The 56,708-nt window shown below is 72.1% G+C and carries 49 protein-coding genes (2 of these 49 running past the window's edge); 31 read left to right on the top strand and 18 right to left on the bottom strand.

The features are described from left to right. The 4 genes from gatB to ACIPW5_RS20520 form a co-directional block, all read left to right on the top strand. Positions 1-1,505, top strand: the 3' portion of a protein-coding gene (gatB, locus tag ACIPW5_RS20535) for an Asp-tRNA(Asn)/Glu-tRNA(Gln) amidotransferase subunit GatB (protein ID WP_401246677.1). It extends 7 nt beyond the left edge of the window; 1,505 of the gene's 1,512 nt are visible here — the last part of the coding sequence; its start codon lies off the left edge, out of view; the stop codon is at positions 1,503-1,505. 141 nt (positions 1,506-1,646) lie between these two features. After that, positions 1,647-2,639: a GlxA family transcriptional regulator gene (locus ACIPW5_RS20530; protein ID WP_401246674.1), complete on the top strand. Its 993-nt coding sequence runs from the start codon at positions 1,647-1,649 to the stop codon at positions 2,637-2,639. Between the two features lie 82 nt (positions 2,640-2,721). Next, entirely contained in the window at positions 2,722-3,342 is a 621-nt protein-coding gene (locus ACIPW5_RS20525) for an isochorismatase family protein (protein WP_401246671.1), read from the top strand. A 59-nt stretch (positions 3,343-3,401) separates the two neighbouring features. Beyond that, on the top strand, positions 3,402-4,136 hold the full coding sequence (locus ACIPW5_RS20520; protein WP_401246668.1) for a siderophore-interacting protein: 735 nt from the start codon (positions 3,402-3,404) through the stop codon (positions 4,134-4,136). A gap of 28 nt (positions 4,137-4,164) precedes the next feature. Here ACIPW5_RS20520 and ACIPW5_RS20515 read toward each other — a convergent pair whose 3' ends face one another. Continuing rightward, positions 4,165-4,674, bottom strand: a complete 510-nt coding sequence (locus tag ACIPW5_RS20515) for a DinB family protein (protein WP_401246665.1) — start codon at positions 4,672-4,674, stop codon at positions 4,165-4,167. Between the two features lie 77 nt (positions 4,675-4,751). Continuing rightward, a complete protein-coding gene (locus ACIPW5_RS20510; protein ID WP_401246721.1) occupies positions 4,752-5,564 on the bottom strand; it encodes a GNAT family N-acetyltransferase in 813 nt (270 codons plus the stop codon). 61 nt (positions 5,565-5,625) lie between these two features. Here ACIPW5_RS20510 and ACIPW5_RS20505 point away from each other — a divergent pair, with 61 nt between their 5' ends. From ACIPW5_RS20505 to ACIPW5_RS20480, 6 genes are all read left to right on the top strand, one after another. Continuing rightward, positions 5,626-6,018, top strand: a complete 393-nt coding sequence (locus tag ACIPW5_RS20505) for a signal peptidase I (RefSeq protein WP_401246663.1) — start codon at positions 5,626-5,628, stop codon at positions 6,016-6,018. A gap of 208 nt (positions 6,019-6,226) precedes the next feature. After that, positions 6,227-8,464: an MMPL family transporter gene (locus tag ACIPW5_RS20500; protein ID WP_401246660.1), complete on the top strand. Its 2,238-nt coding sequence runs from the start codon at positions 6,227-6,229 to the stop codon at positions 8,462-8,464. 27 nt (positions 8,465-8,491) lie between these two features. Next, the gene (locus ACIPW5_RS20495) at positions 8,492-9,046 is read left to right on the top strand and encodes a GNAT family N-acetyltransferase (RefSeq protein WP_401246658.1); all 555 of its coding nucleotides are present in this window, start codon (positions 8,492-8,494) and stop codon (positions 9,044-9,046) included. A 91-nt stretch (positions 9,047-9,137) separates the two neighbouring features. Beyond that, positions 9,138-9,770, top strand: a complete 633-nt coding sequence (locus ACIPW5_RS20490; protein ID WP_401246656.1) for a hypothetical protein — start codon at positions 9,138-9,140, stop codon at positions 9,768-9,770. A gap of 189 nt (positions 9,771-9,959) precedes the next feature. Further along, positions 9,960-10,115 (top strand): hypothetical protein, encoded by a 156-nt coding sequence (locus ACIPW5_RS20485; protein ID WP_401246653.1) that lies wholly within the window; start codon positions 9,960-9,962, stop codon positions 10,113-10,115. 80 nt (positions 10,116-10,195) lie between these two features. Next, positions 10,196-13,261 carry a helix-turn-helix transcriptional regulator gene (locus tag ACIPW5_RS20480; RefSeq protein ID WP_401246719.1) on the top strand — a complete coding sequence of 1,022 codons (3,066 nt, stop codon included), beginning with the start codon at positions 10,196-10,198 and terminating at the stop codon, positions 13,259-13,261. On the opposite strand, the gene ACIPW5_RS20475 is transcribed toward ACIPW5_RS20480, so the two are convergent. From ACIPW5_RS20475 to ACIPW5_RS20465, 3 genes are all read right to left on the bottom strand, one after another. Next, positions 13,258-13,449 (bottom strand): DUF6191 domain-containing protein, encoded by a 192-nt coding sequence (locus tag ACIPW5_RS20475; protein ID WP_401246651.1) that lies wholly within the window; start codon positions 13,447-13,449, stop codon positions 13,258-13,260. The genes ACIPW5_RS20480 and ACIPW5_RS20475 overlap by 4 nt on opposite strands. Before the next feature lie 49 nt (positions 13,450-13,498). Continuing rightward, a complete protein-coding gene (locus ACIPW5_RS20470) occupies positions 13,499-14,716 on the bottom strand; it encodes a PQQ-dependent sugar dehydrogenase (RefSeq protein ID WP_401246648.1) in 1,218 nt (405 codons plus the stop codon). A gap of 154 nt (positions 14,717-14,870) precedes the next feature. Beyond that, on the bottom strand, positions 14,871-15,878 hold the full coding sequence (locus ACIPW5_RS20465) for an aldo/keto reductase (protein ID WP_401246646.1): 1,008 nt from the start codon (positions 15,876-15,878) through the stop codon (positions 14,871-14,873). Between the two features lie 84 nt (positions 15,879-15,962). Between ACIPW5_RS20465 and ACIPW5_RS20460 the strand changes: the two genes are divergently transcribed. From ACIPW5_RS20460 to serA, 6 genes are all read left to right on the top strand, one after another. Further along, positions 15,963-16,910 (top strand): 2-hydroxyacid dehydrogenase, encoded by a 948-nt coding sequence (locus ACIPW5_RS20460; protein ID WP_401246643.1) that lies wholly within the window; start codon positions 15,963-15,965, stop codon positions 16,908-16,910. Between the two features lie 307 nt (positions 16,911-17,217). Continuing rightward, complete coding sequence (locus tag ACIPW5_RS20455) at positions 17,218-20,094, top strand: putative bifunctional diguanylate cyclase/phosphodiesterase (protein WP_401246641.1); 2,877 nt, start codon at positions 17,218-17,220, stop codon at positions 20,092-20,094. Between the two features lie 228 nt (positions 20,095-20,322). Further along, a complete protein-coding gene (locus tag ACIPW5_RS20450; RefSeq protein ID WP_401246638.1) occupies positions 20,323-22,212 on the top strand; it encodes an acetolactate synthase large subunit in 1,890 nt (629 codons plus the stop codon). A gap of 32 nt (positions 22,213-22,244) precedes the next feature. Then, a complete protein-coding gene (gene ilvN / locus ACIPW5_RS20445; RefSeq protein WP_007266740.1) occupies positions 22,245-22,769 on the top strand; it encodes an acetolactate synthase small subunit in 525 nt (174 codons plus the stop codon). A 141-nt stretch (positions 22,770-22,910) separates the two neighbouring features. Next, positions 22,911-23,912, top strand: a complete 1,002-nt coding sequence (gene ilvC, locus ACIPW5_RS20440) for a ketol-acid reductoisomerase (protein WP_401246635.1) — start codon at positions 22,911-22,913, stop codon at positions 23,910-23,912. Between the two features lie 295 nt (positions 23,913-24,207). Further along, the gene (serA, locus tag ACIPW5_RS20435) at positions 24,208-25,797 is read left to right on the top strand and encodes a phosphoglycerate dehydrogenase (RefSeq protein ID WP_401246632.1); all 1,590 of its coding nucleotides are present in this window, start codon (positions 24,208-24,210) and stop codon (positions 25,795-25,797) included. A gap of 86 nt (positions 25,798-25,883) precedes the next feature. Here the strand turns inward: serA and ACIPW5_RS20430 are convergent, their stop codons facing one another. After that, positions 25,884-27,425 carry an MFS transporter gene (locus ACIPW5_RS20430; RefSeq protein WP_401246629.1) on the bottom strand — a complete coding sequence of 514 codons (1,542 nt, stop codon included), beginning with the start codon at positions 27,423-27,425 and terminating at the stop codon, positions 25,884-25,886. Between the two features lie 103 nt (positions 27,426-27,528). Between ACIPW5_RS20430 and ACIPW5_RS20425 the strand changes: the two genes are divergently transcribed. Beyond that, entirely contained in the window at positions 27,529-28,137 is a 609-nt protein-coding gene (locus ACIPW5_RS20425; RefSeq protein ID WP_401246627.1) for a TetR/AcrR family transcriptional regulator, read from the top strand. A 24-nt stretch (positions 28,138-28,161) separates the two neighbouring features. Here the strand turns inward: ACIPW5_RS20425 and ACIPW5_RS20420 are convergent, their stop codons facing one another. Beyond that, on the bottom strand, positions 28,162-29,358 hold the full coding sequence (locus tag ACIPW5_RS20420; RefSeq protein WP_401246624.1) for a PucR family transcriptional regulator: 1,197 nt from the start codon (positions 29,356-29,358) through the stop codon (positions 28,162-28,164). A 199-nt stretch (positions 29,359-29,557) separates the two neighbouring features. On the opposite strand from ACIPW5_RS20420, the gene ACIPW5_RS20415 reads away from it, so the two are divergent. Together ACIPW5_RS20415 and pruA are read left to right on the top strand one after the other, a co-directional pair. After that, positions 29,558-30,484 carry a proline dehydrogenase family protein gene (locus ACIPW5_RS20415; protein WP_125596708.1) on the top strand — a complete coding sequence of 309 codons (927 nt, stop codon included), beginning with the start codon at positions 29,558-29,560 and terminating at the stop codon, positions 30,482-30,484. 30 nt (positions 30,485-30,514) lie between these two features. Further along, positions 30,515-32,146 carry an L-glutamate gamma-semialdehyde dehydrogenase gene (pruA, locus tag ACIPW5_RS20410; RefSeq protein WP_401246621.1) on the top strand — a complete coding sequence of 544 codons (1,632 nt, stop codon included), beginning with the start codon at positions 30,515-30,517 and terminating at the stop codon, positions 32,144-32,146. A gap of 84 nt (positions 32,147-32,230) precedes the next feature. On the opposite strand, the gene ACIPW5_RS20405 is transcribed toward pruA, so the two are convergent. Continuing rightward, on the bottom strand, positions 32,231-32,932 hold the full coding sequence (locus tag ACIPW5_RS20405) for a nitroreductase family protein (RefSeq protein WP_401246618.1): 702 nt from the start codon (positions 32,930-32,932) through the stop codon (positions 32,231-32,233). An 81-nt stretch (positions 32,933-33,013) separates the two neighbouring features. Between ACIPW5_RS20405 and ACIPW5_RS20400 the strand changes: the two genes are divergently transcribed. Together ACIPW5_RS20400 and ACIPW5_RS20395 are read left to right on the top strand one after the other, a co-directional pair. Further along, positions 33,014-33,727: a tyrosine-protein phosphatase gene (locus tag ACIPW5_RS20400; RefSeq protein ID WP_401246615.1), complete on the top strand. Its 714-nt coding sequence runs from the start codon at positions 33,014-33,016 to the stop codon at positions 33,725-33,727. Continuing rightward, entirely contained in the window at positions 33,724-34,272 is a 549-nt protein-coding gene (locus tag ACIPW5_RS20395; RefSeq protein ID WP_401246612.1) for a GNAT family N-acetyltransferase, read from the top strand. Before ACIPW5_RS20400 ends, ACIPW5_RS20395 begins: the two co-directional genes overlap by 4 nt. Here the strand turns inward: ACIPW5_RS20395 and ACIPW5_RS20390 are convergent, their stop codons facing one another. Continuing rightward, complete coding sequence (locus ACIPW5_RS20390; RefSeq protein WP_401246610.1) at positions 34,273-36,303, bottom strand: phosphocholine-specific phospholipase C; 2,031 nt, start codon at positions 36,301-36,303, stop codon at positions 34,273-34,275. Between the two features lie 119 nt (positions 36,304-36,422). Beyond that, the gene (locus ACIPW5_RS20385; protein WP_401246607.1) at positions 36,423-37,436 is read right to left on the bottom strand and encodes an NADP-dependent oxidoreductase; all 1,014 of its coding nucleotides are present in this window, start codon (positions 37,434-37,436) and stop codon (positions 36,423-36,425) included. Positions 37,437-37,535: 99 nt separating this feature from the next. Here ACIPW5_RS20385 and ACIPW5_RS20380 point away from each other — a divergent pair, with 99 nt between their 5' ends. The 4 genes from ACIPW5_RS20380 (at position 37,536) to ACIPW5_RS20365 (ending at position 41,294) form a co-directional block, all read left to right on the top strand. Beyond that, on the top strand, positions 37,536-38,420 hold the full coding sequence (locus ACIPW5_RS20380; protein WP_401246605.1) for a LysR family transcriptional regulator: 885 nt from the start codon (positions 37,536-37,538) through the stop codon (positions 38,418-38,420). Positions 38,421-38,684: 264 nt separating this feature from the next. Beyond that, positions 38,685-38,816, top strand: a complete 132-nt coding sequence (locus ACIPW5_RS20375) for a hypothetical protein (protein ID WP_401246602.1) — start codon at positions 38,685-38,687, stop codon at positions 38,814-38,816. A 126-nt stretch (positions 38,817-38,942) separates the two neighbouring features. Then, a complete protein-coding gene (locus ACIPW5_RS20370) occupies positions 38,943-39,983 on the top strand; it encodes a 3-isopropylmalate dehydrogenase (protein WP_401246599.1) in 1,041 nt (346 codons plus the stop codon). A gap of 225 nt (positions 39,984-40,208) precedes the next feature. Then, positions 40,209-41,294, top strand: a complete 1,086-nt coding sequence (locus ACIPW5_RS20365) for a branched-chain amino acid aminotransferase (RefSeq protein ID WP_401246596.1) — start codon at positions 40,209-40,211, stop codon at positions 41,292-41,294. A gap of 77 nt (positions 41,295-41,371) precedes the next feature. On the opposite strand, the gene ACIPW5_RS20360 is transcribed toward ACIPW5_RS20365, so the two are convergent. Then, on the bottom strand, positions 41,372-41,527 hold the full coding sequence (locus ACIPW5_RS20360; protein ID WP_401246593.1) for a hypothetical protein: 156 nt from the start codon (positions 41,525-41,527) through the stop codon (positions 41,372-41,374). Positions 41,528-41,562: 35 nt separating this feature from the next. Beyond that, positions 41,563-42,993, bottom strand: coding sequence for a cytosine permease (locus ACIPW5_RS20355; RefSeq protein WP_401246591.1), 1,431 nt, complete (start codon positions 42,991-42,993; stop codon positions 41,563-41,565). Between the two features lie 228 nt (positions 42,994-43,221). Between ACIPW5_RS20355 and ACIPW5_RS20350 the strand changes: the two genes are divergently transcribed. The 4 genes from ACIPW5_RS20350 to ACIPW5_RS20335 all read left to right on the top strand — a co-directional run bounded on the left by ACIPW5_RS20350 (position 43,222) and on the right by ACIPW5_RS20335 (position 48,486). After that, positions 43,222-44,271, top strand: coding sequence for an agmatine/peptidylarginine deiminase (locus ACIPW5_RS20350; protein WP_401246588.1), 1,050 nt, complete (start codon positions 43,222-43,224; stop codon positions 44,269-44,271). 29 nt (positions 44,272-44,300) lie between these two features. After that, entirely contained in the window at positions 44,301-44,915 is a 615-nt protein-coding gene (locus ACIPW5_RS20345; RefSeq protein ID WP_401246586.1) for a TetR/AcrR family transcriptional regulator, read from the top strand. Positions 44,916-45,249: 334 nt separating this feature from the next. Then, positions 45,250-46,872: a citramalate synthase gene (cimA, locus tag ACIPW5_RS20340; RefSeq protein WP_401246584.1), complete on the top strand. Its 1,623-nt coding sequence runs from the start codon at positions 45,250-45,252 to the stop codon at positions 46,870-46,872. 231 nt (positions 46,873-47,103) lie between these two features. Further along, positions 47,104-48,486, top strand: coding sequence for a hypothetical protein (locus ACIPW5_RS20335; protein ID WP_401246582.1), 1,383 nt, complete (start codon positions 47,104-47,106; stop codon positions 48,484-48,486). Positions 48,487-48,514: 28 nt separating this feature from the next. Here the strand turns inward: ACIPW5_RS20335 and ACIPW5_RS20330 are convergent, their stop codons facing one another. Continuing rightward, positions 48,515-49,138, bottom strand: coding sequence for a YceI family protein (locus ACIPW5_RS20330; RefSeq protein WP_401246579.1), 624 nt, complete (start codon positions 49,136-49,138; stop codon positions 48,515-48,517). A gap of 252 nt (positions 49,139-49,390) precedes the next feature. Here ACIPW5_RS20330 and ACIPW5_RS20325 point away from each other — a divergent pair, with 252 nt between their 5' ends. Both ACIPW5_RS20325 and ACIPW5_RS20320 read left to right on the top strand, forming a co-directional pair. Then, entirely contained in the window at positions 49,391-50,974 is a 1,584-nt protein-coding gene (locus ACIPW5_RS20325) for an acyl-CoA carboxylase subunit beta (RefSeq protein WP_401246576.1), read from the top strand. Between the two features lie 25 nt (positions 50,975-50,999). Continuing rightward, positions 51,000-51,200, top strand: coding sequence for an acyl-CoA carboxylase subunit epsilon (locus ACIPW5_RS20320; RefSeq protein ID WP_401246573.1), 201 nt, complete (start codon positions 51,000-51,002; stop codon positions 51,198-51,200). Positions 51,201-51,355: 155 nt separating this feature from the next. Here ACIPW5_RS20320 and ACIPW5_RS20315 read toward each other — a convergent pair whose 3' ends face one another. From ACIPW5_RS20315 to ACIPW5_RS20295, 5 genes are all read right to left on the bottom strand, one after another. Continuing rightward, on the bottom strand, positions 51,356-51,940 hold the full coding sequence (locus ACIPW5_RS20315) for an ATP/GTP-binding protein (RefSeq protein ID WP_007266770.1): 585 nt from the start codon (positions 51,938-51,940) through the stop codon (positions 51,356-51,358). Beyond that, on the bottom strand, positions 51,921-52,469 hold the full coding sequence (locus ACIPW5_RS20310) for a DUF742 domain-containing protein (RefSeq protein ID WP_401246571.1): 549 nt from the start codon (positions 52,467-52,469) through the stop codon (positions 51,921-51,923). Before ACIPW5_RS20310 ends, ACIPW5_RS20315 begins: the two co-directional genes overlap by 20 nt. A gap of 93 nt (positions 52,470-52,562) precedes the next feature. After that, positions 52,563-52,976: a roadblock/LC7 domain-containing protein gene (locus ACIPW5_RS20305; protein WP_079431971.1), complete on the bottom strand. Its 414-nt coding sequence runs from the start codon at positions 52,974-52,976 to the stop codon at positions 52,563-52,565. A 10-nt stretch (positions 52,977-52,986) separates the two neighbouring features. Continuing rightward, entirely contained in the window at positions 52,987-56,202 is a 3,216-nt protein-coding gene (locus ACIPW5_RS20300) for a nitrate- and nitrite sensing domain-containing protein (RefSeq protein WP_401246569.1), read from the bottom strand. Between the two features lie 294 nt (positions 56,203-56,496). Then, positions 56,497-56,708, bottom strand: the 3' portion of a protein-coding gene (locus ACIPW5_RS20295) for a GTP-binding protein (protein ID WP_401246567.1). Its footprint extends 373 nt past the window's final position; the window shows 212 of its 585 coding nt (coding positions 374-585); the start codon falls outside the window, past its right edge — the gene reads right to left on this strand; it ends in the stop codon at positions 56,497-56,499.

Genomic DNA, 56,708 nt, shown 5'->3' with positions numbered 1-56,708 from the left:
CCTTCACCGAACTGCTGTCGTACGAGGACGCCCTCGCGTCGTACGACCCCGTCATGGGCCTCGAGGTCCATGTCGAGCTCGGCACCAGGACCAAGATGTTCTGCGGCTGCTCCACCGAGCTGGGCGCCGAGCCCAACTCGCAGACCTGCCCGACCTGCCTCGGTCTGCCGGGCTCGCTCCCGGTCGTCAACGCGATCGGCGTGGAGTCCGCGATCAAGATCGGTCTCGCGCTGAACTGCGAGATCGCCGAGTGGTGCCGCTTCGCCCGGAAGAACTACTTCTATCCGGACATGCCGAAGAACTTCCAGACCTCCCAGTACGACGAGCCCATCGCCTTCAACGGCTTCCTCGACGTGCAGCTGGAGGACGGCGAGATCTTCCGCGTGGAGATCGAGCGCGCCCACATGGAGGAGGACACCGGCAAGTCGCTGCACGTCGGCGGTGCCACCGGCCGCATCCACGGCGCGTCCCACTCCCTGCTGGACTACAACCGCGCCGGCATCCCCCTCATCGAGATCGTCACCAAGCCGATCGAGGGCGCCGGCGAGCGGGCCCCCGAGGTCGCCAAGGCGTACGTGGCCGAGCTGCGCGAGGTCATCAAGGCGCTCGGCGTCTCCGAGGCCCGCATGGACAAGGGCCAGATGCGCTGCGACGTGAACCTGTCGCTGCGCCCGAACGGCACGAAGGAATTCGGCACCCGCTCGGAGACGAAGAACGTCAACTCGCTGCGCTCGGTCGAGCGCGCGGCCCGCTTCGAGATCCAGCGCCACGCGGCGGTGCTCTCGTCGGGCGGTTCGATCGTGCAGGAGACCCGGCACTTCCACGAGGAGGACGGCTCCACCACGGCCGGCCGCATCAAGGACAACGCCGAGGACTACCGCTACTTCCCCGAGCCGGACCTGGTTCCCGTCGCTCCGGCCCGCGCCTGGGTCGAGGAGCTGCGCGCCGGTCTGCCGGAGATGCCGCGCGTGCGCCGCAACCGCCTCCGCGAGGAGTGGGGCGTCAGCGAGCACGACATGCAGTCGATCCTCAACGCGGGCGCGGTGGACTCCATCGTCGCCACCATCGAGGAGGGCGCCGACTCCACCGCCGCCCGCAAGTGGTGGATGGGCGAGCTGGCGCGCAACGCCAACGAGCAGGGCGTCTCGGTCGACGAGCTGCCGATCACCCCGGCCCAGGTGGCCCGGATCGCGGCCCTGGTCGCGGCCGGCGACCTGAACGACAAGCTGGCGCGTCAGGTCATCGAGGGCGTCCTCGGCGGCGAGGGCACCCCGGACGAGGTCGTCGACAAGCGCGGCCTGAAGGTCGTCTCGGACGAGGGTGCGCTGGGCGCGGCCGTGGACGAGGCCATCGCGGGCAACGCGGCCATCGCGGACAAGATCCGCGGCGGCAAGGTCGCCGCCGTCGGGGCCCTGGTCGGCGCGGTCATGAAGACCACCCGCGGCCAGGCGGACGCGGCCCGCGTCAAGGAGCTCATCCTGGAGCGCCTCGGCGTCGAGGGCTGAGCCCCGGGCAACACCTGACGGAGGCCCCGCACCGGATCCCGGTGCGGGGCCTCCGCCGTGTCCGGCCGCGGCGGAGGCCGTGTCCGGATGTGACGGGGAATCGTCATTGCCGCCATGCGGGGGCCGCACGAGGATGGGGTCATGCCCACTTCGCACCGGGTCGTCATCGCGGTCTTCCCCGATGTCGACCTCCTCGACGTCACCGGTCCGGCCGAGGTCTTCGCCCTGGCCAACCGGGAGACCGGCGGGCGGGCCGGTTACGAGGTCACCCTCGCGGGGCCCGCGGCCGGACCGGTGCGGACGTCGGCCGGGGTGCGGCTGTTCGCCGACCGCGCGTTCGCCGAGGTGGGCGAACGGGTGGACACGCTGCTGGTGCCCGGGGCGGTCGACATGACCGACGCCGGGCCGGTGGCCCGGATCGACGAAGCCGTCGTGGCGTGGGTGCGGGAGACCGCCCCGCACGCCCGGCGGGTGGCGTCGGTGTGCGTGGGGGCGCACCTGCTGGCGGCGGCCGGGCTGCTGGACGGGCGGACGGCGACCACCCACTGGTCGACGGCCGCGCAGCTGGCGGCGGATCATCCGGAGGTCGTGGTCGACCCCGATCCGATCTTCGTTCGCACCGACCGGGGCCGGCTGTGGACCGGGGCGGGGATCAGTGCCTGTCTGGACCTGGCGCTGGCCCTGGTCGCGGAGGACCTGGGCGAGCAGGCCGCGCTGGCGGTGGCCCGGCAGCTGGTGATGTACCTCAAGCGGCAGGGCGGCCAGAGCCAGTTCTCGGTGCCGCTCAGCCGGCCGGCGGCGGGCCGCCGGGACATCGACGAGCTGCGGTTGTGGATCGCCGACCACCTGGACGCGGACCTGTCCGCGCCGGCCCTCGCGGCCCGGATGTGCCTGAGCGAGCGCCACTTCGCCCGGGTCTTCACCCAGGAGACCGGCATCAGTCCCGCCGCCTACGTCGAAGCGGCCCGCATCGAGGTGGCCCGGCGGGTGCTGGAGACCACCGACAGCCCGCTCGACCAGGTCGCGGCCGCCGCCGGTCTCGGCTCGGCGGAGACCCTGCACCGGGCCTTCCGCCGGCAGCTGGCCACCACCCCGGCGGCCTACCGCCGGCGGTTCCGTACGCAGGCCGGCTGACCCCCTGCCCGCTCCTTCTGCAGGACGGCCGGCTTCGCCGTGCCTACTTCCCTTCCCTTTTTGGCCTTTTGAGAGGATTCCCATGAGTGCGAGCACCGCGTCCACGACCCTGCGCGAGCTGAGCGGGCTGGAGGCCCGTCCGGCACGGCTGGCCGACTCCGTCCTGGTGATGGTCGACTTCCAGAACACCTACCGCACCGGCGTGATGGCCCTGGAGGGTGCCGGGGCGGCGCTCGCGGCGGGGGCCCGGCTGCTGGAGCGCGCCCGGGCCGCGGGCGTCCCGGTGGTCCACGTCGTCAACGACGGCGGTGTGGGGACCCCGTACGACATCCGTGCCGAGATCGGCGCCATCAGCGCCGAGGTCGCCCCGGCCGAGGGGGAGCCGGTGGTGGTCAAGCAGGTCCCGAACGCCTTCCACGGCACCGAGCTGGAGAAGGTCCTCACGGGGCTCGGATTCGGGGCCGGCAGCGGCAAGGGCCTGGTGCTGGCCGGGTTCATGACGCACATGTGCGTCACCTTCACCGCCGAGGGCGCCTTCTACCGCGGCTACCGTCCCGCGGTGGTCGCCGAGGCCACCGCCACCCGGGCCCTGGCCGCCCCGGACGGCTCCGTCCTGCCTGCGGCGACCCTCCAGGCGGCCGCCCTGACCACGGTCGCGGACCTCTTCGGACTGGTGGTGCCGGGGGTCGACGACCTCCTGTAAGGGCCCGTCGACTTAGGTTAGGCTGGCCTTACTGTAAAGGTGTCAGGGGAGGGGCGGACATGGCGGTCGGCAAGGGCTGGGAGGGCGTGGTCCTCAAGCTGCTGCGCGGCAAGGACTTCACGTTCACGGTCACGGGGGTGGAGGAGGTCACCGAGCACTTCCGCAGGATCCGCTTCAGCGACGGCGGGCTGCTGGCCGCCGCCGGCGCATCCCTGCACCCGACCATGTGGGTCCGGGCCTGGTTCCAGGGCGGCAGCCGTCCGCACCAGCGGGCCTACACGCTGGTGGACCCCGACCCGGCGGCCGGCACCTTCGCCTTCGAGTTCGCCCTGCACGACGGGCTCGCGAGCCGGTGGGCGCGCACGGCCGCGCCGGGGGACACCCTGGAGGCCACCGTGCAGGGCACCGGCTTCACGGCACCGGACCCGGAGCCGGAGCGGCTGCTGGTGATCGGCGACCCGGCCTCCCTGCCGGCCGTCAACTCCCTGCTGGACGCCTACCCGAGCACCCCGGCCACCATCTGGTTCGAAACCCAGCACGACTCCGACGCGGAGCTGCCGCTGCGCGCCGAACCGGGCCGGCACGACGTCCGGCGGGTGGCGCGCGGCGGTTCGGCCCTGGCCGGGCGGGTGCGGGCCGAACTGCCGGAGCTGCTCGGCCCGGACCGGGCCGGCGCGTACGTCTGGCTGGCCTGCGACACGGCGACCACCCGGGAGCTGGCGGGCTACCTCAAGAAGGAACTGGGCCTGCCGAAGCAGCGGGTGAACAGCCTGGGCTACTGGCGCGCCGGGTAGGGGCCGGCGCCCGCCCCCGCGTTCCGGGCTACACCCCGACCGTGCCGTCGACGGCCTCGCGGAGGAAGTCGGCGTGGCCGTTGTGGCGGGCGTACTCGTTGATCATGTGGAGCATCACCAGGCGCAGCGAGGCCTCCTGCTCCCACCGGGGGACGTACACCGTCACCTCCAGGGACTCCGCGGCGGCCTCGACGGCGCGGGAGTGCTCCACCTCCGCCTCCCAGGCGGCGAACGCCTCGGCGCGGGTCGCGTCCGCGGCGTCGTACGCCGCCTGGAAGTCGCGCTCGTCGGACCACAGGTGCGGTACGTCGGCGCCGCCGATCGTGCGCCGGAACCACTGCCGTTCCACCTCGGCCATGTGCCGCACCAGCCCCAGCAGGGACAGGGTGGACGGCGGTGACGCCTGCCGCCGCAGCTCCTCGTCGTCGAGCCCCTCGCACTTGAGGGCGAGGGTGGCCCGGTGGAAGTCGAGGTAGGCCCGGAGCGTCTCGCGCTCCCCGGCGGTCAGCGGCGGCCCCGTGCGTTCCGTGTTCTGCATGACGGGATCCTCTCCCGCCGCCGCGGTCCCGCGAAACGCATTTCCGGGCCGGCGAGGACCCCGGACCCGGCGCGGGGTCAGGAGGCGGTGCCCGTCCACAGGTAGGGGGTCGTCACGCCGAGCACGCCGAAGCCCAGGCGCTCCAGGATCGGGCGGCTGTCGTCCGAGGCGTCGACCTGGAGGTAGGGGATGTTCCGGGCTGCCGCCACGCGGGCGCGGTGGGCCACCAGCAGGCGGTAGATGCCGCGGCCGCGCCACTGCGGGTCGGTGCCGCCGCCCCACAGGCCGGCGAAGGCACTGCCCGGGCGCATCTCCATCCGGGCCGCGCTGACGGGGACGTCCCCGGCCATCGCCACCACGGCCTCGATGGTGTCCGGCTCGTCCCGCAGCAACGAGAGCATCTGCTCCCGGATGCGGGGCCGCTCCGTGCCGAAGGCCCGGTGGTGCACGTCCATCATCAGGTCCACCCCCGCCTCGTCCGTCACCACCCGCAGCGTGACCCCCTCCGGCGGCTCCACCGGCAGGGCGGCGAGATCGGCCGTGCGCGCCACCAGCAGCGTCTCCGGCGGCTCCGGCACGAACCCGGCGGCGAGCAGCCGGTCCCCGAGGTCCGCCGGGCGGTCGTGGGAGTACAGCTTCCACTCGAACTCCGGCCCGCCCCCGTCCTCGCCGCGCGCCCCGAAGTGAGCCACCTGCGCCGCGATCTCCGCGTCCGCGGTGTCCTCGTTGAGGTCCGACCAGAGCACGCCGTTCCAGCCGAGTCCCGGCACGGTCTGGCGCACGACCCGGCCCACCCGCTCCACCCGTGCGTGTGCGGCGTCGGGCTGCGCGTCGCGCCGCATCTCCGCGTCGTAGCGGTCGCGCACCTTCAGCAGTTCATCGAGATCCATCGTCATGGGGGGCAGCCGACCAGGTGCGGGGCCGTTCCCACAACTGCATTAGCCTCACCCCGTGAACGACGACTCCTTGATCCACACCGGTAAGGCCACCCCCGACGCCGCCGCCGACCGGGGCTGGCTCCTCGGCCACTTCAAGGCACCCGGCGATCCCCGCCACAGCGAGGACGTCGAGATCAAGTGGGGGGTCCACCCCAAGGGCGAGGAGCGCGGGCGGTGGGTGACCGGCGAGCGCCGCACCGCCCTCCAGGTGCTGATCAGCGGCCGGTTCCGGCTGGAGTTCCCCGGCCGCACCGTGGTCCTTGCCGAGCAGGGGGACTACGTGGTCTGGGGGCGCGGGGTCGACCACTCCTGGTACGCGGAGGAGGACTCGGTGGTCCTCACCGTCCGCTGGCCCTCGCTCCCCGGCTACCGGGCCGACGAGCCGTCCGCCCCGGAGCGCCAGTGACCAAGGTCCCGCATCCCGCCACATGCCTGTGACGATGCACACGAAACCAGCCAACGATCACGAAAGGCTGGAATCGTGTCAATCGAGGTGTAGACCACCCTGGCCACGGTGGACCCCGCGGCCGAACCTTCACAAGTTCACGAGTTCATGAGTTCTTTGCGTCGGGCTACCTCCCGGTGAAGATCCGAACCACCAGGGAGCACGTCCGTTGGCAGCAATCGCACGGTGGTGCCTGCGGCACCGACTGGTCACCGTTCTGATCTGGCTGCTCGCCCTCGGCGGGACCGCCGCGGCGGCCGGAGCGACCGGAACCGCGTTCTCCAACGACTACGAAGTCCCCGGCACGGAGTCGGCCAAGGCCCACGCCCTGCTGCGGGAGGGCTTCCACGGCCAGGGCGGCGACACCGACACCATCGTGTGGCGGGCCCCGGACGACCGGACGGCACGCACCCCGGACATCGAACAGCGCATGACCCGGGCCCTGGACGCCGTCGCGGCCCTGCCCGGAGTGGCATCGGTCGCGAGCCCCTACGCGGCGGGCCCCGCCGGGGCCGCGCAGATCAGCCCCGACGGCCGCACCGCCTACGCGGTGGTCACCTTCGACCGGCAGGCCGACGCCGTGCCCAAGGCCCAGGCCAGGGCCGTCGTCGACACCGCGAAGAACCCCGCCACCGAGGCGGACGGCCTCCAGGTCGAACTCGGCGGCCGCGCCATCGGCCTGACCGAGGCGCCCAGCGCCCACCTCGCCGAGGTCATCGGCGTCGGCATCGCCGCCGTGGTCCTCTTCCTCGCCTTCGGCTCCCTCGCCGCGAGCCTCCTGCCCATCGCGACCGCCCTCGTCAGCGTCGGCAGCGCCTACTTCGGCATCACCCTCCTCGGGCACGCCATGCCCGTCGCCGACTTCGCCCCGATGCTGGGCACCCTCGTCGGCCTCGGCGTCGGCATCGACTACGCCCTGTTCATCGTCACCCGGCACCGCAAGGGCCTGGCGCGCGGCCTCGGCGTCGAGGAAGCCGCCGCGAGCGCCGTCGCCACCACCGGCCGGGCCGTGGTGTTCGCCGGGGCCACCGTCTGCATAGCCCTGCTCGGCATGCTGGTGCTCCGGCTGAACTTCCTCAACGGGGTCGCGATAGCCGCGTCCCTCACGGTGATCCTCACCGTGGCGGCCTCTGTCACCCTGCTGCCCGCCCTCCTCTCGTACATCGGCATGCGGGCCCTCTCGCGCCGCGAACGGCGCAGGCTCGCCGCCGAGGGCCCCCGGCCCCAGCCGCCCACCGGGTTCGCCGCCCGCTGGTCCGCCTTCGTCGAACGCCACCCCAAACTGCTCGGACTGGTCGCGGCCCTGGTGATGGCCGTGCTCGCGCTGCCCACCCTCTCGCTCCACCTCGGCACCTCCGACCAGGGCAACAACCCCGCCTCGTCCACCACCCGCAAGGCCTACGACCTGCTGGCCGAAGGCTTCGGGCCCGGCACGAACGGCCCGCTCAGCGTCGTCGCCCGGCTCGACGGGGCGGGGGACCGCGTCGCCGTCGAGCGGCTGGCGGAAGCCCTGCGCGCCACCGACGGCGTCGCCTCCGCCGGCCCGGCCGTCTTCAACCGCAGCGGGGACACCGCCGTCCTCACCGTCGTCCCCGACTCCGCCCCGCAGTCCCGGGCCACCAGCGAACTCGTCGACACCCTGCGCCGGGACGTCATCCCCCGCGCCGGACACGGCAGCACCATGGACGCCCACGTCGGCGGGGTGACGGCCGGCTACGACGACTTCGCCGAGGTCATCGTCGGCAAACTGCCCCTCTTCGTCGGGGTGGTCATCGCGCTCGGCTGCGTCCTGCTGCTGCTCGCCTTCCGCTCCATCGGCATACCGCTCAAGGCCGCCGCCATGAACGTCGCCGCCGTCGCCTCCTCCTTCGGCGTCGTCGTCGCGATCTTCCAGTGGGGCTGGGGGAGCGAACCGCTGGGCCTGGGCAGCGCCGGGCCGATCGAGCCCTTCCTGCCCGTGATCATGGTGTCGGTCCTCTTCGGGCTCTCCATGGACTACCAGGTCTTCCTGGTCAGCCGGATGTACGAGGAGTGGCTGGAGAGCGGGGACAACAGGCGGGCCGTCCGCGTCGGCCTCGCCGAGACCAGCCGGGTGATCAACTCGGCGGCCGTCATCATGATCTCCGTCTTCCTGGCCTTCGTCCTCAGCGGCGACCGGCTCATCGCGATGTTCGGCATCGCGCTCGCCGCCGCCGTCGCGCTCGACGCCTTCGTCCTGCGCACCCTGCTCGTCCCGGCGCTCATGCACATGCTCGGCGGCGCGAACTGGTGGATCCCCGCCTGGCTCGACCGCCGCCTGCCCCGCATCAGCATTGAGCCCCCGGAACGCACCGCTCCCCGTGCGACACTTCCGTCGCAGCGGCCGGACGCCGACCAGGCCGAGCCCGCCGCCCGCACGCCCCGCTGACCGGTCACGAGCCGTAAGGAACCCCTCATGTTCGCGATAGACCTCGCCGACGACGCCCAGCTGTTCCCGCTGGAGGTCTGGCACGCCGAGGAGTTCCTGGCGCACATGGACCGGGGCCGCGAGTTCATCGGGCGGTTCATCGGCCTCCCGGACCGCGTCACCGACCTCCCGTCGGCGCGGCACCTGCTCGGCTCCAAGGCGGAGGAGGCCGCCCGGGACGGCGCCAGGCTCTACGGCATCCGGGTCGACGGCACGCTCGTCGGCGGGGTGCTCTTCCGGACCTTCGACCCCGCCGCCGGCACCTGCGAGGTCGGCTGCTGGCTGGAGCCCGCCGCGGCCGGCCGGGGCCTGGTCACCAAGGCCTGCCGGATCCTGCTCGACTGGGCCTTCGACGTACGCGGCATGCACCGCGTGGAATGGCACGTGGCCTCCGGGAACGCGGCGAGCATCGCCGTCGCCGAACGCCTCGGGCTGACCCGCGAGGGCGTCCTGCGGCAGAACCACCTCCACCGCGGCGTCCGCCAGGACACCGAGGTCTGGGCCGTCCTCGCCCACGAACGGGCCGCCGCCCGCCGGCCGTGACCCCCACCGCCGGGGGCCCGCGGCCCACCTGCGGCGGAGCCCGCCCGGGCCTCTCAGGAAGCTCTCAGAAACGCCGCTTACGGTGCCCCGCATGGACACCACGAAGACCCCCGTCCCGACCGCCCCCGACGCGGACGCGGACACCCCCGAGGACAAGGCGGCCACCCCCGCCGCGGCAGCCGCCGCACCCGCCGCTGCCCCGGACGGCGAGCAGAACGGCACCCCCGCGGCCGCCGAGGACACCGCCGACGCCGAGGCCGCCGAGGACGGAGCGGACGCCGAGGACGAAGACGCCGACGGCCTCGACGAGGACGCCCCCGAGCGGAGCACCGGCGTCGGAGCCGCCGCCTCCGCCGTCGTCGCCGCGGGCCTGGGCCTCGTCGCCCTCAGCGGTAGCTGGGTCTCCCGCGTCGCCGCCGAACGCCAGACGCTCATCGGCCAGATCGAGTCCGTCAGCGCGACCACCGCCAAGGAGAAGATCGCCGCCCTGTACGGCGACGCCTGGCACATGACCGCCCTCGTCAACGGTGTCCTCTCCACCCTCGCCCTCCTCCTCGCCGTCTTCGTCCTCGCCGGTCCCGCCTTCGGCGCCCCCGGCCGGGTCCACCCCGCCTGGGTCCGCTCCGTCTCCTGGGCCGCCGTCGCCCTGGGCCTCCTCGGGGTCCTGCTCTTCGGCCTCATGTACTTCGACGTGCTCTTCCCCCTCCCCACGGCCGCCGAGTAGGCACCGCCTTACGGGACCTCCCGCCCCGCCTTAGGCCGCCCCAGGCCGGCTCAGGCCACCCGGGCCCCGGCCTAAGGACCCCGGCACTGCGGAGATGCGGCATCAGCCCCATGTGCCGCACCCCTCTGGGAAGCGAATCTTGGATCACACCGAACGAGGTGCCCGAGAAGAGCAACCAGGGAGAACGAGATGTTCGAGTACGAGATCGCCACCGCCCGCCGCGCCGACCTCATCCGCGAGGCCGACCGGTACCGGGCCGCCCAGGAGGCCAAGAAGGCGTCCCGGAGCCAGGAATCCGAAAGGCGGGTGAGTCGCCACCGCGGCCTCTTCACCCGCGCCGCGTAACCCGCGCCGCGGAACGCCCGGACCTGCGCGACATGACAAGCACAGTGACGACCACTGCCACCGGACCGGACGCGTGTGCGATGCTCGGCGGCGTGGAGACCAGATCTGTCAGCCCGGTGTTCGTCGGCCGAGCCGACGAACTGGCCGCACTCGTCGACGCCCTGGGGCGCGCCGCCGGCCAGGAGCCGCAGGCCCTGCTCATCGGAGGAGAGGCCGGAGTCGGCAAGACCCGGCTGACCGAGGAGTTCCTCACGGAAGCCGCCCGCCGCGGCGCCGTGGTGGCGGTCGGAGGCTGTGTCGAGATAGGGGCGGAGGGACTTCCCTTCGCCCCCTTCTCCACTGCCCTGCGCACCCTGCTCCGCCTGTTCCCCGGCGAACTGGCCGAGGCCGCGGCCGGCCAGGAGGACGAACTCGCCCGGATCCTCCCCGAACTCGGCGAGACACCCCGCGGCCCCCACGACGAGGAGAGCACCGCCCGCCTCTTCGAACTCACCGCCAGGATGCTGGAACGCCTCGCCGCCGACCGCACCGTCGTCCTCGTCCTGGAGGACCTGCACTGGGCGGACACCTCCACCCGCCACCTGCTGGCCTATCTCTTCCGCACCCTCGCCCGCGGCCGCCTCGTCCTCGTCGCGACCTACCGCGCCGACGACATACACCGCCGCCACCCGCTGCGCCCGCTGCTCGCCGAACTCGACCGGCTCCGCACCGTCCACCGCATCGAACTGCCCCGCTTCAACCGGGCCGAGGTGCGCCGCCAGCTCGCCGGGATCCTCGCGTCGCAGCCCGAGGAGAGCTTCGTCGACTCCGTCTTCGACCGCTCCGACGGCAACGCCTTCTTCGTCGAGGAACTCGTCGCCTCCCAGGAGAGCGGCTGCCGCACCGGGCTCACCGAATCCCTGCGCGACCTCCTGCTCGTCCGCGTCGAAGTACTGCCCGACGCCGCCCAGCGCGTGGTGCGCATCGTCGCCGAGGGCGGCTCCACCGTCGAGTACGCACTGCTGCGCGCCGTCGTCCGGCTCGGCGAGGACGAACTGATCGAGGCCCTGCGGGCCGCCGTCGGCGCCAACATCCTCCTCGCCACCAGTGACGGCGACGGCTACCGCTTCCGCCACTCCCTGGTCCGCGAGGCGGTCAGCGACGACCTGCTGCCCGGCGAGCGCGCCCGCGTCAACCGCCGCTACGCCGAGGCCATGGAAGAGGACGCGACGCTGCTCCGGGCCGAGGAGCGGGTCATCCGGCTGGCCAACTACTGGTACGCCGCCAACGACCCCGCCAAGGCCCTGCCCGCGGTCCTCGCCGCCTCCGTCACCGCCCGCCGCCGGCACGCCTACTCCGAGCAGCTCAGCCTGCTGGAACGGGCCATGGACCTGTGGGACGGCGTTCCCGACGAGGTCCGCGCCGCCCTGCGCCCCGCGGACTACACCGAGGTCTACCCGCCCTGCGGCTGCGACCCGGCCACCACGCCGCTCCAGCGCCTCGACCTGCTCGCCGAGGCCACCGTCGCCGCCCGCTTCGGAGGCGAACGCGAACGCGCCCTGAAACTCACCAAGCTGGCCCTGCGCACCCTCGAAGAGGACGGCGAAGACCCGCTGCGCGCCGCCTGGTTCTGGACCGAGCGCTCCCGCCTCGTCGCCAACCTCGGCCGGGGCGACGGCTGGCACGAGATCGCCACGGCCCAGGAACTGGTCAAGGGGCTGCCCCCGTCCCAGGTGCACGCCGACGTCCTCGTCCGTGCCGCCGGCTGGGGCATGCTCCACAACCCCGGCCCCGGCAACCTCGCCGCCGCCGAACGGGCCGTGGAGTACGCCCGCATGATCGGCGCCGAGGAGACCGAGCTCAACGCCCGGATCACCTACGGCTGCCTGCTCACCGACTCCGGTGACGGCACCAACGGCCTCGCCGAACTGCACGCGGTCAAGGACCGCGCCGCCGCCCTCGGACTCACCGTGGTCGCGGGTCGCGCTCACGTGAACATCACCTCCCAACTCGAATCCATGGGCCGGTCCCGCGAAGCCGTGGAACTGGCCGAACAAGGGGTCGAACTCGTCAGCAGGTCCCGGCTCCTGGACACCGAGGCCTGGGTCTGCGGGAACATGGCGGAGAGCCTGTACAGCCTCGGCCGCTGGGACGAGGCCGCCGAAGCGGCCCGCCGCACCCTGCGCGTCGGCCAGAGCGCCGCCCCGCGCGGCTCCGCCTCCGCCCGCCTCGCCTACCTCGCCCTGGCCAGGGGCGAGTTCACCGAGGCCGCCCAGCAGCTCGCCGCCGCCCACGCCCACTTCGGCACCCACGACCGCCAGCCCCAGCACCGGCTCCCGCTCTACCGGCTGGCCATCGGACTGGCCGACGGCGAGGGCCGCATCGCCGACGTCCGCGCCGAGACCGCCGACGCCGTGGCCCACGGCTTCCCGCTCGGCCAGCACCGCTACGCCTGGCCGCTGCTGCTGGCCTCCGCCTCCGCCGAGGCGGACGCCCGGGGCCTGCCGGCCGCCGACGCCGGCCGCGCAGCCGCCCTGGAGGTACTGCGCACCGCCGCCCGGACCCTGGCCACCCCGGTCCCGGTATGGGCCGCGCACGCCGAGTACCTGGGGGCCGAGCTGCTCCGCGCCGAGGACCGGGACGCCGTCGCCGACTGGACCGCGGTCGAGGCCGCCGTGCGCCCCCTCCAGCGCCCCTACCTGCTCGCCCGGGCCCGCCACCGGCTCGCCGAGGCGCTCCTCGTCTCGGGCGGGGACCGCGAGACCGCCGCCGACCTGCTCCGCGACGCCCACGCCGCCGCCGACCGGCTCGGCTCCCGACGGCTCCGGGAGGACCTCGCCCTGCTCGCGCAGCGCGCCCGGCTCCCGCTGACCGCCGAGGAGGCCCACCGGGCCGCCCCGGTCCCGGACACCGACCCCATCGAGGCCCTGGGGCTGACCAGCCGCGAACGTGACGTCCTGCGCCTCGTCGCCGCGGGCAGCACCAACCGCGGCATCGCGGAGGAGCTCTTCATCTCCCCGAAGACGGCCAGCGTGCACGTGTCGAACATCCTGGCCAAACTCGGAGTCGCGAGCCGGGGCGAGGCCGCGGCCCTCGCCCACCGGCTGCGCCTGTTCGGCGCACCGCTCGTCCCGCCGTCCCCCGTGCCCCCGGGAGGACGCTCCTAGACCGGCTCGCCCCCGTCGTCCGCGCCGGGCCCGTGGGCCTCGGCCGGGCGTATGAGCACCTTGCCGGAGTCGAGGTCTATGGGGCCCCGTCCCGGATCGCCGTCACCGACGTCGGTCCGGGACAGCTCCAGCCGCTTCTTCTCCTCGTCCGTGTGCTTGCGTCCCGGGTTGAACAGTTCCTCGATCATGTTGAACACCGCGCACGTCCCGCCTTCCGCCCCTCCGGGGCCGCTCAGGTCACCGCACCGTCAGCTTCAGGATCCGGTCGTCGCCCGGCTTCGGCGACCCGCGCCCGTCCGTCTCGCTCGTCACCAGCAGCACCTCGCCCCCGCCGAGGGACACCACCGTGCGCAGCCGGCCGTACTTCCCCCGGAGGAAGGCCTCCGGCTGTGCCGCGGCGGCGGTCCCCTCCAGCGGGATCCGCCACAGCCGCTCGCCCCTCAGCCCGGCCATCCAGATCGCCCCCTCCGCCCAGGCGATCCCGCTCGGCGAGGCCTCGTCCGTCTTCCACACCGCCACCGGATCGCGGAAGCCCGCCTTGCCGGCCTTCCCCTCCGCCTCCGGCCAGCCGTAGTTCCCGCCGGGCTCGACGAGGTTCAGCTCGTCCCAGGTGCGCTGGCCGAACTCGGACGCCCACAGCCGCTTGTCCCCGTCCCAGGCGAGCCCCTGCACATTGCGGTGCCCGAAGGAGTAGACGACGGAGCCCGCCTCCGGATTGCCGTCCGCCGGCTTCCCGTCCGGGGTCATCCGCAGGATCTTCCCGCCCAGTGACTTCCTGTCCTGCGCCAGCGCCGTGTCCCCGGTCTCGCCGGTGCCGGCGTAGAGCATCCGGTCCGGGCCGAAGGCGATCCGGCCGCCGTTGTGGATGAGCCCCTTGGGGATCCCCCGCAACACCGTGTCGGGTGCGCCCAGTTGCTGCCCGGCCGGTCTCTGCTCGTCGTACCGCATCCGGGCGATCCGGTTGTCGGACTCGGTGGTGAAGTAGGCGTAGACCATCCGGTCCGAGGCGAAGTCGGGGGACAGGGCGAGCCCCAGCAGCCCGCCCTCCCCGCCGGGGGCCACCCCGGGGACCTCACCGATCCGCGTCACCGCGCCCGTGTCCGTCCGCACCCGGCTGACCGTGCCCTTGTCGCGGGAGGCGACCAGCAGGTCCCCGCCGGGCAGCGGGGCCACGCCCCAGGGGGACTCCAGCCCCCCGGCGACCTCGCCCGACACCGTCACCGACCCCTTCACCGCGGACCCCGACGCCCCCGAGGACGCCGGCGGCGAGCCCGGCGGGGAGGCGCCCGGCCCGGACCGCTCGCCGTCCGGCGGGGAACAGCCCGCCGTCAGCAGGGCTCCGCACCCGGCGAGCGCCAGCCCCGCCAGCACGCCCCGGCGCCGCGCGCGGCCGCCCCCGTACCCCGGTGCCCGGCCCCGTACCGCCCCGTCCCTGTGGAACTGCCCGTACCGCATCGTCCCGCTCCCCTCCGGTCGTCCGTCCCCTGTCCGGTGTCCTCCAGTCCTGCCCTTCACCACTCTCAACAGACCCGGCCGCTCCCGAAGTTCCACCCCTCGTACACCCGATCGAGTGGACCTGGGGGAACGGACGGGATCCGGCCGCCGCGTCCTAGTCCCAGGCTCCCACCGCCGCCGGCAGCGCCGCTATCTCGGCCAGCTCCGCCGCCGTGAGCCGCACCTCCGCCGCCCGGGCGTTCTCCGCCGCCCACCGGGCCCGCTCCGCCCCCGGCACCGGCAGTACGTGCGGCCCCTGCGCCAGCACCCAGGCCAGCGCCACCTGCGCCGCCGTGACCTCGGGTCCGTGCCGCCGGGCCACCCGCCGCAGCCCCGCCACCAGCACCTGGTTGGAGGCCATCGCGTGCGCCGTGAACCGCGGGTGCCGCGCCCGCACGTCCGCCTCCTCGAACCCCTGCCCCGGCGTCAGCGTCCCGGTCAGGAACCCGCTGCCCAGCGGCATCGCCGCCAGCATCCCCACCCCGCGCGCCGCACACCACGGCAGCAGCTGCCACGCCGCCTCCGGCGACCACACCGACAGCTCCGCCTGCACCGCCGTCACCGGGAACACCTGCTGCACCCGGTCCAGCTGCCGCAGCGTCGTGCGGTACCCCCGGTCCCCGCGCCGCCCCGCGCCCGGCCCGGCCCCCGCGCCCAGCGCGCAGAACCCCAGCGCCCGCACCTTCCCCGCCTGCACCAGCTCCGCCATGGCACCCCAGGTCTCCTCCACGGGCACCTCCGGATCCACCCGGTGCAGCTGGTACAGGTCGATGACGTCGGTCCGCAGCCGCCGCAGCGAGGCGTCGCACGCCCGCCGCACGTACCCGGGCCGCCCGTCCGCCACCACGTGCCCCTCGCCCGCCCGCAGCCCCACCTTGGCGGACACGAAGGCCTCGGCCCGCCGCTCCCGCAGCACCCGGCCCAGCACCAGCTCGTTGGTGTAGGGCCCGTACAGGTCGGCCGTGTCCAGCAGGTTCGCCCCCAGGTCCAGCGCCGTGTGCAGGGTGCGCAGCGATTCCTCGCCCCGCCGGCGCGAAGGCGCGTAGGCCCAGCTCATCGGCATGCAGCCGAGCCCTATGGCTCCGACCGTCAGCGGTCCCGACCCGATCGACCTGCGCTCCACCCCTGCGTCCCCCTTCCGGCCCGGTCCCGGTCCGGCCCTCAAACTAACGGCTTGATCCAGTTCCCTTCGCATAGCCTCGTGATCATGACTGCAACGACCGGGGACGTCTGGCTCCCCTTCCCGCCCGGAGAGATCGACGGCCTCCCCGACTGCTTCCGCTACCGCCGGTGGGACGGCGAGGACGCCTTTCCGGCCGACCCGGCCGACTGCGTCTTCTACGTCACCCCGTACATGAAGTCCCAGGAGGTGACCCTGCGTCCGCTCGCCCGGATGCCCGCCCTCCGGGTGGTGCAGACCCTCACCGCGGGCATCGACCACGTCCTGCCCGGCCTCGGTGACCTCCGCCCCGGCGTGCGGCTGTGCAACGCCCGGGGCGTGCACGAGGCCAGCACCGCCGAACTCGCCCTCACCCTCGTCCTGGCCTCCCTGCGCGGCATCCCCGGCATGGTGCGCGGCCAGGACCGCGAGGAGTGGCACGGCGGCTTCTACGAGGCCCTCGCCGACCGGTCCGTCCTGATCGTCGGCTACGGGGCGATCGGCGCGGCCGTCGAGGACCGGCTGGCCCCCTTCGAGTGCGGCCGGATCACCCGTGTCGCCCGCTCGGCCCGCACCGCCCCGCACGGGCCGGTCCACGCCCTCGCCGGCCTCCCCGGACTCCTCCCGGACGCGGACGTGGTGGTCCTCACCACCCCGCTGACCGCGGACACCCGGGGGCTCGTCGACGCCGCCTTCCTCGGGCGGATGAAGGACGGGGCCCTGCTCGTCAACGTCTCTCGGGGGCCGGTGGTCGACACCGCGGCCCTGCTGGCGGAACTGGAGTCGGGCCGGCTGCGCGCCGCGGTCGACGTCACCGACCCGGAGCCGCTGCCCGCCGGCCACGCCCTCTGGCACGCCCCGAACCTCCTGATCACCCCTCATGTGGGGGGCAGCAGTTCGGCGTTCGAACCCCGGGCCAAGCGGCTCGTGGCCCGGCAGCTCGCCCGGTTCGCCGCCGGGGAGGAGGTACACAACACCGTCCTGATCAAGGACTGATGCGGGCGCGTCCCGCACTTCGCGGTGGCGCGCGGCTACGCTGGGCGACGGTGCGTGCGCGACCGGTGGCCAGGACCCCCCTCTTGGTGACTGAGCGTAGAGAAGCTATGTCGCTGAGTGACGAAAGTGGTGTATCGTCCGGAACAAGGGGCTGCGCCACGTACGTCTGGCGCTGGGGAGTGATCGGACACTTTGGGGGGCGACGGGCGATGCACGGCCAATGGACGAAGGATCCGATGCGGCAGAGCCGCCGGCGGCGACTGTGCCGGGACTGGACCGCGCCAGAACCGGCCGGCGAGGGGCACCGGTGAGCGCCCCGGGGGCGGCGCTGCTGACCCGGCCGCCGGTCGCGGGCGGAGGGACCCGGGGCCTCGCTGCGCAACTCCTCCTCGCGCTGGTCAGCGGCGGCTACGCCGTCGGAGCCGCCCTCGGCTGGGGATCACCCGAACTCGCCAAGATCATGGGCGACTTCGGCCTCAGCGCCGCCGGATTACTGGCCGCCGTCTCCTGCTACCACTACGCCCGCACGATCGACCGGCGTGAACGCCCCGCCTGGCTGATGTTCGCCTTCTCCTCGCTCATGGGCGGCCTGGGGAACGCCGTCTGGGGCTGGTACGAGGTGGTCCTCGGCCAGAAGGTCCCCGAGCCCTCGCTCGCCGACTTCGCCTTCCTCTGCTTCGCACCGCCCGCCATCGTGGGCCTGCTCGTCCTGGCCAAACGGCCGGTCACCCGCGCCGGATGGGTCTGCCTCGGCCTCGACTCCTGGCTCATCGGCGGCTCGCTGCTGACCCTGTCCTGGAGCCTGGCCCTCGCCAACGCCGCCCGCACCGCCCAGTCGGGCGCCCCCGGCAGCGTCCCGCGCGCCGCGCTCTCGCTCGCGTACCCGCTCCTCGACATCGCGCTGGTCTCGATGGTCCTGGTGCTGCACTTCCGGCGCTCCGCGAACAACCGCTCGGCCGTCAACACGGCCATCGCGGCCCTCGCCCTGACCGTCCTGAGCGACGCCCTGTTCACCTCGCCGCTGCTCAACACCACCTACAGCTCGGGGGAGATCCTCGACGCCGGCTGGTTCGCGGGCTCGCTGCTGCTCGCCTACGCTCCCTGGGGCGCCCGCCGGTCCGAGTCCGCGCCCCGTCCCGCACCGCCGCGGCCGGAGCGCCAGTACAGCCGCCCCATCACCGGCTCGCTGCCCGCGCTCACCCCGTACCTGGCGGCCGCCGTCTGCACCCTCGGCATCCTCTACAACGTGGTGGACGGCCGGAAGGTGGACCGGATGGTGGTCTTCACGGGCTGCACCGTCGTCCTCGCCCTCGTCATCCGCCAGGGCATCATGCTCCTCGACAACATCGCGCTCACCCAGGAACTGGCCCAGAAGGAGAACCACTTCCGCTCCCTGGTCCAGGGTTCCAGCGACGTCATCATGATCGCCGCGCCCACCGGAACCCTGCGCTACGTCAGCCCCGCCGCCGCCGGGGTCTACGGCCGCGAGGCCGAGGAGCTGGTCGGCACCGAGCTCGCCGCCCTGATCCACCCCGACGACCTCGGCCGGGTGGTCCACGAGGTGCGCCGCTTCCTGGCCGCCCCGCCCGCCGAGGAGCCCACCACCCGCATCGAGTGCCGGTTCAAGTCGGGCGGCGGCGAGTGGCTCAACGTGGAGTCCACCGTCAACCGGCACCAGGGCGGGCTCATCCTCAACAGCCGCGACGTCACCGAGCGGGTCCGCCTCCAGGCGCAGCTCCAGCACAGCGCCGAGCACGACCCGCTGACCGACCTGCCCAACCGGGCGCTGTTCACCCGCCGGGTCCGCCAGGCCCTCACCGGCCGCCGGGCCGGCGACCACAGCACCGCCGTGCTCTTCATCGACCTCGACGGCTTCAAGGCCGTCAACGACACCATCGGCCACCAGGCCGGCGACGAGCTCCTCGTCGAGGCCGCCCGCCGGCTCCAGGACGCCGTCCGGGCCGGGGACACCGCCGCCCGCCTCGGCGGCGACGAGTTCGCCGCGCTGATCCTCGGCGACGGCAGCCGCGACCGCAGTGCCCGCGAGTACCAGGTCCACGACATCGCCGACCGGCTGCGCGCCACCCTCTCCCAGCCCTACCGCATCGCGGGGAGCGAGGTCCGGGTGGCCGCCAGCATCGGGGTCGCCTTCGCCGACCCCGGCATCACCCCTTCGGACCTGATGCGCAACGCGGACCTCGCGATGTACCGGGCCAAGGCCGGCGGCAAGGACCGGGTCGAGCTGTACGCGCCCCAGATGCAGGCCGAGGTCGTCCGCAAGGCCGAGCTCGCCGGGCGGCTGCGCACCGCACTGCACGAGGGCGAGTTCGCCCTGCTGCACCAGCCCGTGGTCTGCCTGGCCACCGGCGAGGTCACCGCCGTGGCCGCGCAGGCCCGCTGGCGCTCCGCCCAGGGGATCCTGTTCACCCCGGCCGAGTTCCTCCGGGTGGCCGAGCACAGCGAGGGCGGTCCGGCGGCCGGGCCGGACGGCTCGCGCACCGCCGAACTGGGCCGATGGCTCCTGGAGGAGGCCGTCGAGCAGGCCGCCGAGCGGCACCGGGCCGGGCACGACGTACCAGTGGCCGTGAGGATCACCGCCCAGCGGCTGCTGGACCGCTCCGTGCCGGGCGCCGGCGTGGAGGCCCTGCTGGCCCGCCACGGGCTGCCCTCCGGGTCCCTGGTGCTCGAACTGGCCGCCTCGGACCCCAGGGTGCCCTTCGACGAGCTGGAGCGCCGTCTGACGGCCCTGCACCGGCTCGGCGTACGGATCGCCCTGGACGGCTTCGGCAGCGGCTACGCGGCCATCAGCGCCCTCCGCAGGCTCCCGGTGGACCTGCTCAAGCTGGACCGGGGGCTGGTCGAAGGGGTGGTCGAATCGGCCAGACTGCACAAGATCACGGCCGGATTGTTGCGGATCGCAAACGACCTCGGCATGCAGTCCGTGGCCGACGGGGTGGACCTCCCCGAGCAGCTGCTCGCGCTGCGGGCGATGGGCTGCACCCACGGTCAGGGAGCGGCCTTCTCCGGACCTCTCGACGAATACAGGCTGCGGCGCGCGCTCGTGAGAGGTACGTTCCCAGTACCGGGCGGTACGGCCCAGCCCGCCTTGGCCGGTGGCCCGTCCGGTGGCTCGATGGTCATCCGTAGAGGCTCAAATAATGAGACGCCCGTCCCACCCGCTTGACATCCACCTCCCGCCGGAGGGAGGGTCAATGCCATGCGCACCCGAATTCTCGTACTTGGAAAGCGCGTCGGCTGAAGCTGGGGCCTGCATGTCCCCGCTCGACACCACCGACGCGCTCCCCTCGCTTGCCACCCGGCACGAGGGGTTTTTTGTTGCACTGGCACACGCGTCCGGACCTGATCCGGATCACCCCCCGCTCCTCGTAAAACCCTCAGCTTCGAGAAGAGAATGCCGATGACCGAGCAGGCCTCCGGGGCCCACCATCCGCAGCCGCGGCCCCGTACGGGTGGGCACCACCAGCCCACCGCAGTTGAGCACGTCACGGGCGCCCAGTCCCTCATCCGCTCTCTCGAAGAGGTGGGGTGCGACACCGTCTTCGGCATCCCGGGGGGCTGCATCCTCCCGGCGTACGACCCGATGATGGACAGCAAGAAGGTCCGTCACATCCTGGTCCGCCACGAGCAGGGGGCGGGCCACGCCGCCACCGGTTACGCCCAGGCCACCGGCAAGGTCGGCGTGTGCATGGCCACTTCGGGCCCGGGTGCCACCAACCTCGTCACCCCGATCGCCGACGCGCACATGGACTCCGTCCCGCTCGTCGCGATCACCGGCCAGGTCTCCTCCAAGGCGATCGGCACCGACGCCTTCCAGGAGGCGGACATCGTCGGCATCACGATGCCGATCACCAAGCACAACTTCCTGGTGACCAAGGCCGACGACATCGCGAAGACGATCGCCGAGGCCTTCCACATCGCCTCCACCGGCCGCCCCGGCCCGGTCCTGGTCGACATCGCCAAGGACGCCCTCCAGGCGAAGACCACCTTCTCCTGGCCGCCCAGCCAGGACCTGCCCGGCTACCGGCCGGTCACGAAGCCGCACGCCAAGCAGATCCGCGAGGCGGCCAAGATGATCGCCGCCGCGAAGCGCCCGGTCCTCTACGTCGGCGGCGGCGTCATGAAGGCCGGCGCCACCGCCGAGCTGAAGGTCCTCACCGAGCTCACGGGCGTCCCGGTCGTCACCACCCTGATGGCCCTGGGCTCCATCCCGGACAGCCACCCGCAGAACGTCGGCATGCCCGGCATGCACGGTGCCGTGACCGCCGTCACCGCGCTCCAGAAGTCGGACCTGCTGATCGCGCTCGGCACCCGCTTCGACGACCGCGTCACCGGCAAGCTGGACAGCTTCGCCCCCTTCGCCAAGGTCATCCACGCGGACATCGACCCGGCCGAGATCGGCAAGAACCGCGCCGTCGACGTCCCGATCGTCGGTGACGCGCGCGAGGTCATCGCCGACCTGATCCAGGCCGTCCAGGCCGAGGCGAGCGAGGGCAACACCGGCGACTACACCGCCTGGTGGAAGGACCTCAACCGCTGGCGCGAGACCTACCCGCTGGGCTACGACCTGCCCGAGGACGGCAGCCTCTCGCCGCAGCAGGTCATCGAGCGGATCGGCCAGCTGGCGCCGAAGGGCACCATCTACGCGGCCGGCGTCGGCCAGCACCAGATGTGGGCCTCGCACTTCGTCAACTACGAGGAGCCCCGCACCTGGCTGAACTCCGGCGGCGCCGGAACCATGGGCTACGCGGTCCCCGCCGCGATGGGCGCGAAGGTCGGCATGCCCGACCGCACCGTCTGGGCGATCGACGGCGACGGCTGTTTCCAGATGACCAACCAGGAACTGGCCACCTGTGCGCTGAACAACATCCCGATCAAGATCGCGATCATCAACAACGGCGCCCTGGGCATGGTCCGCCAGTGGCAGACCCTGTTCTACAACCAGCGCTACTCGAACACGGTCCTGCACGCGGACGAGACCGGCCACGACACCGTGGGCTCCCAGCTCGGCGAGTCCGCCTCCCCCCGCATGGGCACCCGCGTCCCGGACTTCGTCAAGCTGTCCGAGGCCATGGGCTGCGTCGCGCTGCGCTGCGAGGACCCGGCGGACCTGGACAAGGTCATCGCCGAGGCCAACGCGATCAACGACCGCCCGGTCGTGGTCGACTTCATCGTCCACGAGGACGCCATGGTGTGGCCGATGGTCGCCGCCGGCACCTCCAACGACGAGGTCATGGCAGCCCGGGGCGTCCGCCCCGACTTCGGCGACAACGAAGACGACTGAGCCGAGAGAGCCTGAGAGAGAGAACGACTCACATGTCCAAGCACACGCTCTCCGTCCTGGTCGAGAACACGCCCGGCATCCTCGCCCGGATCGCCGCGCTGTTCTCCCGCCGCGGGTTCAACATCGACTCCCTCGCGGTCGGCGTCACCGAGCACCCCGACATCTCCCGCATCACCATCGTCGTGAACGTCGAGGACCTCCCGCTGGAGCAGGTGACCAAGCAGCTCAACAAGCTGGTCAACGTGCTCAAGATCGTCGAGCTGGAGCCGTCCAACGCCATCGAGCGCGAACTCGTCCTGGTGAAGGTCCGCGCCGACAACGAGACCCGCTCGCAGATCGTCGAGATCGTCCAGCTGTTCCGCGCCAAGACCGTCGACGTCTCCCCGGAGGCCGTCACCATCGAGGCCACCGGCGGCGCCGACAAGCTGGGCGCGATGCTCAAGATGCTGGAGCCCTTCGGCATCAAGGAACTCGTGCAGTCCGGCACGATCGCCATAGGGCGTGGCGGCCGGTCCATCACGGACCGCAGCCTGCGCTCCCTCGAACGCAGCGCCTGAGCCCCGCGGCCCCCGGTCCCGCCGCGCCGGATTCCGGGCGCGGCGGCTGACACGCCGGACCGCATAGCGAGACCGAGAAACTCTTATTCCGTTCCCCGCCGTACGGTGGGAGCAACACCAGCGCACCAAGGAGATATCCCAGTGGCCGAGCTGTTCTACGAGAACGACGCCGACCTGTCCATCATCCAGGGCCGCAAGGTCGCGGTCATCGGTTACGGCAGCCAGGGCCACGCCCACGCGCTGTCGCTCCGTGACTCCGGCGTCGACGTCGTCGTCGGCCTCAAGGAGGGCTCCAGCTCCAAGGCCAAGGCCGAGGAGCAGGGCCTGAAGGTCCTCCCGGTCGCCGAGGCCGCCGAGTGGGCCAACGTCATCATGATCCTGACCCCGGACCCGCTCCAGGCCGAGATCTACGAGGCGTCCATCAAGGACCACCTGAAGGAGGGCGACGCGCTCTTCTTCGGCCACGGCTTCAACGTCCGCTACGGCTTCATCAAGCCCCCGGCCAACGTGGACGTCGCCCTGGTCGCCCCGAAGGGCCCGGGCCACCTGGTCCGCCGTCAGTACGAGGAGGGCCGCGGCGTTCCGTGCATCGCCGCCGTCGAGCAGGACTTCTCGGGCAGCGCCTTCGCCCTGGCCCTGTCGTACGCGGCCGGCATCGGCGGCACCCGCGCCGGCGTCATCAAGACCACCTTCACCGAGGAGACCGAGACCGACCTGTTCGGTGAGCAGGCCGTCCTCTGCGGTGGCGCGTCCGCCCTGGTCAAGGCCGGCTTCGAGACCCTGACCGAGGCCGGCTACCAGCCGGAGATCGCCTACTTCGAGTGCCTGCACGAGCTGAAGCTCATCGTCGACCTCATGTACGAGGGCGGCCTGGAGAAGATGCGCTGGTCGGTCTCCGAGACCGCCGAGTGGGGCGACTACATCACCGGCCCGCGCGTCATCACCGACGCCACCAAGGCCGAGATGAAGAAGGTCCTGGCGGAGATCCAGGACGGCACGTTCGCCAACGAGTGGATGGCCGAGTACAAGGCCGGTCTGCCGAAGTACAACGAGTACAAGAAGGCCGACTCGGAGCACCTGCTGGAGACCACCGGCAAGAAGCTGCGCAAGCTGATGAGCTGGGTCGACAGCGACGAGAGCTGATCTCGTGAACGGCGGGGCCGGGACGGTGCGTCCCGGCCCCGCCGCACACCCGCTCCGCCCCGGCCCCGGCCGGAGACCAACCGGAATGTAGCCCGCGGATAGGACGGATTGTCCACCCCGGCCAATCCCGGACGGGTGATCCTTCCGTACAGGCGGAAATTCGCACCCGATCCGCCACTACACTGCTCAACACAACGCGTCAGGCCCACAGTGTCGTGCGTCTTCCACGCGGCTACCCCCTCCACCGCCTGCGGCCGTCGGGACGGCCGTCCGCACTGGACTTGTGAGGACCCACGTGAGCTCGAAACCTGTCGTACTCATCGCCGAAGAGCTGTCGCCCGCCACGGTGGACGCACTCGGTCCGGACTTCGAGATCCGGCACGTCAACGGCGCCGACCGCGGTGAGCTGCTCCCCGCGATCGTGGACGTCGACGCCATCCTCGTCCGCTCCGCCACCAAGGTGGACGCCGAGGCCATCGCCGCCGCCAAGAAGCTGAAGGTCGTCGCCCGCGCCGGTGTCGGCCTCGACAACGTCGACGTCTCCGCCGCCACCAAGGCCGGCGTGATGGTCGTGAACGCCCCGACCTCCAACATCGTCACCGCCGCCGAGCTCGCCTGCGGTCTGCTCGTGGCCACCGCCCGCAACATTCCGCAGGCCAACACCGCCCTGAAGAACGGCGAGTGGAAGCGGAACAAGTACACGGGCGTCGAGCTCAGCGAGAAGACCCTCGGCGTCGTCGGCCTCGGCCGCATCGGCGTCCTGGTCGCCCAGCGCATGTCCGCCTTCGGCATGAAGATCGTCGCGTACGACCCCTACGTGCAGCCCGCGCGCGCCGCCCAGATGGGCGTCAAGATGCTGACGCTGGACGAGCTGCTGGAGGTCGCCGACTTCATCACCGTGCACCTGCCCAAGACCCCCGAGACCCTCGGTCTCATCGGGGACGAGGCCCTGCACAAGGTCAAGCCGTCGGTCCGCATCGTCAACGCCGCGCGCGGCGGGATCGTGGACGAGGCCGCGCTGTACTCGGCCATCAAGGAGGGCCGCGTCGCCGGCGCCGGCCTGGACGTGTACGCGAAGGAGCCCTGCACGGACTCCCCGCTCTTCGAGCTCGACCAGGTCGTCTGCACCCCGCACCTCGGCGCGTCCACGGACGAGGCCCAGGAGAAGGCCGGCATCGCCGTCGCCAAGTCGGTGCGCCTCGCGCTCGCCGGCGAGCTCGTGCCGGACGCGGTCAACGTCCAGGGCGGCGTCATCGCCGAGGACGTGCGCCCGGGTCTGCCGCTCGCCGAGAAGCTCGGCCGCATCTTCACCGCCCTCGCGGGCGAGGTCGCGGTCCGCCTCGACGTCGAGGTCTGCGGCGAGATCACCCAGCACGACGTGAAGGTGCTGGAGCTCTCCGCCCTCAAGGGAGTCTTCGAGGACGTCGTCGACGAGACGGTCTCCTACGTCAACGCCCCGCTGTTCGCGCAGGAGCGCGGCGTCGAGGTCCGGCTGACCACCAGCTCGGAGTCCCCGGACCACCGCAACGTGGTGACCGTCCGCGGCACCCTGTCGGACGGTCAGGAGGTGTCGGTCTCCGGCACCCTGGCGGGCCCGAAGCACCTTCAGAAGATCGTGGGCGTGGGCGAGTACGACGTGGACCTGGCCCTGGCCGACCACATGATCGTGCTGCGCTACACCGACCGCCCGGGCGTGGTCGGCAAGGTCGGCCAGCTGCTCGGCGAGGCCGGTCTGAACATCGCGGGCATGCAGGTCGCCCGTGCCGAGGAGGGCGGCGAGGCGCTCGTCGTCCTCACCGTCGACGCGGAGGTCCCGGTGGACGTCCTCGCGGCCATCTCGACGGAGATCGGCGCCGCTTCGGCCCGTACGGTCAACCTCGTCTGACCGTCGCGCACAGGCGAAGGGCCCGGGGTCTCGACCCCGGGCCCTTTCGCATGCCCCCTTCCGCCCCGCTCCGTGCCGTACGCGGCTCAGCGCGCCGGCACCGGTTCGGCCGGGGCACCCTCCGCCCCGGCCGGAGCCGGGCCCCGTCCGCCCCGCGCCAGGGCCAGTGCGAGCCCCGCCGCCGCGAGGAGCAGCACCGCACCGCCCCAGGCCGCGTACTGCATCCCGTGCACGAAGGCCTCCCGGGCCAGGGCCAGCAGGTGCCGGCCCGCCTCGCCCCCGGCCTGCCCGGCTGCGGCGACGGCGCCGCCCAGGGTCTCCCGTACGGCGGAGGGCTCGCCCGCCAGGTCGGCGCGGTAGACGGCGGTGCCGAGGCTGCCCAGCAGCGCCATCCCGAGGGCCCCGCCGAACTCCTGGCCCGTCTCCAGCAGCGAGGCGGCCGAACCGGCCTTCTCGGCCGGGGCCGTGGCGAGGGCCATGTCGGAGACCAGGGACATCACGGCGACGATGCCGGAGGCGAGCACCCCGGAGCCGGCCAGCAGCAGCCACAGGGAGTCGGTGCCGACGAGGGAGAGCAGCCCGAACCCGGCGGCCGCGACGGCGAGGGATCCGGCGATGACCCGGGACCGGTCCGTGCGCTGCGCCAGGGCGGCGGCGACCGGCGCGGCCGCGCCGATGAGGACCGAGGGGGCGAGGCTCCACAGGGCGGCCTCCAGGGTGCCCATGCCGAGCACGGACTGCAGGTACTGGGTGGTGAAGTAGGCGGAGCCCATCATGGCGAAGGCGGCGACGGCGTTCAGGGCGATGCCCGCCCCGAAGCGGCGGTCCCGGAACAGCTCCCGGCCCACCATGGCGTCCCGGCGGCCGCGCTGGCGGCGGACGAAGGCGTACCCGAAGGCCAGGCCGACCAGCAGGCAGGCGGCGTACGACGGCTCGAAGCCCTCGGCGGCGATCTCCTTGAGCCCGTAGACCACCGGCAGCACGGCGGCCATGGACAGCGGCACGCTCACCAGGTCGAACCGGCCGGGGGCCGGGTCCTTGAACTCCGGTACCAGGACCGGGACCAGGACCAGCAGGAGCAGCATCGCGGGCACGTTGATCAGGAAGACCGAGCCCCAGTGGAAGTGCTCCAGCATCACCCCGCTCAGCACCGACCCGAGGGCGACCCCGCCGGTCATGGCGCCGGACCAGATCCCGATGGCCTTGCCGCGCTGCCCGGCGTCCTGGAAGAGGTTGCGGACCAGGGCCAGCGTGGAGGGCATCAGGGTGGCACCCCCGATGCCGAGCAGGACCCGGGCGGCGATCAGCATCGCGGCGCTGGTGGCGAAGGCGGCGCCGACGGAGGCGAGGCCGAAGGCGGCCGCGCCGATCAGCAGCAGCCTGCGGCGGCCGATCCGGTCGCCGAGCGAGCCCATCGTGATCAGCAGCCCGGAGAGGGCGAAGGCGTAGCTGTCGAAGATCCAGAGCTGTTGGGTGGCGCTCGGGTCGAGCTCCCGGGTGATGGCCGGGACGGCGAAGTAGAGGACGGAGACGTCCATCGAGACGAGCAGCAGGGGCAGCAGCAGGACGGTGAAGGCGGTCCATTCGCGGCGGCCGGCGAGGGGTGCCGTGGTGGCGGGGTTCGTCATGAGCAGGAATGTACAAGCGTATGGAACGTCTGTCTATGACGTGCGTATGGAAAAGTTGTGTGGGACCTTCGTCTAGGACGCCCGTCTTGCTACGGTGGCGGTCATGGGACACAAAGAGGATCTGCTCGAAGGCGCCAAGAAGTGCCTGGTCGAGAAGGGTTTCGTACGGACCACCGCGCGCGACATCGTCGGCGCCTCGGGTACGAACCTGGCGTCCATCGGCTACCACTACGGCTCCAAGGACGCCCTGCTCACCCAGGCGTTCGTCGCCCTGACGGAGGAGTGGGGCGCCAACGCCTTCCAGGGCGTCCTGCCCGGCGCGGACGGCTCCCTGGAACGCCTGGGCGCCATGTGGAACGGCGTGCTCGCGCAGCACGAGGAGTCGGCGCCCGTCTGGGCGGCCAGCATGGAGGTGGTGCTGAGCGGCGAACGGCTGGCGCAGCTGCGCGGGATGCTCGCCGCCTCCCAGGGCGAGGGCCGCCGGGGCCTGATCTCGCTGCTCACCGGCACCCCGGAGGAGGAGCTCACCGAACGCGACGAGCGCACCCTCGGCTCCGTCATGCAGGCGCTGCTCAACGGCCTGATGGTCCAGTGGCTGCTCGACCCCGCAAGCGCCTCCTCGGCCGAGGAGTTCACCGAGGGGCTGCGCCGGCTCGCGGAGGCCCTGACGGCGTCCCTCCGGGGCGGCTCCGCCGGGGAGGCGGCACCGTAGCGGCGCGGGCCGGAGCCCGGCCCCTCAGGCCCGCAGGCGGGCGGCCTTGAGGGCCATGTGCAGCAGCAGGCGGTCCTCGCCGAGGTCCAGGTCGAGCCCCGTCAGCTGCTCCACCCGGCCCAGCCGGTAGTACAGGGTCTGGCGGTGGATGCCCAGTTCGGCCGCCGCGCGGCCCGCCTGCCCCGCGCAGTCGAGGAACACCTCGGCCGTGCGGGCCAGTTCCCGGTGGGCCGGAGCCAACAGGGCCCGCGTCGCCGGGTCGTCCGCCGGGCCGGTCGCCAGCCCGGCCAGCATCCGGTACGGCCCGATCCCCGCCCACTGCGCCACCGGCCCCAGCCCCGGCTGCGCCGCCGCCGCCCGGGCGGCGGCCGTGGCCTGGCCCCACGCCTGCGGCAGCTCCGAGAGCGCCCGGACCGGGTCGGAGAGCCCGGCGGTGACGGGGCCGCCCCCGCCGGCCGGGCCCCGGGCACCGGGGGACGCCGCCGCGCGGGGCAGCAGCCGCCCGACCGCCGCCAGGGCCGGACCGAGCGCGTCCCCCGACCGCAGCCGCACCAGCACCGCCAGCACCCCCGCCCCCGCGCCCGGCCCGTCCCGGTCCTCCGGCCCCGCCGGGACCACGCACACCGCCGCCGCCCCCGGCACCGATCCCGGAGCCTCCCCGGGCCACGGGGCCACGCACACGGCGGCGTGCGGCCCCTCGGCCCCCGGCCCCAGCGCCACCCGCAGCGCGGCCACCGCCATGTCCTGCTGCCAGCCCCGGCCGGCGGTGAGCACCGCCAGGAACTCCCGCGAGAGGTCGGCGCCCGCCTTGGCCTCCTCCGCGAGCAGCACCCCGATCCGCTGGGCCACCTCCATGGCGGCCTCCAGGGCGGCCGGCTCCGGGCCCGGGTCCTGGTCGAGGAGCCACACGTAGCCCTGCACGATGCCCCGGTACCGCACGGGCAGGCAGATCCGGCCCCGGAAGACCCCCGCGTCCGGGGCCGCCGGGATCCGCACCGGGCCGGTGGCGCGGGCGATCCCGAAGCCCTCGAACCAGGACCGGACGGCCGCCGTCGACTGCCGGGTCAGGATCGAACGGGTGCGCACCGGGTCCATCACGAGGTCGTCCTCGCTGTCGTGCGCCCCGAAGGCGATCAGGCGGAAGTCCCGGTTCTCCAGCGTCGCCGGGGCGCCGAGCAGCGCCGAGATCTCGTCCACCAGGTCCTGGTAATCGCCCTTCACGCGGACATTCTCCCACTCCGCGGCAGGGTCTTCAGACAGATGTATGAGATCCGGGCCACGGATGCGTGACAGCTGTCGATGGCAGAGGATCGTGGAGATCCTTAGGTTTCACGGTGGTTTTACTTGCGTTTTCCTTACGGTCGCGGCCCACCCCTGCGGCGTCCGTTCGTCCGCTTCTGCCACCCGTTGGAGGTGCCCCGTGCTGGGTCCCGCGATCCTCGCCGCTTCGCGCAGCGACAAGATGCGCCGAATCGTCTCTGCCGCCCCGGTGACCAAGCCGGTGGTCAACCGGTTCATCCCGGGCGAGACGGTCGGCCAGGTCATCCCGATCGTCGAGGAGCTCACCCGCAAGGGCCTCGAGGTCACCCTCGACGTCGTCGGCGAGGACATCACCGCCGTGGAGCAGTCCTACGCGGCCCGGGACGCCTACCTGGAGCTCATCGAGCGCCTCAAGGAGCTGGAGCTGGGCGAGACCGTCGAGATGTCGGTCAAGCTCTCCATGTTCGGCCAGGCCCTGGAGGGCGGCCACGAGCTGGCCCTCGCCAACGTCCGCCCGGTCGTCGAGGCCGCCGCCGCCATCGGCACGACCGTGACGCTGGACGCCGAGGACCACACCACCCTCGACTCGATGTTCGCCATCCACGAGGAGCTGCGCCGGGACTTCCCGCAGACCGGCTGCGTGATCCAGGCCTACCTCTTCCGCACCGAGGCCGACGCCCGCCGCCTGGCCGCCGCCGGCAGCCGCGTCCGCATCGTGAAGGGCGCCTACAAGGAGCCCGCCGAGGTCGCGTACCAGGACAAGGCGGAGATCGACAAGGCGTACGTCCGGATCATGAAGATCCTGATGGAGGGCGAGGGCTACCCGATGATCGGGTCGCACGACCCGCGCCTGATCGCCATCGCGCAGGAGCTCGGCCGCCAGGCCGGGCGCAAGCTGGACGAGTACGAGTTCCAGATGCTCTACGGCATCCGCAGCGAGGAGCACCTGCGGCTCGCCGCCGAGGGGCACCGCATGCGGGTCTACACGGCCTATGGCACCGACTGGTACGGCTACTTCATGCGCCGTCTCGCGGAGAAGCCGGCCAACCTGCTCTTCTTCCTCCGCTCGATGATCACCAAGAACTAGCCCAGAACCAGGTCAAGGAGTTATCGCCCCATGGATGCTGTGACCCAGGTCCCCGCGCCGGTCAACGAGCCGGTCCACTCGTACGCTCCCGGCAGTGCCGAGCGCGCGCGCCTCGAGATCCAGCTGAAGCAGCTGTCCGAGAACCCGATCGACCTCCCGATGACGATCAACGGCGTCAAGCGGATGGGCGGTGGCGAGCGCTTCGACGTCGTCCAGCCCCACGACCACAAGTCGGTCATCGGCACGTACGCCAACGCCACCCAGGCCGACGCCCAGGAGGCCGTGGACGCCGCCCTGGCCGCCGCCCCGGCCTGGCGCGCGATGTCCTTCGACGACCGCGCCGCGATCATCCTGCGCGCCGCCGAGCTGCTGGCCGGCCCGTGGCGCGAGAAGCTGGCCGCCTCCACCATGCTGGGCCAGTCCAAGACGGCGCAGCAGGCCGAGATCGACACCCCCTGCGAGCTCGTCGACTTCTGGCGCTTCAACGTCCACTTCGCCCGCCAGATCCTGGCCGAGCAGCCGGCCGCCAACAGCGCCGGCGTGTGGAACCGCAGCGACCACCGCCCGCTGGAGGGCTTCGTCTACGCGATCACGCCGTTCAACTTCACGGCCATCGCCGGCAACCTGCCGACCGCCCCCGCCCTGATGGGCAACGTGGTCGTGTGGAAGCCGTCCCCGACGCAGACCCACTCCGCGGTCCTCCTCATGGAGCTCCTGGAGGCGGCCGGCCTGCCCAAGGGCGTCATCAACCTGGTGACGGGCGACGGCATCGCCGTCTCCGAGGTGGCCCTGAACCACCCCGAGCTCGCCGGCATCCACTTCACCGGCTCGACCAAGACCTTCCAGTACCTGTGGAAGACGGTCGGCAACAACATCGAGAACTACCGCTCCTACCCGCGCCTGGTCGGCGAGACGGGCGGCAAGGACTTCGTCGTCGCGCACCCGTCCGCGGACCGCGCGATCCTGAAGACCGCCCTGACCCGCGGCTCCTTCGAGTTCCAGGGCCAGAAGTGCTCCGCGTCCTCCCGCGCCTACGTCCCGGCCTCCATCTGGAACGACGGCTTCAAGGAGCAGTTCGCGGCCGAGGTCGACGGCATCACCATGGGTGACGTGCGCGACCTGGGCAACTTCATCGGCGCCGTCATCGACGAGCGCTCCTTCGCCAAGAACAAGGCCGCGATCGACCGCGCGAAGGCCGACCCGACCTGCACGATCGTCGCCGGCGGCACGTACGACGACTCGGAGGGCTACTTCGTCCGCCCGACCGTCATCGAGTGCACCGACCCGGAGAACGAGGTCTTCACGACCGAGTACTTCGGCCCGATCCTCGCGATCCACGTGTACGAGGACGACAAGTACGACGAGATGCTCGCGCAGATGGAGAACGTCTCGGCGTACGCCCTGACCGGCGCCGTCATCGCCCAGGACCGCTACGCGGCCGCCGACACGATGGAGAAGCTCCGCTTCGCGGCGGGCAACTTCTACATCAACGACAAGTCGACCGGCGCCGTCGTCGGCCAGCAGCCCTTCGGCGGCGGCCGCGCCTCGGGCACCAACGACAAGGCGGGCGCGGCGTCCAACCTGCTCCGCTGGACCTCGACCCGCTCCATCAAGGAGACCCTGGTCCCGCCGACCGAGTACGGCTACCCCCACATGGGCTGATCCGGCCCACAGCTGAACCCCGCCCCCGCTCCGGTACCCCCAAGTCCGGAGCGGGGGCGGTCCCAGTTGCGGCGGGGTGCGGGGTCAGACCTCCACGAGGACCTGGTCCAGGGACTTGCGGACCAGGTCCGGGACCTCGCAGTCGTCGGCGGGGTAGCCCACCGGGATGACCGCGAAGGCCTTCTCGTTCTCCGGGCGGTTGAGCACGTGCGCCAGGAAGCGCATCGGGCTCGGGGTGTGGACGAGCGCGGCCAGGCCGGACAGGTGCAGGGCCGACAGGAGCATGCCGACCGCGATGCCGACGGACTCGTCGACGTAGTAGTGCTTGCGCTTCGTGCCGTTCGGGCCGAGCCAGTAGCGCTGCTGGAAGACCACGATCAGGGCCGGCGCGTCGGTGAGGTGGGTCTTGACCGCGTCCGTGCCGATGGGCCGCAGCGCGGCGAGCCATTCGTCGCCGAGCCGGCCGTCGTAGGAGATCTGCTCCTCCTGCTCGGCGGCGGCACGGATCTGCTGCCGCACCACCGGGTCCTTGACCAGGACGAAGGTCCACGGCTGCTGGTGCGCACCGGAGGGTGCGGTGGCGGCGCAGGCGATGGCGTCGCGGACGGCCTGCTCCGGGACGGGATCGGGGGAGAAGCGGCGCACGGTCCGCCGCTCGGCCATCCGGGCCCGCAGCTCCGCCGCGCGCGCGAGGGATTCGGGGCCGGGCATGCGCGCGGGACGGTAGGCGACGGGCCGGTAGGGCTGGCCATGGGTGGGGGTCCACTGCTGGGTCTCTGGCGACATGGGCAGATCTTCCAGCGGAGGAACTCCCGAGGCCAGCGGAGCGTTGTGAACCCATGTCCGTTGTGTACTGACAGGGGGGTTATGGCCGTGTCGAACGTCGGTCGATTCGTGGACTGGGAGGGCTGCTTCAACGCCCGCGACCTGGGCGGGCTCGGGGTGCTGCGGCCCGGGGCGCTGGTACGGGCGGACAGTCTCGACGGGCTCACCGCCCGCGGCTGGACCACGCTGTCCGGCCATGGCGTGCGGACCGTCATCGACCTGCGCAACGACGGCGAGGCCGAGGTGGACCACGCCCCGCGCCCGGCCGGGCTGACCACCCTGCGGATACCGCTCGACGGCATCGGGCACCGGGACTTCTGGGACGTGTGGTGGGGCACTCCGGGGTTCGGCACCCCCGCGTATTTCCGGCCTTTCCTGGAGCGGTTCCCCGACCGCGTGGCCTCCGTCGTCCGCGCCGTCGCCGCGGCCCCGCCGGGCGGGGTCGCCTTCCACTGCGGTCTGGGCCGCGACCGGACGGGGATCATCGCGCTCGTCCTGCTGCGGCTGGCCGGGGCGGACCCGCAGGAGATCGCCGACGACCATGCGCTGAGCGAGCCGCAGGTCCGGGCCCGGTACGCGGCCCGGGGCAGGCCCTACGACGACTCCGAGATCGAGCGCTACGTCACCGGCCTCGGCACCACCGTGCACGCCCTGGCCCTGGACACCGCGCGGTGGCTGGATGCGGACGCCTACCTGCGCGGGGCGGGGCTGACGGCGGCCGAACTGGAGGGGCTGCGGGGCAGACTGGGGGCATGAGCGACGACACGCACGCCCGCCTCGCGCACACCTCGCAGCTCGGCCCGGACGCCCTCGCCGCCGTCCGGGACCTGCTGGACGGCGCCTTCGACGGGGACTTCGGCGACGAGGACTTCGAGCACGCCCTCGGCGGGATGCACGCCCTGGTGTACGAGGACGGCGCGCTCGTCGCGCACGGCAGCCTCGTCCAGCGGCGCGTGCTCCACCAGGGGCGGGCCCTGCGGACCGGGTACGTGGAGGCCGTCGCCGTCCGCGCCGACCGGCGCCGGCGCGGGCTCGGCGGGGCGGTGATGGCCGCGCTGGAGGGCGTGATCTCCGGGGCCTACGTACTGGGAGCCCTGTCCGCGTCCGAGGAGGGCGCGGCCCTGTACGAGAGCCGGGGGTGGAAGCCGTACCCCGGGCAGATCGGCGTGCTCGGCCCGGCCGGCCCCGAGCGGCTGCCCGAGGAGGAGGGCTCGACCTACGTGTGGACGCCGCCCGGCGGGGTCACGCCTGACTCCGCCGGGCGGCTCGACTTCGACTGGAGGGACGGGGACGTCGTCTAGCTACGCACCCGAGACGCTCGCCGCGCCCGTCTCGACGTGGCCCGTGTAGCGGCGCGACCAGGTGCCGTCGGAGTCGGCCAGGACCGTGAAGTCGTACCAGCCCTTGCTGTACGCGACGGCGTTGAAGAAGTCCTCGCGGGAGGACTTCGCCGGGACGGTGTAGGTCCAGGGGCCGTCCGTGCGGTAGGCGTTGGAGCGGATGGTGAAGGTGACCGGGGAGGCCGAGGCGTTGGTCATCTTGAACCAGACCGCCATCTTGCCGGTGCCGGACTCCACCGCGTAGCGGGCCGCGACCTCCAGGTCCTTGCCCGGCTTGGTCGCGTCGCCGATGAAGCGGCGCAGGAACCGGTTCGGGCCGTACATGGAGATGTCGTACTTGCCGGAGCCGGCGCCCAGACCGATGGAGAACCAGTCCGTCGAGGTGGCGCCGGGGTCGACGGTGTACTGCCAGGCGGCGGTGTCCCGGTGCTGGTGCGGATGGATGGAGAAGTGCGCCGCCTGCTTCGCCTGCGGACCCTGGTTGGTCATCGAGAACCAGGCGAGGATCTTGCCGGCCGGCCCGAACTCGAAGCGGTCCAGGTTGCCGTTCACCTGGTAGGGGAGGGCGCGGGCCGGCCGGGTGCCGGCCTCCTGCGAGGGCTGGGCGTTGTCCTGCGGGACGGGGTTGGGCAGCGGGCCGCAGGTGGACTGGCCGATGACCTTCGCCGTGGAGGGCAGGCCGGAGGGGACGCCGTAGACGGGGTGCGCGAAGTCGAAGACGCCCGTCAGGTCGCCGGTCACCTTGCGGCGCCAGGCGCTGATGTTGGGGCAGAGGGCGGGGGTGCCGATCGCCGTCGTCCACTTCTCCATGAAGCGCAGCACCGAGGTGTGGTCGAAGACCTCGGAGCTGACCCAGCCGCCGCGCGTCCACGGGGACATCACCAGCATCGGGACGCGGAAGCCGAGCCCGATCGGGACCCCGTCGAGGTACTCGTCGGGGGTGCCGGGCGGGGCGACCGGCGGGGGCACGTGGTCGAAGAAGCCGTCGTTCTCGTCGTAGTTGAGGAAGAGGACGGTGGAGTCGAAGACCTCGGGGTTCGCGGCGAGCGCGCGGTAGACCAGGTCGACGAAGTGCGCGCCGTCGCCGGGCGGGGCGTACGGGTGCTCGGAGAAGGCCTCGTTCGCCACGACCCAGGACACCTGGGGCAGGGTTCCGGCGACCACGTCCGCGCGGATCGCGGCGGCGATGTCGTCCGGGGTGGAGCCGGTGACCCTGGGGACCGAGGCCATGCCCCGGTCCCACAGCGGGTCGCCGGGCCGGGCGTCGGTGAACTTCTTGAAGTAGGCCAGTCCGTTGTCCCCGTAGTTGTCCTGGGCGTTCTGGTAGACCTTCCAGCTCATCCCGGCCCGCTGGAGGGCCTCCGCGTACGACTCCCAGGTCAGCCCGGACTCCTCGCCGCCGTCCTTGCTGCCCGCGTCGATCTTCCCGCTCCACAGGAAGGTGCGGTTGGGGCCGGTGGCGCTGAGGGTGGAGCAGAAGTAGGCGTCGCAGATCGTGTAGTTGTCGGCGAGCCCGTAGTGGAAGGGGATGTCGCCCCGCTCCAGGTAGCCCAGGGTGTGGGTCTTGCCCACGCCGGCGACCCAGTTGTCCATCCGGCCGTTGTTCCAGGCGGCGTGCTGCGAGGTCCAGCTGTGCGGGAGGTCCCCGGTGCACTGGGCCAGGGTCTCGCCGTCGGCCCCGCCGGCCGAGGGGGTGGCGGAGAGCTTCCACGGGTACTGCCGGCCGCCCCAGTTCGGCTGGTTGAAGGTGCCCCAGCCGCCGGGGATGTTGCCGGCGGCCCGGTCGCCGAAGCCGCGTACGCCCTTCAGCCTGCCGAAGTAGTGGTCGAAGCTGCGGTTCTCCTGCATCAGGACCACCACGTGCTTCACGTCGGTGATCGTGCCCGTCGCGGCGGCGGCCGCCGCCGTTGCCGGCAGGGCGGCGGGCAGTGCCGCCCCCGCCACGAGCCCGGCGCCGATCCCCACGAAACCCCTGCGGCTGATGGGTGTCACTGACTGCTCGCCTCCCACTCGAGTGCCCCTCTGGCACATCGACGGCAAGGGTGGCGGCAGCCGCCTCAAAGGTCTACATCCGTGCGGTAAGAACTCGGTGAACATCCGGATGGCCGGAATCAGCTCCCGGTCCGGACCAGCATCTTGCCCGTGTTCTCGCCGCGCAGCATGCCCAGGAAGGCCTCCACGGTGCGGTCGAACCCCTGGACAACGGTGGTGTCGCTGCCGATCCGGCCGCTGCGCAAGTGGGGGACCAGGAAATCCTCCAACTCGTCCTGGAGATTGGTGTGGTTGCGGACCAATACCCCTTCCAGGCGCAGCGACTTGTGGACCACCTCGAAGAGGTTGCGGGGCGCGGCGGGGGAGCGGTCCCCGTTGTACGTCGAGATCGCGCCGACCCAGGCGATCCGGCCGTACTCGCGCAGGGAGTCGATCGCGCCCTCCAGGTGGTCCCCGCCCACGTTGTCCACGTACACGTCGATGCCGTCCGGCGCGGCCTGCGCCAGCTGCTCCCCGACCGGCCCGTCGTGGTAGTCGAAGGCGGCGTCGAAGCCGAGGGCCCCGGTGAGGTGGGCGACCTTCGCCGCCGAGCCGGCGCTGCCGATGATCCGGCGGGCGCCGAGCAGCCGGGCGATGTGCCCGGTGGCGGTGCCGACCCCGCCGGCGGCGGCGGAGACGAAGAGGTCCTCGCCCTCGCGCAGGGCCGCGGTCCGGGTGAGGGCGGCGTAGGCGGTCAGGCCGGTGCCGCCCAGGATGGACAGGTACGCCTCCAGCGGGACGCCCTCGTGGCCCCGCAGCCTGCGGGTGCCGTCCGTGCCGAGGGTGACCAGGGCGTGGGTGCGCCAGCCCGCGCGGTGGAAGACGAGGTCGCCCTCCTTCAGGCCCGGGTCGCGGGAGGCGGTCACCCGGCCCACCGTCCGTCCCTCCAGCGGGGTGTTCAGCTCGAAGCCGCCCTCGCCGCCGTCCATCAGCCCGCGGTGGTACGGGTCCACGGACAGCAGCAGGTTCTCCACCAGGGCGGTGCCGGGGGCGGGTTCGGGGACGGAGGAGGAGACGTACGCGAAGTCGGAGGCGGCCGGGAAGCCGGTCGGGCGGGCGATCTGGTGGACGGCGTGGGCGGTGTCGGTGCTCATGGCCACGAACCTAGGAAGGAATCCCGCGGCCGGGCAGGGGGTTGCCCTCATGGAAGCCGCACATCCATGAACGCCGCTCATACACCGAGGTGGGACCCCGTGACCGAGCTCGCCCCGCAGGAACTCCGCGTCCTGGTCGCCGTCGCCGACACGGGGGGCTTCTCCGCGGCGGCCGCAGCGCTCGGCGTCAGCCAGTCGGCCGTCTCGCACTCGGTGCGCGGCAGCGAGGGCAAGGTCGGCGCGGTGCTCTTCGAGCGCGGGCGCACCGGAGCCTCGCCCACCCCGGCGGGGGAGCGGGCCGTCGCGCTGGGCCGCCGCATCCTGCGGCTGTACGAGGTGCTGGGCGCGGAGGCGCGCGGCGCGGCCCGGGGCCCGGCCGGGCGGGACGCGGTGGAGGGGGTGTTGCGGATCGCGGCCTTCCGCAGTGCGGCCCTGCACCTGCTGCCGCCCGCGCTGGAGCGGCTCGCCGCACTGCACCCCGGCATCCGGCCCGAGGTCAGGGTGGTGCGCGAGATCGGCCCCGGCACGGCGGGGGAGGTGGCCGCGGGCCGGGCGGACCTGGGCATCGCGACGCTGGGCGCGCGCGAGGACGTACCGCCGGGGCTGCTCACCGGGCTGCTCGCGGAGGAGGCGTACGCCCTGGTGCACCCCGCCGGGCACCCGGACCCCAAGGGTCTGCCCCTGCTGGACTGGGACGAGAACTGCGGCTCCTACACCCGGGCCTGGTGGCGGTCCCAGGACTGGATCCCCCGGGCCACGGTGAAGGCGGAGGACGACGCGATGGTGCTGACCATGGTCGGCCGGGGCCTCGGCATGGCGATCATGCCGGAACTGTCGCTCCGGGAGGCCCCCGAGACCGTCGAGATCACCGCCCTGGGGCCCCGGAGGCCCGTGAGGCAGGTGGGATACGTCACTACAACGGAACTTGCGTCGACTCTCGCTGTCAGGGCTCTGATCAGGGAACTCAGGGCCGAGAAGGTCTGAAAACGGAGCCTGCGGAAGGGGCCCTTCGGGCGGTTTCCCGTCTCAGATACTAGGAAGTCCGACTAATTGCCGAGACATACAGCCGGACCTGCCCTAGCTTTGTAGGAGCCGAACGTCTCGCTGATCCTGCGAATGGCGGTCGAGGGCGCGCGCCCACTGGCAGGCAACCCCTGCTGCGCACGGCCCCCCGCCTCTTCCGGCGCCTTGAAGGAACACCCCTCATCCGTGGCCCCGCCACGCCGTGATCCCAAGGAGTCGATCACCATGACCCCCACCACCGCCGCATCCCGTCGCGTCCGCCACTCCTCCCCGGCCGACGCCGACCGCAAGAACGCCGCCGCCGCCCTCCAGCGCGCCCTGGACCGCCGCGACAACGGCGGCTCGACCGGCCACTGACCACCCCTGACCGCCTTCCGGGCGCCCCCGCACGGCGACCCGGCCACGCCCGGCATGTCGCGTCCCGTTGGTCCAAATGCTGGACGCGATATGTCTGAGGGCTGGGACACGGAGTACGGTTCCGACATGTCGACCAGCATCAATCTCGCAGTGATCCCCGGTGATGGCATCGGCCAGGAAGTCGTGGCTCAGGGCCTCAAGGTCCTTACCGCGGTCCTGCCCCAGGATGTGAAGCTGGAGACCAAGCAGTACGACCTCGGCGCCCAGCGCTGGCACCGCACCGGTGAGACCCTCCCGGACGCGGAGCTGGAGGCCCTCAAGCACCACGACGCGATCCTGCTGGGCGCCATCGGCGACCCGTCGGTCCCGTCGGGCGTCCTGGAGCGCGGCCTGCTGCTGAAGCTCCGCTTCGCCTTCGACCACTTCATCAACCTGCGCCCCTCGAAGCTGTTCCCGAACACGGCCACCCCGCTCGCGGGCCGTCCGGAGATCGACTTCGTCGTGGTCCGCGAGGGCACCGAGGGCCCGTACACCGGCAACGGCGGCAGCCTGCGCACCGGCACCCCCGCCGAGGTGGCCACCGAGGTCAGCATCAACACCGCGTACGGCGTCGAGCGCGTCGTCCGTGACGCGTACGAGCGGGCGAACTCCCGCCCCCGCAAGAAGCTGACGCTGGTCCACAAGAACAACGTCCTCGTGTACGCGGGCCACATGTGGAAGAACATCTTCGACAAGGTCGGCCAGGAGTACCCCGAGGTCACCACCGACTACCTGCACGTCGACGCCGCGACGATCTTCTTCGTCACCCAGCCCGAGCGCTTCGACGTCATCGTCACGGACAACCTGTTCGGCGACATCCTCACCGACCTGGCCGCGGCCGTGACCGGCGGCATCGGCCTGGCCGCCTCCGGGAACATCAACCCGACCGGCGCCTTCCCGTCCATGTTCGAGCCCGTCCACGGCTCGGCGCCCGACATCGCGGGCACCGGCAAGGCCGACCCGACCGCGACGATCCTCTCGGTCGCCCTCCTGCTGCGCCACCTCGGCTACGAGGACCAGGCCGTCCGCATCGAGGAGGCCGTCTCCGCCGACCTGGCCGAGCGCGACGGCACCTTCCGCTCCACCGACGCGATCGGCGACGCCCTCGCCGCGCGAGTAGCCGGCTGACCCGGCCGCTCCACCCAGGAAGCCGCCAGGTCACAAAGGGACCTGGCGGCTTCTCCTGTGCGGCCCCCGGTGCCACCATCTCCCCTGGGCCGCTAAAGCCCCGTTTCTCCGAAGCCTCCCCGCGCGCGATAATCGAACGCGAGGCCGCGGACTACGGGGAAGCTCGGACGTCCTAGTACGCATGAGCGCGGTCCGCCATACCCGACCGGTGAAGGACAAGCACTCATGACGACGCCCACGATCGAGCTCAAGCCCTCCTCGAACCCGCTGTCCGACGCGGAGCGCGAGGCGATCCTGGCCAGCCCCGGCTTCGGCCGCCACTTCACCGATCACATGGTGACGATCAAGTGGACCGAGGGCCGCGGCTGGCACGACGCCGAGCTGGTCCCCTACGCCCCGCTGGCGATCGACCCCGCGAACATGACCCTGCACTACGCGCAGACGATCTTCGAGGGCCTCAAGGCCTACCGCCAGCCCGACGGCACCGTCGCCACCTTCCGCCCGCGCGCCAACGCCGAGCGCTTCCAGGCCTCCGCCCGCCGCATGGCGATGCCGGAACTGCCCGCCGACCTCTTCATCGAGGCCTGCGACGCCCTGATCAAGCAGGACCGCGCCTGGGTGCCGGACTCCGGCGAGGCCTCCCTGTACCTGCGGCCGTTCATGTTCGCGTCCGAGGTCGGCCTGGGCGTCCGCCCGGCCAACGAGTTCCTCTTCATGGTCATCGCCTCGCCCGCCGGCGCCTACTTCCCCGGTGGCGTCAAGCCCGTCTCCGTCTGGCTCTCCGAGGAGTACGTCCGTGCCGTCAAGGGCGGCACCGGCGCCGCCAAGACCGGCGGCAACTACGCGGCCTCCCTCGTCGCCCAGGCCCAGGCCGCCTCGCACGGCTGCGACCAGGTCGTCTGGCTCGACGCGGTCGAGCACCGCTGGATCGAGGAGATGGGCGGCATGAACCTGTACTTCGTGTACGGCGACCGCATCGTCACCCCGGAGCTCACCGGCTCGCTGCTCCCCGGCATCACCCGCGACTCCCTCCTCACCATCGCCCGCGACCTCGGCTACACCGCCGAGGAGGGCCGCATCACCACCGAGGACTGGAAGCGGGACAACGAGAACGGCACCCTCACCGAGGTGTTCGCCTGCGGCACCGCCGCCGTCATCACCCCGGTCGGCTCGGTCAAGTCCGAGCGCGCCGGCTGGACCCAGGGCGACGGGCAGCCGGGCGAGGTCACCATGAAGCTCCGCAAGGCGCTCCTGGAGCTCCAGACCGGCCGCACCGCCGACACCCACGGCTGGATGCACCCGCTCGGCTAGTCCGGGCCCGTGCGACGGAAGGCCCCCCGCGCGGTGCGCGGGGGGCCTTCTGCCGTACGGGGGGAGGAGGCGCGTGGTCAGCGCTCCCCGTCCGCCTCTCCCTTGTCCTTCTTGTCCTTGCGCTCCTTGCCCGAGCCCTCCGGGCCGAGTCCGACGAGGGCGTCGCCGAACGCGTAGGCCAGGCCCGCGACCCCCTTGATGATCTTGCTCGCCACGTATGCGAGTTCCTCCACGACGCCTCCCCGTGTCGTACGCGGCGGCCCCTGTCCTAGTCGGCCGCCGCCATCACTGCTTCCGGTGCCGGGCCGGCGGCCGGTGCCGCCTGCGGCCGGATGGTCAGCGCGGTGTAGACCACGCCCCCGACCAGCCCCGACAGGATGAAACTACAGTCCACCCCGCCGGTGAGCGCCAGCAGAGGGCCCTCGTACACCGGGGTCGACACGGCCGCCAGTCCCGTGACCGCACCGGCCGCCCAGGAGGCGGTGGCGCGGAGGTTCCAGCCGCCGCTGTACCAGTAGACGCCGCCGCGGGCCCGACGGTTGAACACCTGGAGGGCATCGGCGTCGTAGACCCCGCGGCAGCGCACGAAGCCGATCAGGGTGATCACGGCCCACGGGGTGCCGATCGCGGTGAGCAGGAGCACGAAGGAGGTCATCGCGGACTGAACGTCCCACTCGAAGGAGCCGAAGAAGACGAACGCGGTGGCCACGGCCGCGGCGATCACGGTGGCCTTCGTACGGGTGGCCTTCGGCAGGATGGCGTCCAGGTCGAGGCCCATGGAGTAGAGCATCAGCCCGGCGTTGCCCACCGAGCCGGCCGCCGCGGCGACGAGCAGCGGGACCAGGTACCAGAACGGCGCGGCCGCCACGAGCGGCCCGGCGTAGTCGGCCCCGGCGCGGGCGGCGAGGGCGGTGTAGGTGCCGAACAGCTGCGGTACGAGCAGGCCGACCACCAGTCCGAGGCAGGTGGCCCAGAAGACCTTGCGGGAGCCGTGGCGGCGGGGGGAGACGTACCGGGTGTAGTCGCCGAGCAGGGTGATGAACGCGACGGGCCCGCTGAGACCGGCGGCGACGGCGGCCAGCAGCCAGGTCGGCCAGAAGGAGCCGAGCAGGTACGCGGTGTCCGGCGGGGCGGCGGCGGTGAAGTCCGGGGCGTAGGCGATGACGCCGACGGCCAGCAGCACCACCATGGCGACGGAGAGCACCTTGCTCATGCGCAGCAGCAGCCGGTAGCCGAAGACGGCTGCGACGACGGTGCACGCGGCGAGCACGCCGTACATCACGGCCCGGGTGAGGCCGGTGTCGGGCAGCCCGGTGAGCCGGGCCAGGGTCCCCGCCATCACGTCGCCGCCGATCCACAGGGTGAGGGCGGTGTAGCCGAGGGAGAGCAGCAGGCCGACCACGGAGCCGACCAGCCGCCCCCGTACGCCGAACTGGGCGCCGCTGGAGGTGGACAGGTTGGTGGCCGTGCGCAGGGACACCAGCGCGAGCGGCGCGGTGAAGGCGATGCCGACGAGGGTGCCGGTCACGATGGCTGTGACGGAAGGCAGCAGCCCGAGTCCGAAGGACGGGGGGAGCCAGCCGAAGACGATCACGCCGAGGCAGAGGTTGGAGCCGAGGAGGATCGAGATCAGGTCACGGGGGCTGCTGGTCCGCTCCTCCTCCGGGATGGTGTCGACTCCGCGCTGTTCGATGGGCATGGGGGGACTCCCTTGGCAGGGCGGGGGGTGGTTGCGCATTCGTTTGAGCGGCATTCAATGTGACCTAAGCCCTGGCCCCGGGTCAATGCTTCATTGCGAGGAAATGAACAGTTAGAGTGATGCTCTAACCCATCGACGCAAAAGGTGGTGGATCGGCGTGCGGCTGTGCATGTCGGCCCGGTTCCCCTCGAACGCCCGTACCTCCTGCCAGCCCTAAGGACACCCGCCATGACTGCACAGCCCGCCGCCAAGCCCGCGGCCGACGGCTTCCGGATGCCCGCCGAGTGGACCCCGCACGAGCGCACCTGGATGGCCTGGCCCAGCCCCAACCCCACCTTCACCAACGAGCAGGAGCTCGCCGAGGCCCGACAGGCCTGGGGCGCCGTCGCCCGCGCCGTACGCACCTACGAGCCGGTGACCCTCGTCGTCTCCCCCGGGGACGCCGAGAGCGCCCGGGCGATCGTCGGCGACGACGTCCAGCTCGTCGAGCAGGAGCTCGACGACGCCTGGATGCGCGACATCGGCCCGACGTTCGTCACCAACGACGCCGGTGAACTGGCCGCCGTCGACTGGACCTTCAACGGCTGGGGCGCCCAGGAGTGGGCCCGCTGGGACCACGACTCGAAGATCGCCCGGCACGTCTCCGACGTGGTCGGCACCCGCACCTACAGCACCCGCCTGGTGAACGAGGGCGGCGCCATCCACGTGGACGGCGAGGGCACCGTGCTCCTCACCGACACCGTGCAGCTCGGCGAGGGCCGCAACCCCGGCTGGACCCGCCAGCAGGTCGAGGAGGAGATCCACGCCCACCTCGGCACCACCAAGGCCATCTGGCTGCCCTACGGCCTGGCCGGCGACTACGGCACCTACGGAACCCAGGGCCACGTGGACATCGTCGCAGCCTTCGCCCGGCCCGGCGTGGTCATGGTCCACACCCAGCCCGACCCGGCCCACCCGGACCACGAGCGCTGCAAGACCATCGCCGCCATCCTGCGCTCCTCCACCGACGCGCAGGGCCGGCTGCTGGAGGTCGTGGAGATCCCCGCGCCGACCGTGCTGGAGGAGGACGGCGAGTGGGTGGACTACTCGTACATCAACCACTACCTCTGCAACGGGGGCGTGGTCCTGTGCTCCTTCGACGACCCGCGCGACGAGGAGGCCGCCGAGATCTTCCGCGGACTCTTCCCCGAGCGGACCGTGACCCTCGTCGACGCACGTACGATTTTCGCCGGGGGTGGCGGTATCCACTGCATCACCCAGCAGCAGCCGAAGGTCTGACCCGAGGCGGACCTCGTGAAGGAGTGCCCATGGTGGCGGGTGGAGTACCGGTACGGGCGGCGCGCAGGAACGCGCCCCCGCGCGAGGACGTACTCGCCGCCGCCATGGCCACGATCGCCGAGCGCGGACTGGACGGCCTGACCATGGCCGGCCTGGGCCGCCAGGTCGGCATGAGCAGCGGCCACCTCCTCTACTACTTCGGCAGCAAGGACGAGCTCCTGCTGCAGACCCTGGAGTGGAGCGAGGCCGCCCTCGGCACCGAGCGGCGGGCCCTGCTGGCCCGCCCCGGCTCGGCGCGCGAGCGCGTGGCCGCGTACGTGGACCTGTACGTGCCCGACGGCGCCCGGGACCCGCACTGGACCCTGTGGCTGGAGGTCTGGAACCGGTCCCAGAACGCCGGCCCCCAGGAACGCGAACGGCAGGCCGCCATCGAGGGCGCCTGGCACCGCGACCTGGTCGCCCTGCTCGCCGAGGGCGTCTCGCGCGGCGAGTTCCGCGCGGTGGACCCCGACCGCTTCGCCTCCAGGCTGCGGGCCCTGCTCGACGGCTTCAGCATCCAGGTCGCCGTGGGCCTGCCCGGCATAGGGCGCGGGGACATCCTGGAACACGTCTCGGAGTTCCTCGCCGAAACCCTCGCAGGCTAGGCGCTCGGCCGTCGTCGGCCGCCTGGCGGACGGCAGGTGCCCGCATGCTGAGACCGGCGTCCACCGGCGACGGGCCGTGTGACACACTGCGAGCGTGTCTGCTCGGCTCATGATTATGGACAGCAGCGCGCCGGTCCTCTGTGACCGCTGAAAACGTGGACGACCTCCGCGGCAGCGGCCACCGTGCCTCAGACCCGCGCGCAGACCTCTCGCACCCGCGAGGGGTCTTTTCGTTTCCAAGGGCAGAAACATGCCGGAACCGGGCAGCGCGCGATGATGGGGGCAGTGGATCCCCGGTCTCCGGAACCACTCATCCGACAGGAGTCAGATCAGCATGACGACGACAGAGGCGACCCAGCCGACAGCGGCCCTCGACGACGCCTTCCACGTCTTCGACACCACCCTGCGCGACGGAGCCCAGCGTGAGGGCATCAACCTCACGGTCGCGGACAAGCTGACCATCGCGCGGCACCTGGACGAGTTCGGAGTCGGCTTCATCGAGGGCGGCTGGCCCGGCGCCAACCCGCGCGACACCGAGTTCTTCGCCCGCGCCCGCGCCGAGATCGACTTCAAGAACGCCCGGCTCGTCGCCTTCGGAGCCACCCGCCGGGCCGGCGGCGACGCCGCCTCCGACCCGCAGGTGCGCGCCCTGCTGGAGTCCGGTGCGCCGGTCATCACCCTCGTCGCCAAGTCCCACGACCGGCACGTCGAGCTCGCGCTCCGCACCACCCTCGAAGAGAACCTGGAGATGGTCCGCGACACCGTCTCCCACCTCGTCGCCCAGGGCCGCCGGGTCTTCGTCGACTGCGAGCACTTCTTCGACGGCTACCGCGCCAACGCCGAGTACGCCAAGTCCGTCGTCCGCACCGCCCACGAGGCCGGCGCCGACGTGGTCATCCTCTGCGACACCAACGGCGGCATGCTCCCGGCCCAGATCACCGCGGTCGTCTCGACCGTGCTGGCCGACACCGGGGCCCGGCTCGGCATCCACGCCCAGGACGACACGGGCTGCGCCGTCGCCAACACCCTGGCCGCCGTCGACGCGGGCGCCACGCACGTCCAGTGCACCGCCAACGGCTACGGCGAGCGCGTCGGCAACGCCAACCTCTTCCCGGTCGTCGCCGCCCTGGAGATCAAGTACGGCCGCACGGTCCTCCCCGAGGGCGCGCTCGCCGAGATGACCCGCATCTCCCACGCCATCGCCGAGGTCGTCAACCTCACCCCCTCCACCCACCAGCCGTACGTCGGCGTCTCCGCCTTCGCGCACAAGGCCGGCCTGCACGCCTCGGCGATCAAGGTCGACCCCGACCTGTACCAGCACATCGACCCCGAGCGCGTCGGCAACACCATGCGCATGCTGGTCTCCGACATGGCCGGCCGGGCCTCCATCGAGCTCAAGGGCAAGGAGCTCGGCGTCGACCTCGGCGGGGACCGCGCGCTGATCGCCCGCGTGGTCGAGCGGGTCAAGGAGCGCGAGCTGGCGGGCTACACGTACGAGGCCGCCGACGCCTCCTTCGAGCTGCTGCTGCGCGCCGAGGCCGAGGGCCGGGCGCGCAAGTACTTCCGCGTGGAGTCCTGGCGGGCCATCGTCGAGGACCGCCCCGACGGCACCCACGCCAACGAGGCCACGGTCAAGCTGTGGGCCAAGGGCGAGCGGATCGTCGCCACGGCCGAGGGCAACGGCCCGGTCAACGCCCTGGACCGCGCCCTGCGCGTCGCCCTCGAACGCTTCTACCCGCAGCTGGCCAAGTTCGAGCTGGTGGACTACAAGGTCCGCATCCTGGAGGGCAAGCACGGCACGGAGTCCACGACCCGCGTCCTGATCTCCACGACGGACGGCACCCGCGAGTGGAACACGGTCGGCGTCGCCCCCAACGTCATCGCCGCCTCCTGGCAGGCCCTGGAGGACGCCTACACCTACGGCCTCCTGCACGCGGGCGTCGAACCGGCCGAGTAGTCCCGGCGGCGGTCGGGCCCGTCGACCGTGCCGTCCATCCGGAGCTCCGGTCCGCCGGGGCCGGCCCTTCGGCGGTGGGCCGGCCCGACACCCGGGCGCTCCTGCCGCCCATGCGCGCCGCATCGGCCCACCCCCCCGCCGGGAGCGTAGACGGTGCGGGTAAGGCCGGAGTGGGAGCAGCCTTATGTCCTGCTTACACAGGAAATGACCGGTTCGGGTAGCGTCGTCGGTATGAGGACCAGGCTGATATCCGTACGCATGGGATCGGCGCTGTCCGGTCTGCTCCTGGCGCTCGGCGTCGGTGTGCTCGGGGCGGCTCCGCAGGCCGTCGCCGCCGACGGGGGCACCGCCGCCGTGGCCGAGGCGCTCAAGAAGGGCCCGGTCTACGTGGACCCCGGCGCCGCCGCGCAGCTGTCGCCGGCCCAGGCCGACGCCCTCGCCGCGAAGATCAAGGCCGCCGGAAAGCCGCTCTTCGTCGCCGTCCTGCCCGCCACCCCGGCCTTCCCCGCCGACAGCGTGCTGCGCACCGTCCGCACGGAGACCGGGATCACCGGCCTGTACGCCATCCGGCTCGGCGACGGCTTCAACGCCGGGGCCGACCGGTCCGTCATGCCGAACAACGCCGTCCGCAACCTCACCGACGCGGTGAAGGCGGGCGGGCCGGTGGACGCCGCCACCGAGCTGGGCAACTTCGTCGACCAGGCCCTCCCGCAGATGAAGGGCAAGGCCCCCGCCTCCTGGGGCACCGCCGGCTCCTCCGACGGCGGCGGCTCCTCGGCCGGAGCGATGATCGCGCTCGGCGCCGTCGTGCTCGCCGGCGGCGGCGGGACCTACCTGCTGGTCAAGCGGAACCGGAAGAAGAAGGAAGAGGCCCGGCGCGAGGCGATCGCCCGGCTGGGCGTGGTCGTGGACGAGGACATCACCGCCTTCGGCGAGGAACTCGAACGCCTCGACTTCCACCCCGGCGAGCCCGGCGCCGACGACGCCATGCGCGCGGACTACGAGAAGGGCCTCGACTCCTACGAGAAGGCCAAGCGGATCATGGCCTCGGTGCGCGAGCCCCACGAGGTGCAGGGGGTGACCCAGGCGCTGGAGGACGGCCGGTTCGCCCTGGCCAGCCTCGACGCACGCCGCCAGGGCCGGCCGCTGCCCGAGCGCCGCGCGCCCTGCTTCTTCGACCCCCGGCACGGGCCGAGCACCGAGGACGCCGCCTGGGCCCCGGCGGGCGGGGCGGCCCGTACGGTCCCGGTCTGCGCGGCGGACGCCGTACGGCTGCGCGACGGGCTGGACCCGCAGGTGCGCACCGTCGACACGGAGCACGGCCGGCGCCCCTACTACGACGCGGGCCCCGCGTACGGCCCCTGGGCCGGCGGGTACTTCGGCGGCGGGATGCTGCCCGGGCTGCTGGTGGGCACGATGCTGGGTTCGATGATGGCCACCCCCGCGTACGCCTCGGACTTCGGCGGCGGGTACGGCGGCTACGACGGTGGCGGCTTCGAGGGCGGGGACGTCTCCGGCGCCGACTTCAACCCGTCCGACTTCGGCGGCGGGGACTTCGGCGGCGGTGGCGGTTTCGACGGGGGCGGCGGGTTCGACGGCGGGGGCGGCTGGTAGCCGCCCCCGGGGTGCCGCGCGGGCCGGATCAGGCCTGCTTGACCGCCGAGATGTCGAAGGTCAGCTTCACCTTGTCGCTGACCATCACGCCGCCCGCCTCCAGGGCCGCGTTCCAGGTGAGGCCCCAGTCGGAGCGCAGGATCTCGGCGGAGCCCTCGAAGCCGACGCGCTCGCTGCCGTAGACGTCCGTGGCGGAGCCGGCGAACTCCAGGTCGATGGAGAGCGGGCGCGTGACGTCCTTGATCGTCAGCTCGCCGGTGATGCGGTACGTGTCGCCGCCCAGCTGCGCCGCCGAGGTGGAGCGGAAGGTCATCAGGGGGAAGAGCTCGGCGTCGAAGAAGTCGCTGCCCAGCAGGTGGGCGTCGCGGTCGGCGATGCCGGTGGAGACCGAGGCGATCTGCACGTCGATGGAGGCGGTGGAGCGCGACGGGTCGCTGCCGTCCAGGTGGAGGGTGCCCTCGTGCTGGGCGAAGCTCCCGCGGACGTTGGTCACCATGGCGTGGCGGACGGTGAAGCCGATGCTGCTGTGCGCGGGGTCGATCGCGTACGCGCCGGTGAGGGCGGCGAGCGCCGGGTCGACGGGGAGGGTGGCGACCGTGCCCTGCGGGGCGGGGGCGGCGGTCTGGCTGCTGCGGCGGGAGAAGAGGCCCATGACGTGCTCCTGGGGAGTTCTGCGGTTTGGTTCAACTTTCAACAAGAAGGACGCTAGACCCATTCCGTTCAAGTTTCAACTTCTTGGGTGGGGTGTCCGTCATTTTGTGGGACCTCCACAAAGGCCGAAGGTCCCTGCTGGGGGAGTCCATGCATCCTTCGGAGGTTCTGTCCGGGCCGCACAGCGGACGGGGCCCGAGACTGTGTAGAACCAACGGAGGGTTTTGATGGCCGCGCTTCGTAAGGTCGGTACATGACCGTTGTGGACCAGACTTCGAGCGAGCCGACGGACGCCCGCGGGCGCGTGGCTGAGCTGCACTCCCTCCGCGAGGAGGCCCGGCGCGGCCCCAGTGACCGCGCGACCGAGGCGCAGCACGCCAAGGGCAAGCTGACCGCTCGCGAGCGCATCGCGCTCCTGCTCGACGAAGGTTCCTTCAGGGAGGTCGAGCAGCTCCGCCGGCACCGGGCGACCGGTTTCGGTCTGGAGGCCAAGAAGCCCTACACCGACGGTGTCATCACCGGCTGGGGCACGGTCGAGGGCCGCACGGTCTTCGTCTACGCACACGACTTCCGCATCTTCGGCGGCGCGCTGGGCGAGGCCCACGCCACGAAGATCCACAAGATCATGGACATGGCCATCGCGGCCGGTGCCCCGCTGGTCTCCCTCAACGACGGCGCCGGCGCCCGCATCCAGGAGGGCGTCTCCGCCCTCGCCGGCTACGGCGGCATCTTCCAGCGCAACACCAAGGCCTCGGGCGTCATCCCGCAGATCTCGGTCATGCTCGGCCCGTGCGCCGGCGGCGCCGCGTACTCCCCGGCCCTGACGGACTTCGTGTTCATGGTCCGGGACACCTCGCAGATGTTCATCACCGGCCCGGACGTCGTCCGCGCGGTGACCGGCGAGGAGATCACCCAGAACGGCCTCGGCGGCGCGGACGTGCACGCCGAGACCTCCGGCGTCGCGCACTTCGCGTACGACGACGAGGAGACCTGCATCGCCGAGGTCCGGTACCTCATCACGATGCTCCCCTCCAACAACCGCGAGAACCCCCCGGTCCACGAGAACACCGACCCCGCCGACCGGCGCTCGGACGTCCTGCTGGACCTGGTCCCCGCCGACGGCAACCGCCCCTACGACATGCTCAAGGTCATCGAGGAGCTCGTCGACGACGGCGACGTCCTGGAGATCCACGAGCGCTGGGCGCGCAACATCATCTGCGCCCTGGCCCGCCTCGACGGCCAGGTCGTCGGCATCGTCGCCAACCAGCCCGGCCACCTGGCCGGCGTGCTGGACATCCACGCGTCCGAGAAGGCCGCGCGCTTCGTCCAGATGTGCGACGCGTTCAACATCCCGATCGTCACCCTGCTGGACGTCCCCGGCTTCCTGCCCGGCGTCGACCAGGAGCACGGCGGCATCATCCGCCACGGCGCCAAGCTGCTGTACGCGTACTGCAACGCCACCGTGCCGCGGATCTCGCTGATCCTGCGCAAGGCCTACGGCGGCGCGTACATCGTCATGGACTCCCAGTCCATCGGCGCCGACCTCACCTACGCCTGGCCCACCAACGAGATCGCCGTCATGGGCGCCGAGGGCGCCGCCAACGTGATCTTCCGCAAGCAGATCGCGGACGCCGAGGACCCCGAGGCGATGCGGGCCCGGATGGTCAAGGAATACAAGGCCGAGCTGATGCACCCGTACTACGCGGCCGAGCGTGGCCTCGTCGACGACGTCATCGACCCCGCCGAGACCCGCGGGGTGCTCGTCAGCGCCCTCGCGATGCTCCGCACCAAGCACGCCGACCTGCCGTCGCGCAAGCACGGCAACCCGCCGCAGTAAACGACGCCGAGGAGACCTGCCAACGATGAGCACCGCCACCGACACCCTGCTGAAGGTCGAGAAGGGCAACGCCGAGCCCGAGGAGCTGGCCGCGATCACCGCGATCCTCCTGGCCCGAGCCGCCGCCACTCCGGACGAGGCCGCCGCCACCCGCCGTTCCCCGGCCGGCTGGCGCCGCCTGGAGCGCAGCCGGGGCTTCCAGGCCCCCCACAGCTGGCGCGGCTGAGCCGTTCGCGCACGAACCCCGGAAGGCCCCGCATCCCGAACGGATGCGGGGCCTTCCGCGTACCCGCATCCGGGACGGGCGCGTGCCGGGTACGTGCCGGGTACGGAGAAGGCCCCCGCGTCCGTGACGCGGGGGCCTTCCTCGTACCGCTCTGCTTACCGGAGCCGGGCCATGAGGGCGTGCTCGACGAGCGTGATGAGTGCGCTCTTGGCGTCCGCGCGGTGGCGGGCGTCGGTGGTGATGATGGGGGCGTCGGGGCCGATCTGGAGGGCCTCGCGGACTTCTTCGGGGGTGTAGGGCTGGTGTCCGTCGAAGCCGTTGAGGGCGATGACGAAGGGCAGGCCGCTGTTCTCGAAGTAGTCGACGGCGGGGAAGCAGTCGGCGAGGCGGCGGGTGTCGACGAGGACGACGGCGCCGATGGCGCCGCGTACGAGGTCGTCCCACATGAACCAGAAGCGGTCCTGTCCGGGGGTACCGAAGAGGTACAGGATCAGGTCCTGGTCCAGGGTGATGCGGCCGAAGTCCATGGCGACCGTGGTGGTCGTCTTGTCACCGGTGTGGGTGAGGTCGTCGATACCAGCGGAGGCGCTGGTCATGACGGCTTCGGTGCGCAGGGGGTTGATCTCGGAGACCGCGCCGACGAACGTGGTCTTGCCCACGCCGAAGCCGCCCGCCACCACGATCTTCGCGGAGGTGGTGGAGCGCGGAGCCGCTCCGCCGTTAGAGCTTGCGAAGTCCACTGAGCACCCTTTCGAGCAGTGTCACATCTGGCTGGCCGCCGGCAGACTCGTCGCCGCCGGGCTGGTGAATGGCGACAAGGCCCGCCTCCGCCAGGTCGGCGACGAGGATTCGGGCGACACCAAGAGGAATGGAGAGAAGTGCCGAGATCTCCGCAACGGATTTGATCTCCTGGCACAGGTGGCAGATGCGCTGGTGCTCGGGCAACTGCCCTTGCAGACGCGCGGGGTCCGCCGTGGTACTGACCAGCGCCTCGATGGCGAGCTGGTAGCGCGGCCGGGTACGGCCGCCGGTCATCGCGTACGGGCGCACCAGCGGGTTGTGCGCCTTCGGTGCCTGCGCCGCCCTGGGGGGCTGGTGCGGAAGCCGGTGAGGCGCCTGGGGCTGCTGGGGCTGGCCGTACGGCTGCTGGGCGTAGGGGTTGTGCTCCGGCGCGGGCCGGCTGGGAGAGGAGGGGAAGTTGAAGCGGTTCTGGTCGTGCCCACCCTGCGGCTGCTGGCCGCCATAAGGATGTCCTCCGGGTGTTGTCACGTTTCCTCCTCCGACTCCAAGAACGCAGTACTCCCTGTGGAACCGCGCCACCGCACCCTACGGTGCGATGACGCGAAACGCACTGCCCGATTGCTAGTTGAGAAGGCTGCCCTGGAGCTCCGCACGGAGATCCGGAGTGAGGACGTTGCCCGCGCGGTCCACGAGGAGGGCCATCTCGTAGCCCACGAGACCGATGTCGCACTCGGGGTGCGCGAGCACCGCGAGCGAGGATCCGTCGGAGACGGACATCAGGAAGAGGAACCCGCGGTCCATCTCCACGACGGTCTGGTTGACGGCGCCGCCCTCGAAGATCCGGGAGGCACCGGCGGTCAGCGAGGTCAGGCCGGAGGCCACGGCCGCCAGCTGATCGGCGCGGTCGCGCGGGAATCCGTCGGACATCGCCAGCAGAAGGCCGTCGGCGGAGACCACCACGGTGTGGGACACCCCGGGGGTGTTGTCCACGAAGTTGGTGATCAACCAGTTAAGGTTCTGCGCCGCCTGGCTCATCGCGCTCACACTAACGCTCCTGGTCATAGCTGTTACTTGACTGCTCGGAACCCGCGTTCCGGCCCTGCTGGACACCGCGCCGCAGGTTGCTCAACCTGCCGCGGACGTCCTCCGGGGCGCGGGAGACCTGGGGACCTCCCTGCGGGGTCGTCTCCGCAGCGCCCTCGACCAGGTTGGCCTTGGGCACGCGCCGAGGGAGACCGGACGAGGTGACCCCGCCCGCCTTCGGCTCACGGAGCTTGCCGGCCTGCTGCCAGCGCTCGTCGTTCGTCGAGCGCCAGCCCTCGCCGGCTGCTGCCCCCGCCGGGTCCTGCTTCGGTTCGGCGGGCTGCTGCTGTCGCTGCGGCCGCTGCTCGAAGAGGGATCCGGCGGACTCCGCTTCCTGCTGTGCCGGCTGCCACTGCTGCTGGCTGCCGCGTCGCGGCAGGCCCGCCCCGGTCAACTCGTGACCGGCGTCGGCAGCGGCGCCCGGACGGTCGAAGCCTACGCGGTCCAGAGCCGGTTCGGGAGCGGAGGGCGATTCCGAATCGGTCCCGTAATCCTGCTGGTAGGAGCCCGGGTAGGTGTTCTGACCGGGCCACTCCGCCTGCGGGGACTGGTCCTCGTAGCCGCCGTCGTACGCCTGGGCGGGCTGCTGCCCGTCCTGATAGCCGGACTCCGGATACGCATAGCCCTGCTCCGGGTACGTCTCGTAGGCCCCCGGCTGCTGCTGGGAGTCGTACGAAGCCTCGTAGCCCTGCGCGGACTGCTGCTCGTAGCCCTGGTACTCCTGGTACCCGTGCTCCGGCTGCGGTTCCGGATACTCCTGCGCCTCGGGACCGGGGTACTGCTCCCGCTCCTGCTCCGGCGCCTGTGCCTGCGGGAAGTTGAGCTGCGCCTCCAGCGCCGCCCGGCGCTCCTCGCGGCCCAGGGGCCGGCCGACCGCGGCCGCGGGCTTCGCCTCGCTGCCCTGGGCGCCCGGGGCGTCGTAGGCGGAGTCGTCGAAGCCGAGCTCGGCGGCGGTCCGCAGCGGGGCGCCCTGCTGGGCCTGCTGCTGCGGAATGATCGAGGAGACGGTGAAGTCGTCGTCCGGGATGCCCTCGCCACCGCCACCGTGGGTGATGGCGTCGGGGAGCATGACCAGCGAGGTGGTTCCGGCCGCCTCGCCCGAGGGGCGCAGCTGGACGCGGATGCTGTGGCGGTCCGCCAGCCGGCCGACCACGAACAGACCCATGCGCTGCGAGATCGCGGCGTCCACGGTCGGCGGGTTGGCGAGCTTGTGGTTGATGTCGGCGAAGTCCTCGGCGGTGAGGCCGATGCCCTTGTCGTGGATCTCGACCATCACGCGGCCGTCGGGCAGACGCGTGGCGGTGACGCGGACCTTGGTCTGCGGGGAGGAGAACGTGGTGGCGTTCTCCAGGAGCTCGGCGAGCAGGTGCACGAGGTCGGTCACGGCCTGGCCGTGGATCTCGGCCTCGGAGACGCCGGAGAGCTCGATGCGCTCGTACTGCTCCACCTCGGAGGAGGCGGCGCGCAGCACGTCGACCAGGGGCACCGGCTGGTCCCAGCGGCGGCCCGGGTTCTCACCCGCGAGGATGAGGAGGTTCTCGCCGTTGCGGCGCATACGGGTGGCCAGGTGGTCCAGGCGGAAGAGGTTCTCCAGCTGGTCCGGGTCGGCCTCGTTGTTCTCCAGGTCGGTGATGAGGGTCAGCTGGCCCTCGATCAGCGACTGGTTGCGCATGGAGAGGTTCGTGAAGATCGCGTTGACGTTCCCTCGCAGGAGCGCCTGCTCGGCGGCGAGCCGGACCGCTTCCCGGTGGACCTGGTCGAAGGCGCGCGCCACCTCGCCGATCTCGTCGCGGGAGGTGATCGGGATCGGCTCCACGCGGGTGTCGACCTTGCCCGGGTCGGTGCGCGAGAGCTGGTCGACGAGCGTGGGCAGGCGCTGCTCGGCGATGTCGAAGGCGGAGCCGCGCAGGCGGCGCATCGAGCGGCTCATCTGGCGGGCCATCATGGCGGCCAGGATGAAGGCGGCCAGCAGGGCCACGACCACGATGGCGCCGGTCAGGATGGCGTCGCCGCGCGACTTGTCGGAGACCGCGACGGCGTCCTTGACGGCCTTGTCGAGGAGGTCCTTCTCGATCTCGGCGTAGCCGTCGAACTTGGCGGTGGCGGCAGCCTGCCAGGCGGGGGCGGTGGTGCCGTTGAGGGCGAGCTTCGTGGGCTTCTCGCCGCCGGCTATCGCCTCGGTCATGCCGGTGAGGGCGGAGCCGTTCACCACGGGCGGAGCCTTGAAGGGAGTGCCGGCCTGCTCGGCGGCCTGCTTGGCCTGGGCGAGCTTGGCGGCGCCCTCCTGGGACTTCTTGCCCATGACCTCCTTGAGCCGGTTGGTGTCCTCGTCGGTGCCGGCGGCGACGTACTCGCCGATGGCGATCTCTTCGAGGTAGGCGTAGGAGGAGAAGGCGACGAGCTGGGCCTTGCGGACTTCCTCGTTCTCGTTCGGGCGCACCAGCAGGTGCGTGCCGACGGAGCGCTGGAGCGAGTTCGCGGCCTTGGCCAGCTCGACCGCGTAGACCATGCGGCCGTAGCTGGTGACGTTTCCGGTGCCCAGGCCCAGTTCGTTGGAGAACTGCATGAGGTAGTGCTGGACCAGCACGTAGCCCTCTTCGGTCGGGATGGGGCCGGCCGAGGCGGGGAGGTTCTTCTTCTGGGTCTCCGGGACGGCGTAGGCCGTCTTGCGGACCTGCTCCAGCTTCGGCTCCTCCTGGCGGAAGAGTTCGAGGCGGCGTTCGAGGCCCTGCTTGGAGGGGAGGTCCTTCACGGCCTGGGCGAACTTGGCCTTGGCCGCGTCCGTGGCCGCGTAGGCCTTCGCCACACCGTCGTTGTTGCGGTCGCCCTTGAGGAGGGGCTCCGCCGTCAGGTCGCGCTCGTTCAGGAGGGCCTGGCCGTATTCGGCCGCGGCCTGGACGATCCGGGCGGTCTTCTCGGCGTCCTTGGCCTCGTTCCAGCTGTCGACCGAGCCCTTCACCTGGAAGCCGCCCATGACCAGTCCGACGAGGACGGGAACCATGAGGATGGCGTTCAGCTTGGTGGCCACCCGCCAGTTGCGGGGGGAGAGCCTGCTGGTGCTTCCGCTGCTCGTGGATGGTTCCACGGGCACGTCGACGGGCGACATGGCCGCGCGCGGCGGCGGGGTGAAGTTGCCCCGCGCGGGTTCATCCGCGGGGCTCGAGTTGCTTCGCCTCACTCGACCAACAACCTCTCGGCGGTGCTACTAGCTGGTTCGTTGAATTCCAGCACGGTTAAGCGCCGTGTTCCAAACAGTTGAATCCGGCCATTCCCAGAACCTAGCGCCCCGCATAAAACGGACATAAAGAGCGAGCTGCGGCAAAAATGGGACCGGTCGTGCGCGCAGCGGCACCGGCCGAACGCACGCTGTGTCCGTCCGACGGTAATTCACTGTCGAAACGTTATGAACACGAGGGGCGGGCCGTGTTCGAGAACACAGCCCGCCCCGGCGCATTTGCCTTGTTCGTGCGTCCTACTTGAGCCGGGCCATGAGGGCGTGCTCCACGAGCGTGATGAGTGCGCTCTTGGCGTCCCCGCGGTGGCGGGCGTCGGTGGTGATGATGGGGGCGTCGGGGCCGATCTGGAGGGCCTCGCGGACTTCTTCGGGGGTGTAGGGCTGGTGTCCGTCGAAGCCGTTGAGGGCGATGACGAAGGGGAGGCCCGAGTTTTCGAAGTAGTCGACGG

The sequence above is a fragment of the Streptomyces sp. NPDC090077 genome (genome assembly GCF_044747545.1).
Taxonomy (GTDB): domain Bacteria; phylum Actinomycetota; class Actinomycetes; order Streptomycetales; family Streptomycetaceae; genus Streptomyces.
Note: the sequence above shows the minus strand (reverse complement) of the source record. Positions and strands in the feature narration are given on the sequence as shown.

Excerpts from the sequence above, each read along its gene's own strand:
- ACIPW5_RS20520 (WP_401246668.1), top strand. The coding sequence starts at position 3,402 with ATGGCGGTCGGCAAGGGCTGGGAGGGCGTGGTCCTCAAGCTGCTGCGC.
- ACIPW5_RS20485 (WP_401246653.1), top strand. The coding sequence starts at position 9,960 with ATGTTCGAGTACGAGATCGCCACCGCCCGCCGCGCCGACCTCATCCGC.
- ACIPW5_RS20460 (WP_401246643.1), top strand. The coding sequence starts at position 15,963 with ATGACTGCAACGACCGGGGACGTCTGGCTCCCCTTCCCGCCCGGAGAG.
- ACIPW5_RS20515 (WP_401246665.1), bottom strand. The coding sequence starts at position 4,674 with ATGCAGAACACGGAACGCACGGGGCCGCCGCTGACCGCCGGGGAGCGC.
- ilvN (WP_007266740.1), top strand. The coding sequence starts at position 22,245 with ATGTCCAAGCACACGCTCTCCGTCCTGGTCGAGAACACGCCCGGCATC.
- ACIPW5_RS20480 (WP_401246719.1), top strand. The coding sequence starts at position 10,196 with ATGCTCGGCGGCGTGGAGACCAGATCTGTCAGCCCGGTGTTCGTCGGC.
- ACIPW5_RS20305 (WP_079431971.1), bottom strand. The coding sequence starts at position 52,976 with ATGAGCCAGGCGGCGCAGAACCTTAACTGGTTGATCACCAACTTCGTG.
- ACIPW5_RS20385 (WP_401246607.1), bottom strand. The coding sequence starts at position 37,436 with ATGAGCACCGACACCGCCCACGCCGTCCACCAGATCGCCCGCCCGACC.
- ACIPW5_RS20335 (WP_401246582.1), top strand. The coding sequence starts at position 47,104 with ATGAGGACCAGGCTGATATCCGTACGCATGGGATCGGCGCTGTCCGGT.
- ACIPW5_RS20375 (WP_401246602.1), top strand. The coding sequence starts at position 38,685 with ATGACCCCCACCACCGCCGCATCCCGTCGCGTCCGCCACTCCTCCCCG.
- ACIPW5_RS20470 (WP_401246648.1), bottom strand. The coding sequence starts at position 14,716 with ATGCGGTACGGGCAGTTCCACAGGGACGGGGCGGTACGGGGCCGGGCA.
- ACIPW5_RS20530 (WP_401246674.1), top strand. The coding sequence starts at position 1,647 with ATGCCCACTTCGCACCGGGTCGTCATCGCGGTCTTCCCCGATGTCGAC.
- ACIPW5_RS20490 (WP_401246656.1), top strand. The coding sequence starts at position 9,138 with ATGGACACCACGAAGACCCCCGTCCCGACCGCCCCCGACGCGGACGCG.
- ACIPW5_RS20330 (WP_401246579.1), bottom strand. The coding sequence starts at position 49,138 with ATGGGCCTCTTCTCCCGCCGCAGCAGCCAGACCGCCGCCCCCGCCCCG.
- ACIPW5_RS20395 (WP_401246612.1), top strand. The coding sequence starts at position 33,724 with ATGAGCGACGACACGCACGCCCGCCTCGCGCACACCTCGCAGCTCGGC.
- ACIPW5_RS20400 (WP_401246615.1), top strand. The coding sequence starts at position 33,014 with ATGGCCGTGTCGAACGTCGGTCGATTCGTGGACTGGGAGGGCTGCTTC.
- ACIPW5_RS20525 (WP_401246671.1), top strand. The coding sequence starts at position 2,722 with ATGAGTGCGAGCACCGCGTCCACGACCCTGCGCGAGCTGAGCGGGCTG.
- ACIPW5_RS20370 (WP_401246599.1), top strand. The coding sequence starts at position 38,943 with ATGTCGACCAGCATCAATCTCGCAGTGATCCCCGGTGATGGCATCGGC.
- ACIPW5_RS20365 (WP_401246596.1), top strand. The coding sequence starts at position 40,209 with ATGACGACGCCCACGATCGAGCTCAAGCCCTCCTCGAACCCGCTGTCC.
- ACIPW5_RS20495 (WP_401246658.1), top strand. The coding sequence starts at position 8,492 with ATGTTCGCGATAGACCTCGCCGACGACGCCCAGCTGTTCCCGCTGGAG.
- ACIPW5_RS20510 (WP_401246721.1), bottom strand. The coding sequence starts at position 5,564 with ATGGATCTCGATGAACTGCTGAAGGTGCGCGACCGCTACGACGCGGAG.
- ACIPW5_RS20450 (WP_401246638.1), top strand. The coding sequence starts at position 20,323 with ATGCCGATGACCGAGCAGGCCTCCGGGGCCCACCATCCGCAGCCGCGG.
- ACIPW5_RS20475 (WP_401246651.1), bottom strand. The coding sequence starts at position 13,449 with ATGATCGAGGAACTGTTCAACCCGGGACGCAAGCACACGGACGAGGAG.
- ACIPW5_RS20325 (WP_401246576.1), top strand. The coding sequence starts at position 49,391 with ATGACCGTTGTGGACCAGACTTCGAGCGAGCCGACGGACGCCCGCGGG.
- ACIPW5_RS20405 (WP_401246618.1), bottom strand. The coding sequence starts at position 32,932 with ATGTCGCCAGAGACCCAGCAGTGGACCCCCACCCATGGCCAGCCCTAC.
- ACIPW5_RS20430 (WP_401246629.1), bottom strand. The coding sequence starts at position 27,425 with ATGACGAACCCCGCCACCACGGCACCCCTCGCCGGCCGCCGCGAATGG.
- ACIPW5_RS20425 (WP_401246627.1), top strand. The coding sequence starts at position 27,529 with ATGGGACACAAAGAGGATCTGCTCGAAGGCGCCAAGAAGTGCCTGGTC.
- ACIPW5_RS20345 (WP_401246586.1), top strand. The coding sequence starts at position 44,301 with ATGGTGGCGGGTGGAGTACCGGTACGGGCGGCGCGCAGGAACGCGCCC.
- pruA (WP_401246621.1), top strand. The coding sequence starts at position 30,515 with ATGGATGCTGTGACCCAGGTCCCCGCGCCGGTCAACGAGCCGGTCCAC.
- ACIPW5_RS20320 (WP_401246573.1), top strand. The coding sequence starts at position 51,000 with ATGAGCACCGCCACCGACACCCTGCTGAAGGTCGAGAAGGGCAACGCC.
- ACIPW5_RS20355 (WP_401246591.1), bottom strand. The coding sequence starts at position 42,993 with ATGCCCATCGAACAGCGCGGAGTCGACACCATCCCGGAGGAGGAGCGG.
- cimA (WP_401246584.1), top strand. The coding sequence starts at position 45,250 with ATGACGACGACAGAGGCGACCCAGCCGACAGCGGCCCTCGACGACGCC.
- ACIPW5_RS20350 (WP_401246588.1), top strand. The coding sequence starts at position 43,222 with ATGACTGCACAGCCCGCCGCCAAGCCCGCGGCCGACGGCTTCCGGATG.